Consider the following 51,437-nt stretch of genomic DNA (forward strand, 5'->3'; position numbering starts at 1 on the left):
CGTCCCCGACGAGCACATCGACCAGTACTCCGACGCGCTGTCCGCGATGATCGAGCGCGAGGGGCTGAGCCACCTCGCCACCTTCGACCTGCGGGCCGTCCTCGGCGACCTGCCGTTCGACGAGAAGCGGGCCCGGGTGCACGCCCGGTACGCGCCCGGCCAGGAGGAACTGCGCGAGCAGGTGCTGACCGACGAGGAGACCCTGCGCCTCTACCGCGGCATCACCCGGTTCCTCACCGAGGACACCGCCGGCTTCACCGGCACCAGGTCCGCCCTGCAGCGCGACTGCCGCCGGCGCGCGTACGGCGTCATCCAGCGCAGCCGCGCCTGGGGCGCCCTGATCGCCGAGCAGCACCCCCGGTCCGTCCGGCTCTCCATCCACCCGCAGCGGGTCGGCGCGCCGAAGTTCGGCATCCGGCTGCTGGAGGCCGCCGACGCCTGGATGACGCCGTGGCACTCCGCGGTGTTGCACCGGCCGGACGGACGCTGGGAGTTGCTACGCAGCGAGGAGGCCGGGAGGATCGGCCGCCTGGTGGAGCGCGACGGCCGCCCGAGCCACTACGAGACCTCCTGACGCGTCGCCCGCTCCGCCGTCGATGCGGGCGTGCGGTGGTCGAACGCGATCAACGGGTCACCCGTGAGCGGGTGTTCGACCACCGCCGCCCGCACGCCGAACACCTCGGCGAGCAGCTCGGCGGTCAGCACGTCACGCGGCGCCCCGGACGCCACCAGGGCGCCGCGGTGCAGGACGTGCAGCCGGTCGCAGACCGAGGCCGCCGCGTTGAGGTCGTGCAGCGCGATCAGCGTGGTGCGGCGCTGCTCGCGCAGCAGGCCGAGCAGCTCGACCTGGTGCCGGACGTCCAGGTGGTTGGTCGGCTCGTCCAGCACCAGGACGTCCGGCTGCTGGGCCAACGCCCGCGCCAGCAGTACGCGTTGGCGCTCACCACCGGAGAGCTGGGCGAACCGGCGGTCCGCCGCGTCCGCCATCTCGACCCGCTCCAGGGCGTCCGCGACCAGGCGGTGGTCCTCGGCGTCGTCCCCCGCGAAGGCCCGCTTGTACGGGGTCCGACCCATCGCCACCACCTCGCGGACGGTCAACTCGAAGTCCCCGCCGCGCTCCTGGGGCAGCGCGGCGATGTGCCGGGCGGACTGGGCGGCGGTCATCCCGGCCAGCTCCCGGCCGGCCAGCAGCACCCGCCCGGCACTCGGCCGCAGATGCCGGTAGACGGTGCGCAGCAGACTGGACTTGCCGCTGCCGTTCGGGCCGACCAGCCCGGCGATCTCGCCCTCCTTGGCGACCAGATGGACGCCGGCCACCACCGTCCGTCCGGACAGGGTGACGCTCAGATCCTCGACCGCGATCCTCAATTCCGCTCCAGACGTCGGTCCAGCAGGTAGAGCAGGGTGGGAGCGCCGATCACGGCGGTGACCACCCCGATCGGCAGTTCCTGGGTGTCCAGGGCGGTCCGGGCGACGGTGTCGACCACCACCAGCAGCACCGCCCCGGTGAGGGCGGACAGCGGCAGCAGCCGGCGGTGGTCGCCGCCGACCAGCAGCCGGCAGACGTGCGGCACCATCAGCCCGACGAAGCCGATCGCCCCCGAGACGGCGACCAGCACACCGGTCAGCACGCTGGTGACGACGAAGACCTCGCGACGCAGCCGGGTGACGTCCACGCCGAGCCCGGCCGCCGTCTCGTCGCCCATCAGCAACGCGTTCAGCCCCCGGGCGCGGGCCTGGAGCAGCGCCAGCCCGAGGGCCACGGCGGCGGCGGGGACGGCGAGTTGACCCCAGACGGCACCGCTGAGGCTGCCCATCAGCCAGAACAGCACGCCCCTGGTCTGCTGTTCGTCGCTGGTCTGCAGGACGAGGTAGCTGGTGAAGCCGGTGAGGAACTGCCCGATGCCGATGCCGGCCAGGACGAGGCGCAGCGGCGAGAATCCGCCGCCGCGCCGGGCCAGCAGCCAGACCAGGGAGAACGCGGCCAGGGCGCCGAGGAAGGCGGCCAACGAGATGGTCAGCCCGATCGCGCTGCCGAAGGCCAGCTCCAGGCCGAGCCCGCCACCGAGGACGATCACCGCGACCGCGCCGAGCGAGGCGCCGGAGGAGATCCCGAGCAGATAGGGATCGGCGAGCGGATTGCGGACCAGCGCCTGGACGGCGGTGCCGACCAGGCCGAGCCCGGCCCCGACCATCGCCGCCAGCAGGGCGCGCGGGACCCGCAGTTGCCAGACGATGAGGTCCCGGGTGCCGGGCTCGGGCGCCCGGCCGGTGAGCCGGTGGGCGACCACCGACCAGACCTCGCCCGGCGGGATGTCCACCGACCCGAACGAGACGGCGGCGGTCAGCGCGGCGACCAGCGCGAGGACCAGCACGACGGCCAGTGGCCCGGCGCGCAAGGTCCCCGTCCGGCTCCGCCTGCCGGTGGTGACGGCGGGGGTGGCCGATGCCACGGCCTACCGGCCGTTCTTGACGAGCGTCGGGTGGACCGTGGCGGCGATCTGCCGGACGGTGTCGGCGTTGCGCACCCCGGCGATGGTGGTGACCTCGGAGCCGATCCGCAGGAAGCGTCCGTCCTGGACGGCCTTCAGGCCCTGGGTCGCGGGGAAGCCGCGCAGGAAGGCCTCGGCGTCGGCGAAGGCCTTGCGGTTCTCCTCCTCGCTGCCCCGGTTGCGCACGGCGAGTTGGATCCAGTCCGGGTTCTTGGCGACCACGTCCTCCCAGGAGGCCGGCTTGAAGTCGGCGTCGCAGTCGGCGAACACGTTGCGCGCGCCCGCCAGGGTGATCACCGCGTTGGCGACCTGCCGGCCGCAGACCGACATCGGCTGCTTGGTCCCGGCGTCGAAGTCGAAGAAGAAGTAGCTCGGCCGCTGCTCGGCGGGAACGGCGGCGGTCGCCGTGCGGACCTCGCCGATCTGCTGCTCCATCCCGGCGACCAGTTCCTCGGCCCTGGCCGCCGTGCCGGTCACCGCGCCGAGCCGGCGGATGTCGTTCTCCACCTCGGCGAGGTCGGTGCGCGGCGCCTTGGCGGCCTTCGGCGTGCCGGCGCAGGCGGTGGAGAGCAGCATGACGTGCTGGATGCCCGCGGCCGCGAACTCCTCCTCGCTCGGCCCGGCACCCGCCCCGCCCATCATCGGCATCGAGCCGAAGGTGTCCACGTAGAGGTCCGCGCCCGAGCCGAGCAGCTTCTCCTTGGCGATCACCTTGTCGCCCAGCACCGGCACCTTCGCGCCCTGCTCGGCCAGCGCCGCCGGCAGGCTGCCCTTGCCCGGCGGGAAGCCGGTACCGACGACCCGGTCGCCCGCGCCGAGCTGGAGCAGCATCTCCAGGCTCGCGGCGTTGCTGGTGACGATCCGCTTCGGGGCCTGCTGGACGGTGATCTCCCTGCCCTGGCAGTCCGCCACCTTCACGGGGAACCCGGCCGCGGTGGCCTGCCCGCCGTCGCCGGCACGGTCACCGTCGGCACTGCTCCCCCCACCACCGCTCCCACAGGCCGTGGCGAACAGGGCGATGGCGGCCGCGATGCCGCAGAACACGCGAGGGCGCATGGAACTCTCCTGGTCAATGGTCGTGCTCGGGCCCGTCCTGGGAGCCCGGACCAGGTAGTCGGCCGCCGTGCCCACCCGGTTCCCACGACTTTCCGCCGCCGGGCCGGGTGCGTCCGCTTAGGGTTGCCGGATGGCCTCCCACACCGCCCAGCCGCCCGACCCTGCGTCAGGACTGCCCTCCGGACTGCCGTCCGGGACGGGATCGTGGTCCGGCTCGTCTGCGCGCGAACCCGACGCAGGGCCCGGCGCAGGGCCCGGCGCAGGGTCGTCCGCACGGGTGGACGACCTCGGGCTGCGGGTGCCGCTCGGGCCCGGCCCGGTCCGGCGGGTCGTGTCGCTGGTGCCCTCGCTGACCGAGGCCGTCGCCGCCACCGCCCCCGGCCTGCTGGTGGGCGTCACCGACTGGTGCAGCCACCCCGCCGACCTGGCCGCGACCAGGATCGGCGGCACCAAGAACCCCGACGTCCGCCGGATCACGGCCCTCGCGCCGGACGTCGTCATCGCCAACGACGAGGAGAACCGCCGCCCCGACCTCGACGCGCTGCGCGCCGCCGGCCTGCCCGTCTGGGTCACCGACATCCGCACCCTGGACCAGGCGTTCGGCTCCCTCCACCGACTGCTCACCACCGCCTGCGGGCTCCCCCGCCCGGCCTGGCTGGACGCCGCCGAGGCCGCCTGGGCGGACCTCCCTCCCCGGCCGGCCCCCCGGCGTGCCGTCGTCCCGATCTGGCGCCGGCCCTGGATGGTGCTCGGCCGCGACACCTTCGCCGGTGACCTGCTCCGCCGCCTCGGCGTCCAGGTGGTCCACGCCGACCACCCGGACCGCTACCCCGCCATCCCGCTGCCGGAACTCCTGGCCTGCGAGCCCGAGTTGGTCGTCCTCCCGGACGAGCCCTACCGCTTCGCCGGGGACGACGGCCCCGAGGCCTTCCCGGGCGTCCCGGCGGCCCTGGTGAGCGGGCGCCATCTGACCTGGTACGGACCGTCGTTGGTGCGGGCGCCCGGGGTACTGGCGGCGCAGCTGGCCCGGGCCCGGCCGGGAGCGACGCCGGACTGAGCGCGCCGAGCACCGCCGCTCCGTACCGGCCGCACCCCGGGACCGCGCGTCAGTACGGTGATCGCACCGTCGTAGGATGACCGCCTCGCGCCGGGTCGGCCGGCGAAAAGGGGGGCGACATCCCATGAAGGTGCGTGCTTCACGGCAGGCGCTGGTCCTGGTGTCCGCGGCGGCCGTGTCCACGGCGCTGCTGACGGGCTGCGGCAGCAAGAAGGCGGACGACGGCGCCGGCGGCACCCCGGGCCCCGCGGTGGCCGCCACCGCGGAGACCTCCCCCTCGGGGACACCGACGGTCGACACCTCCGCCTCGCCGAGTCCGAGCACCTCGACCGGCACCAGTGCCTCGCCGAGCGCCGGCGCCTCACCGAGTGCGACGGCGAGCAAGTCGGCCAGGCCGAGCCCGACCGCGTCGCAGAGCACCGTCAAGCCGACCGCCGCCAAGCCCGCGGACCCGGCCCCCAAGGCCGCCACGACGCCCCCGGCGGCCCCGGCTCCGGCCCCGGCAGCCGTCGCCGCAGCCCCCGCGCCGACCGCGAAGCCCGGACCGATCGCGCCCCCGCCACCGCCGGCGCCCGCCACCCCGCACGTCCCTCCGCTGCAGAGCGGCTGCACCCCGACCAAGCCCCAGCCCGACGAGTCGAAGGAGGCCGTCGCGGCGGCACTCACCTCGGCCGCCGGCCAGACCCGGACGCTGTTCCTCAGCAACGGCGGCACGGACAAGCTCCCGGCACTGCCGGTCAACCTGGTCAAGGCGATCGCCTGGCAGGAGAGCGGCTGGCAGTCCGGCATCCTCGCCTGCGACGGCGGCATCGGCACCATGCAGATCATGCCCGCCACGGTCAGCTGGATGAACAGCAAGTTCGGCACGACCTCCGACCCCAAGACGCTGACCGGCAACGTCCAGCTCGGCACCCAGCTGCTCGACTGGCTGGTCGCCTACTACGGCGACTCCTCGTTCGGCGGGAAGTACGAGCTCTCCCCCGACCCGGCCACCGGCCGGACGCCGTTGCTCGACCTGGTGATCGCCGCCTACAACGCCGGCGCGGGCAACGTGCACTACAACACCGTCACCGACCCCGTCACGGGCGCGACCGGCGGGAGCCTGGCCATCCCGAACCCCGGCTACGTCGCCAACGTCAAGGCACTCATGTCCAGCGCCCCCTGGAACAAGGCCGGCTGAACACGGCGAAGGGCCAGGTGGAGGCGGCGAACCGCCTCCACCTGGCCCTTCGGCGTCTCTCGTCGCCGTGCGTCAGCCTCGCGCGGCCGTCACGGCGGTGCCCAACGCCTCCTTGATGCGCGGGCCGAGGCGGGCGAAGCCCAGCTCCTTCATCGCCGCCCGCAGCAACTCCTCGTCACTGCGCTCGACTCCGTCACCGTCCAGCCACCGTACGACGGCCAGCAGTTCGTCCGCCGAGTAGGCGGTCACCGGACGGCCCGGCGTGAAGTCGGGCTTCTCGGGCCGACCGGCGGGGACGGCCTCGGCGGCCTCGGTAACCTCGGCGACGGGCTCGGGCTCGACGACCGGCTCGGCGGCTTCGACGACCTCGACCTCGACCTCGACGACCGGCTCGGGCTCGACCTCGACGACCGGCTCGACCACGGCAGCCGCTTCGACCTCGGCAACCTCGGGCTCGACGACCTCGACGACTGCAGCCGGCTCCTCGACCACGGGCTCTTCGACCACCGACGCGGACTCCGGCTCAACGGCCGCCTCCGGCTCGACGACCTCGGGCGCGGCCTCCTCGACCACAGCCACATCGACCTCGGCCGCCGGCTCGGCGACCTCGGGCACGACCGGCTCGGACTCGACCTCAGGAGCAACCTCGGGCGCGGCCTCCTCGGCCACAGCCTCGGTCGACTCGATCACGACCTCGGCGACCGGCTCCTCGACCACCGGCGCGGACTCCGGCTCAACGGCCGCCTCCGGCTCCTCGACCTCGACAACCGGCTCGACCTCAGCAACCGGCTCCTCGACCACCGACTCTTCAGCCACCGGCGCGGACTCCGGCTCGACGACCTCGACCACAGCCGCCTCGACCTCGGCCTCCGCCTCAGCCTCGACAACCGGCTCGGCCTCGGCCTGTGCCGGAACGGCCGGAGCGATGTCCACCAGGTCGTCCGCAGCGGGGGACGGTGCCGGGAGGGAGACGACGGCCGGTCGGGCCTCGGCGGGCTCCTCGGCCGTGATCTCGTCAGCCTCGACCTCGACCTCGGCCTTCGGCTCCGTCACCACATCGGCGGCCGCAACGTCAACACTCTCGGCCTCGGCCTCGGCCTTGCTCTCGGCCACCGGCTCGACGTCGGTCTCGGTCTCGACCTCAACCTCGGCCTCGGCCTCGGCCTCGGCCGCCGCCTCTTCGGCGGCCGTCTCCTCGACGAAAGCCTCCACAGCGGGCGTCTCCTCGACGGCCGTCTCCTCCCTCGCCGTCAGCCCGTCGCGCTGGCCCCCGGCCAGGGCCTGGCGGGCGCCGTAGGCAGCCTCGGCGGCGCGGCGGTCGGCGCGGGCGGTGGCGAGCTCGGCGAGCAGGTCGGCGAGGCCGGCCTCCTCCAGGGAGGTCCGCAGCGAACGGATGGTCGGGAGGCGGTAGAGCGTGCCCTCGTCCGCCGCCAGGCGCTCCACCAGGTCGATGAGCTCGGGGAACGGCAGCGCGTCCAGGTCGTGCTCGGGCAGCAGCCGGGCGAGGTCGCGCAGGCCGGTGCCGATCGCCTCGAAGGCCGCCGCGGTCCGCTCCGCCAACGGGCCGTCGGCGGGCGGGACGGGCAGGGCGCCGGAGGGGGCGAGGACGGCCCAGGCCCGGCGTTCGATCTTGGCGGAGGCGAGCGCCTCGTGCAGTTCCTCGGGCCGGGCCTTGCGGCCTCCGACGACCAGGGCGGCGGCCTGCTTGCGCAGCCCGCGGGCGCGCAGGAACGACAACTTGACGCCGTTCTCCCGGCGCCAGGCGCGGTCCGCCGTGGCGGCGACGAGCGCGTCCAGGTCGGCGTCGTACGCGGCGGCGATCAGGGTCGCGGAGGTCTGGTGGACGCGCTGGAGCGTCTCGGCGAACAGCGCCGCGACGGCGACGCTGCCGGGCACCTCGATCTTGGCATCGGCGGCCAGGGTGGTGACGGCCTCCCAGGTCTGCTGGAGGTCGCTGCCACGGAGTTCGGCGAGGGCGGTGGAGGCGGCGCGGGCGTCCTCGGGGGTGGCGACCGTGTCGACGGCGGCGTACCACGCGTGGGTCCCGGCGGTGAGGGTGAAGGCACCGAGTTCGGCGTAACGGCCGAGCTCGTCCCGGAGGCCGGTCTCCGCCGTGGCCGCCTGGCCGCGGTTCTGCTCCGGGTCCGTGGCGTCCTTGGCGTCTGCGGCGGCCTTGGCGTCTGCGGCGTCGGCGTTGCGCGAGTGAAGCACTGTCATGTTTGGTCCGGTTCTGGGCGACTTCGGCGGGGCGGGCGGCGAGGGCGACGGCGGACCGGGTGCGCACGGAGGCCCCGGCGGGAGGGGCTGGGGCGCGCGGTCGGGCTGCCGGTTGTGGAGGCCAAGAATACGGGTGCCCGTTCGAGCCTTGCACGCACCCACCGCCCGACGGGCCGGTGTGGCGTGCCACACCGCCCGCCCGGCCGCTACTCGGGAGGGCCGGGCGGGTGGTGCGGTGCGGGGCCGGGCGGGTGACCCGGTCGGCGTCGCAGCCCGTCCAGCGGGACCGAACGGCTGCGGCGACCGAGCGGCGGCCGGTAACCGGAACGAGTGAGGGTGTCAAGGCTGACCGGCGCGAGGTACTCGTGCAGCGCGGTCCGGTGCCACCACGCGCCGGTGGCCCGCAGTTCGTGCCGGTCGGTGAAACGGTAGCGGTGGAGCGTCGCCCGGACGTGGGTCGGCGGGGCGTCCGGGAAGGGGTTGTGGCGCAGCAGCCGCAGTGTGGCCGGGTCGTTCGCCAACAGCCGGGCGACGAACGGCAGGAACCAGGGCCGGGCGTACGCGGGTGAGATGGCGGCGAACCACATCAGCCAGTCCAGCCGGAGGTGGTAGGGAGCGTACTGGCGCGGAAGGCGGCGCACGTCCCCGGGCTTGCCCTTGAACCCGTACTCGTGCCAGACGGTCTGCCGGGTGACGGTGGGCTCGTCGGTGCCCTCGATCACCACCTCGTGGCGGATCCGGTTGACGCTGCCGAAGGCGCCGTAGGTGTTGACCAGGTGAAGCCGGTTGAAGGATCGGTTCATCACCTGTTCACGGGAGACCATGTTCCGGACCGGCCAGTAGCTGAGCCCGACGACGGCGACGGTCAGCGCCATCGCCAGGCCTTCGAACCAGCCGGGGGCGCCGTCGTAGGCCCGGGGGTGGACGGGCAGGCCGAGCCGGGCCGGGTCGACGGCGGCGAGGGCGAGCGCGATGGTGAGCCAGTTCAGCCAGGCGAAGTTGCCGGAGGCGACCAGCCACAGCTGGGTCACCACGACGACGGCGGCCGCGTAGGTGGCGACGGGCTGCGGGAGGAAGAGGCCGACCGGCACCACGAGCTGGGTGACGTGGTTGGCGGCGACCTCGACCCGGTGCAGCGGCGCGGGCAGGTGGTGGAAGAACCAGCTGAGCGGTCCGGGCATCGGCTGGGTCTCGTGGTGGTAGCGCAGACAGGTCAGGTCGCGCCAGCAGCGGTCGCCGCGCAGCTTGATCAGCCCTGCGCCGAACTCGACCCGGAAGGCCAGCCAGCGCATCAGCCAGAGCACCGGGAGGGGTGGGGCGACGTCCTCGTTGCCCAGGAAGGCGGCGAGGAAGCCGGCCTCCAGCAGCAGGGACTCCCAGCCGAAGGAGTACCAGGTCTGGCCGACGTTGACGATCGACAGGTAGAGCACCCAGAGCACCGCCCACAGCAGCATCGACGCCCAGAGCGGGACGGCGTCGCCCAGCCCGGCGGCCAGGGCGGCGGAGAGCACGGCGCCGGTCGCGGCGACGGCGGCGAAGAAGCGGTCGCTGTAGTGGAGGTGGAACAGGCTCGGGGCCCGGCGGAACGGCACCCGCGCGGTGAAGCGGGGCACCGGAAGCATGCCCTCGGCGCCGATCAGGGCCCGGAACTGGGCGGCGGCGGCCACGAATCCGGTCAGGTAGACGGCGGCCAGCAGCCGTTGCACGAGGACTCGGCTCAGCCCGTACTCGGGTGCGGCGAACCAGTCGGCGAACCACTCCATGCGGCCCATGCCTACCATCGACGGTCGGCCCTCGGCGCCCGTCCGGGGTACCGGGGCGGCCGGTTCACCCGCGCGGCGGCCGGGCGGGAGTCAGCGGGCTGCGGCGACGGCGGGGCGGCGGTTCGGGCGGGGCGACCTGGCGACGGGGCGGCGGCTGCGGCGACCCCTCGGGAGGGCACCGTGGCGGGGAGCCTCTCCTCGGGGGTGAGAGGCGCCCCACCACGGCGGCGGGGTCGGCGGCGGGGTCGGCGGGCGTGGCGTCGGTCGTGGCCGGGCCGGCGATCGGAGCGGAGCAGGGGCGGAACGGTCGCGGCGGGCCGGGCCGGGCCGGGCCGGGCCGGCGGCAGTGGACGTGGCTGCGGACGTGGCTGCGGCAGCAGCAGTGGTCGTGTCAATGGCCGTGTTCGTGAAGTGGGGGACGGGTGGGCCGGGCCGGGCTCAGCCCGGGAGGATCAGTCCGGTCTCCCCGGCGGCGAGACCCTGGCGGCCGGCGCCGACACCGCTCTGCTGGAGCCGGTCGACCAGCAGCGCGGCCAGCGTGCCCAGCTCCTCCTCGGTGCGGGACTGCGCGGTGACGTCCATGCCGACGACGAGGACGCCGCTCACCTGGCCGGTGCGCACGACCCGCTGCGGGGTGCAGGTGAAGCTGAAGATCTGGTGGATCCGCTGGGCGTCCGGCCGGGTGGTCCGGAAACGGACGTCGTTCAGGACGGTGGCCCGACCGGTGTGGTAGGCCTCGGCGACCACCTGCGGCAGCCCGGCCGCGGCGAGCTGCGGGTAGGCCTGGTCGATCGAGCCGTGGGCCGCCGCGCCGAAGACCTCGGCGTGCTGCGGGTTGACGTAGCGGAGCTCGTGGTCGGGACCATGGGTGAGCATGATCGGGAACGGCGAGCCGTCGAAGGCCGCGAACATCTCCTGCTGCTGGGCGATCAGGTGGTCGCGCAGCCGGATCTCGGAGAGCAGCGCCTCGGCGAGGTGCTGGATGTCGCGCAGCCGCTCGCGGCCCCACTGGCGGGGTTCACGGTCGAGGACGCAGACGGTGCCGATGACGGTGTTGGTGTCGTCGACCAGCGGGGCGCCGAGGTAGGCGCGCACCCCCAGCTCGTCGACGACCGGGTTCCCGGAGAACCGGGGGTAGGCGAGGATGTCGTCGAGCGCCAGCGGGGAGCGCTGGGCCACCACGTGCGGGCAGAAGCCGTGGCTCAGCGGCATCTCCCGGGTGGGGAGGTCGAAGGCGATGCCCCGGTCGGCCCAGGAGGACCCGCTGTCGCCCGGGACGTCGACGGAGTTTGGCGGAATGAAGAGCCCCCGGAACATCTGCCGCTCGTCGTTGATGAAGTTGACCATCGCGATGGGGGCGCGGGTGATGCTGGCGGCCAGGTGAGCGAAGCGGTCGAAGGCCTCGTCCACGGTGGGTTCGTTGAGACCCAGGCTGCGCAGCCTGCGGGTCCGCTCGGACTCACCGGCGGCACCCGGGAACTGGCCTTGAGTGCTCATCACATCAGTCATGGCGCACATGTAATCAGACGTCCGGCGCGATCGGCGCTCCCGGCCCACTCGGGCCACATTGCTGATGGACAGTCAAATCAGCACGTGGACGACCGTCCGGCGGGACGGAAAGTGGGGAACGATCATTCCCCCGTTGCGGCGCTTTTCAATCCTCCGGCGTCCTCGGGGGATCCGTTCGCGCCAATCCAAGATCGACTCTGGAGAGGTCCGGATCGCCATACGACAATGAGCCCTGCCGAAAATACGGACGGTGTCCGTCAGGATCCCGTCTCGCACTTCCGCACGCACCGGCTGCATCGGAGCGACCGGCCGCCACCTCATCAACCCCCACCCTTGGACGGCCGGAGCGGATCGGCTGCACGGACGGAGGCACGACCACCCCGGAACCGAGAGGACCCAGCATGGCGATGGACTACTTCACCGACGAACGACACGAGAGCCTGCGCGCGGAGGTACGTGAGTTCGCGGAGAAGGAAGTGCGTCCGCAGGTGGCCAGAATGGAGGCCGACCGCACGGTCGAGGTCGAGCTCTCCCGCGAGATCGCCCACCGCGGCTGGATCGGCGCCACCATCCCGCGGGCGTTCGGCGGGCTCGGCCTCGGCCACCTCGCGAAGACGGTCATCGTCGAGGAACTGGCCCGGGTCAGCGGCGCGATGGGCGCGATGACGCAGGCCTCCCAGCTCGGCGTCGCCAAGGTCATCCATTTCGGCTCCGACACCCAACGCCGGTACTGGCTGCCCCGGTTCGCCTCCGGCGAGGTGCTGCCGACGATCGCCGTCACCGAGCCGGACTCGGGCGGGCACGTGCTCGGCATGACCGGCACCGCGCGGCGCGAGGGCGACGAGTACGTGCTCAACGGCCGCAAGTGGTTCGTCGGCAACTCCCACATCGGCGACGTGCACGGCGTGGTGCTCCGCACCGGCGAGGGCACCAGGGGCCTGTCCGCGTTCCTGGTCGAGAGCACCCGCCCGGGCTTTCGCACCGGCAGCCTCGGCTCGCAGAGCGGCCTGCACGGCTTCAGCTTCGGCGAGATCGTCTTCGAGGACTGCCGCATCCCCGCCGCCAACCGGCTGGGTGAGGAGAGCCAGGGCCTGGACGTCGCCTACTCCTCCTCGACCCTGTACGGCCGGCTGAACCTGGCCGCCGTCGCACTCGGCATCCACACGGCGATCGTGGAGGACACCGTGCGGTTCGCCGAGGGGCGGACGCTGTACGGCAAGCCGCTCTCCCAACTTCCCAACATCGCTCTCAAGTTGGGCGAAATGCAGTCCCGACTGATGACCGCCAAGCTGGCCGCCTACCACGCCTCGCACCAACTGGACCACGGCCGGCCCTGCGACGCCGAGCTGATGAACGCCAAGCTGATCAACACCGAGTACGCGCTGGACTCCGCACGGAACGCGATGGAGATCCACGCCGCCCGGGGCCTGCAGGCCGAATTCCACATCGAGCGCTACCTGCGGGACGCCACCCACATCTACCCGCCGGCCGGCACCTCCGACGTCCAGCGGCTGCGACTCGGCCAGGTGGCCTCGGGCACGTACGGCAAGCAGTGGTCGGCGGAGCTGTCCGACCTCACCAGCTGGGCCTGGACCGAACTGGCCCAGCGGGAGGCCCGGCTGGAGGCCGACGCCGCACGCGCGGCCGGCGCCGCCCTGCTGCACATGCCACTGGCGGGCTGAACCACCGTTCGGAGGCGCCCGAGCCGCCCGGAACCGGCCCACGCCCGGTCCCCGGCCCGCCTCGGACTTCCCGTACTTGACCTGTTCCTGACGGCTTCCCGGAGACCTCCCCTCAGGCCCCCGGGACCCCGCCGACGATCGGGACCACCCTCCTGACCAGCGACGACCCGCCACCCGGCGGTCGTCGGACCGGCTCGAAACCGTGTCACCATCCGCTTACATATCGTCAGTTGATATTGCGACAGGGCCTCCTGGGGCTGATAGCGTGCCTGACGTCGGCGGCCGTGCTGCAACCCCGCTCGGACGGTGACACCACGTCACCTCGTCCGGCCCCCGCCGGGCACCGCCGGCCGTGGCGCTCCGAGACCCCGGTCGGACCGCACACGAGCGAACCCGCCGTCGGCCCTGCACCAAGGAATCAGATGCCAGGCATACCGGCCCCGCGCACGGGCCACCGCGCCGGCCGGTCCGGCTCGCTCCGCCGCTCTCTCCTCGCCCTCGTGCTGGTCCCCTGCCTCGGCCTCGCCGCCACCTGGGGCTACGCCGTCTACCTGCTGCGCGGCTCCGGCCACCGGATCGCCCTGGCCGGCGTCAGTGCGGCCGTCGCCGTCGTCCTGCTCTGGAGCCTGGCCCGCGGCGTACGGCTGGCCCGGGCGGTGTCCGCCCGGCTCCTCGGCCTGCGGGCCGACACCCTCTCGCTGGCCCAGCACGAGATCCCCCAGGTGGTCGGCCGGCTCCGGGCCGGCGAGTCCGTCCCACCGCCGCCCGCCTGGACCCCCTCCCGGCGCCTCGGCGACGAACTCCAGCAGACCGCCGAGGGCCTCGCCGCCGTCCGCACCGCCTCCCTCACCGCCATCGTGCACCAGGCCCAGGGCCGCGAGGGAACGAAGAAGGTCTTCCTCAACATCGCCCGCCGCACCCAGATCCTGCTCCACCGTCAGATCAGCATGCTGGACGCGCTGGAGCGCGAGCACGAGGACCCCGAGCTGCTGCGCGAGCTCTTCGCCGTCGACCACCTCGCCACCCGGATGCGGCGCAACGCCGAGAACCTGGTCATCCTCGGCGGCGCGCTGCCCGCCCGGCGCTGGCGCAACGCCGTCCCGATGGTCAACGTGCTGCGCAGCGCCGTCTCGGAGACGGAGAACTACTCCCGGGTGGTCGTCCAGGGAATCCCGCGCGCCTCGCTCGGCGGACGGGCCGTCGCCGACGTCATCCATCTGATCGCCGAGCTGATCGAGAACGGCACCACCTTCTCGCCGCCCTACAGCAAGGTGCAGGTCTCCGCGCAGGAAGTCCCCAGGGGGCTGGCCGTGGAGGTCGAGGACCGCGGCCTCGGGATGAGCACGGACGAGTACGAGCGGCTCAACGCGTACCTGGCCGACCCGCCCGAGCTGGACGTCTCCGCGCTCGGCGACGACCTGCGGCTCGGCCTCTTCGTGGTGGCCAGGCTGGCCACCCGGCACCACATCCAGGTCACCCTGCGGTCCTCCCCCTACGGCGGGACGCGGGCCGTCGTGCTGGTGCCGTCGGCGCTGCTGGAGCAGGCGGAGCAGGCCCCGTCCGTGGCCGGCCTGCCGTCCGGCGCCCGGGTGACCCGGACGCCGGTGGCGGAGGCCGACCGGGCCCGGGACGGCGGGGGCAGCGGGGTCGGGGTCGGGGTCGGCGGGGAGTCTCCGGGGGCGCTCGGCGGGGTGCTCGGCGGGGTGCCGGGCACCGGGACGACCGCTGGCGCCCCGGATCCGGCGGCGGCTCCAGCGGCTGCCGTGCCACCGGCTGCGCCGGCGGCCGGTGCGGGAGGCACCGTAGGAGGCGCCGTAGGAGGCGCCGTAGGAGGCGCCGCGGGGGAGAACGGCGGCCGGGTGGTCCTCGGGGAGCTGCCGGCCCAGTACCGAAAAGGCGGCGACCCGGGTGACGGCGGCCCCGCCGTCTGCGGCCCGCCGGTGGGCTCGCCGATCCCCGGGCTGCCCGATGCGGTGGTCGTCCCCCGGTCCGCGCCGCCCCGGCGGTACGGGAGCCCGGCGGACGAGCCCCCGACCGGGTTCGCGGACGGGTTCGCGGACGGGTTCGCGGGGGGCGCTGTCCCGGGCGGCGGGGTGCCGAGGGGCGGTGGCGCCGTCGCCGGAGGTGCTGTCGTCGGGGACGCCTCCGAGAGCCGGCGGTACGTGGGCCCCCCGTGCGCGGGTCCACAGGGTGAGCCGTGGGACGGCGTGGTGGAGAGTCACCCGGCCTACCCCGGAACGCCCACCCACGAGCGCGTCCCGCCGGTCCGCTCGGACCACGGCCCGGACGGCCACCTTCAGACCCCGCCCGTCCTCCCCCGGCGGGTGCGCAACGCCAGTCTCGCGGAGCAGTTGCGCGCGGCACACGTGACCGCCGCCATGACGCCGCCGGACGCCTGCCCGGCCACCGCTCCGGCCGGCAGCTCCTCGACCGCCGAGGACCGGACACCGGAGGGTTCCCGCACCACCATGGCCGCCATCCAGCGCGCCACCCGGGCCGCCCGCGCCGCCGACCAGGAACCGGACGCCCCGAGCGACCCTCCCCTACCGCCCACCCCGGCCACGCCTCCCGCACCTCCCGCAGCCAAGGAACACCAGTGATGACGCAGCAACCCGACGCTCAGCGCGATCTCAACTGGCTGCTGGACCAGCTGGTGGCGCGGGTCCCGGAGACCCGGCACGCCGTCGTCCTCTCCGAGGACGGCCTGCTGCTCGGCCTCTCCCGCGGCCTGCCCCGCGCCGATGCCGAGCACCTCTCCGCCGTCGCCTCCGGCTTGCAGAGCCTCGCCCGCGGTGCCGGCCACCGCTTCGACGGCGGCCGGGTCCGACAGACCGTGATCGAGATGGACCGTCTGTTCCTCTTCGTCGCCAACGCCGGCCAGGGCGCCCGGCTCGCCGTGCTGACCGGCGAACTGGTCGACGCGGGGCTGATGGCCTTCGAGATCAACATGCTGGTCAAGCAGGTCGGCCAGTACCTCTCCGCAGCGCCGCGCAGCGACACCGGCCCGGTCGACATGGGCGGCGGTGCGTGACCGCCGGCGCCGAGGAGGTCTGGTTCTTCGACCAGGACGCCGGCCATCTCGTCCGGCCCTATGCCATCACCAACGGCCGCACCGGCCCGGTCCGTGACGGTTTCGCACTGATCACCCTGGTGGTCACCGCCGACCCGCGTACGGACACCACCCGGCTGTCGCCCGAACCGGCCGCGATCATCGACCTCTGCCGCGAACGCCCGCTGGCCGTCGCCGAGATCGCAGCCGGACTGGACCTGCCGGTGAGCGTGGTCAAGGTGCTGCTGGACGATCTGTCGGAGGCCCGCCTGATCCTCACCCGGGCGCCCGTTCGACTCGCGGAAGCACCGGACGTCTCACTGATCCAGGCCGTGATCGAGGGCGTCCGCCGGCTCTGACCGGTCGGTCCGCCCTCGACTCCCCCCGGCCGCGCTCCGGCCGGCCCCGCGCAAGCGCTTCCAGTTCCCCTTCAGGAGACCAGAATTGACGATCCGGAGCCTGGTGCCGGGCGCGGTCAAGATCCTCGTCGCCGGCGGCTTCGGCGTCGGCAAGACGACCATGGTCGGCTCGGTGAGCGAGATCGCACCACTGCGGACCGAGGAACGGATGACCCGTGCCAGTATCGGGGTCGACAGCCTCGACGGCGTCCGGGACAAGTCCGCCACCACCGTCGCGATGGACTTCGGCCGGATCACCGTCCGCGAGGACCTGGTGCTCTATCTCTTCGGCACACCCGGCCAGTTCCGGTTCTGGTTCATGTGGGACGACCTGGCACTGGGCGCACTCGGCGCGATCGTCCTGGCCGACACCCGACGGCTCGAATCCAGCTTCGCCGCCGTCGACTTCTTCGAACAGCGCGGGATCCCGTTCGCCGTCGGCGTCAACTGCTTCCACGGGCGGCGCGACTGCACCCCCGAGGACGTCCGCCGGGCCCTGGACCTGGATCCCGCCGTCCCCGTCGTCCTCTGCGACGTCCGCGAGCGGAACTCCAGCAAGGACCTGCTGCTCACGCTGCTCGACCGGGTCCACCGGGAGGCCCTCGCCGGTCGACGGTGAGGGCCGGGGCGGTGGCCGGCTGTCCGGGTGGTGCCGGGAAGACGGCCGGGGTCAGACGGCGGCCGGAACCGTGGACGCGGCCGGGGCGGCCGGAGTGAGCTTGAGCTCCTCCAGGGCCCGGACCAGCGGGGCCAGTTCCGGCGTCTCGGTGGCCTTCGCGAGCGTGGCCTCCAGAGTGACGTCGTGCACGGGCCGGGCGGCCTGGAGCAGCTGGCGGCCCTGCGGGGTCAGCTCGGTGTAGATGCCGCGCCGGTCGTCCACACAGAGGAAGCGGCTGAGCAGGCCCCGGTCCTCCAGCCGCGTCACCAGTCGGGTGGTCGCGCTGCTGCTGAGGGCCGCCGCCCGGGCCAGCTGCTGCATCCGCATGTGCCAGCCGTCCTGCCGCGAGAGTGCGTCCAGCACCGTGTACTCGACCACCGAGAGCTGGTGCTGGCTCTGGAGCGCCTTCTCCAGCGCGGCGTCGATCAGGCCGTGCAGAGCGGCGAGCGTACGCCAGCCGCAGGCGCGGATCTCGGCGGCATCGTCGTGGATACCCATGGCTCGCCCTTCTCTTCCCTGTCCCGGCCCGGACCCCGGCCCGAGCTCGTACGCGAACTCGGACCCGGCGCCGGAGCGGACCCCGTGGCCGGTCGGCAGACCGGCCGGTCGTTTGTCCGGCCCTGGTCGACGGTATTACGACCGGTCGAACGTTTTCCCGTCCCCCCAGTATGCCATTCGACGCGTTTTACCTGCCTGTGCAAATACTTTCTTATGACCCAGGCTTGACCTGATCCCGCCGTTGCCAGCCCCCCGCGCAGAGCGCCGAGGCCAGCTCCTCGCCGTAGCAGGCCGCTGCCAGCCACGCGGTGGTGAACGCGGCGTGGTCGTCCGCCACGATCCGGCCGAAAACGTCCCGGGGGTGGTCCGCCGCCGCCGCGCGGAGCGCGTCCAGCAGGGCGGCCCCCGTCGCCAGGCCGGCCGCGCGCAGCTCCGCCCTGCCGGTGTCCGCCCGGCCCGCGCCGAGTGCGAGCCCCTGCCGCCCGCCGGTCACCGCCTGCTCGACCCGGCGGGCCAGCAGGTGGACCGGAGCAGCGGGCCCGGCCGGGGCGGCCGGGCCGGCGAGGGTGTCCGGGACGGCTGGAGCGATGGTGGTGGCGAGGGTGAGATCGGCGGTCTGCAGCCGTTCCAGGCCCAGGTTGACCCGCGCCGCCCGGTCGGCGGGCAGAGCGAGGGCCGGCTCCCCCGTCTCGGGCCCGGCGGGCGGCACGCCCACCGCGAGCAGCCGCAGCTCCGGGCGCTCGGCACGCTCCAACCGGCCGATCACCCGCAGCCGCAGGCCCGGCGCGGTGGCGAGCAACGCCAGGTTGCCCCGGTACGCCAGTCCGGGGTGGTCGTGGGCCGCGTGCAGCGCGACCACCAGCCCCGCGCAGTCGGCGAGCAGCTGCGGCGCGCCGCCCGGCCCGTACGGGGCGGCGCCGAGCAGTGTGACGTCCAGGAACAGCAGATCGCTCCCGGCCGGCCTGGTCTCGTACGGCAGCGCCGCCGCTGCCAGGGCCCGCTCCACCTGGGCGGCCGGGGGCTCCGCCCAGAGCCCGGCGACCGGCTCGGCCGTCCACGCCGCACCCGAGGCCCGGACCGCCCGGACCGAGCTGCCCGCGCCGAGCCGGCCGGTGGCGGACCGCGTCGCCCCCTGGACGGCCAGCCCGGCCCGGGTGAACTCGCGATGGCTGAGCAACGCGTCACCCAACCGGACCGCCCGGTTCCCGGCCCCGACCGCCTGCGGTGCGGCGGTGGTCGGGTCGGCGTGCGGCATGACCTCCGCGACGGTGCTCAGCCGACCGGTGGCATCCACCGCCCAGGTCAGCACTCCGGCGTGGGTGGCGGTCAGGACCGGTTCGGCGAACAACCCGTACAGCCGCAGCCCGCCCGCCTCGCGGTAGGCCTGGCGGGCGGTGCCGCGCAGCACGGCGAGGTCACCGCGCCCGGCGGTCGGGGCTGCCGGGGTCGGGGCCACCGTGGTCGGGGCTGCCCCGGTCAGGGCCGTGGTCAGGTCGAGCAGCTCGCGCAGGCCGGCGACCAGGGCGGCGAGCCGGTGGTCCGGTTCACCCGAACGAGCCGCCCGGACCTGGGTCACCACGGCGACCGCCGCGGCGGCCGGCCGGTGGAGCCCGGCGAGCCGGGCGCGGTGGGCGGCGCGCAGCAGCTCCGCCTGGAGCACGGCACCGGCTCCGCCCACCCCCGCCGCCAGGACGGCCGCCGCGGCGCGGTGCAGGTGGCGGACGGCGGCCTGCTCCGCCGGGGTGAGCGGGCCGCCGGCGCGGGAGTCGGGGACGGTGTCCGCGGCGGTGCCCGAGCCGGCGTCGGGGGCGGTGTCGGGGGAGGCGGGCGCTTCCGGTTCCCCTTCCGGGCCTGCGTCGGGGCCCGGTTCGGTGCCGGTGTCCGGGCCCGGTTCGAGGTCCGCGTCGGCGAGGCGGCAGACCGTGACGGCCGCCGCCCGGTGCACGCAGGCAGGCGCCAGCAGACAGCCGCAGCGGACGTCGGCCGGGCCCCGGACCACTCCGCCCGGCGCGTGCAGCACGAGCGCCGTCTCCTCGTCCACCTCGATCCGCCACTCGTCGCCGGACCGCTGCACCGGCCGCTCCGCCAGCTTGGCGGCCGCTCCGTCCAGCCGCTTCTGCAGACGGGCCGACAGGCCCGCCACCACCTCGGCGACCACCTCCGGGCGGACGGCCGGCCAGGCCGCGCCGGACGGCGGACTCTGCTGCTCTGTCATCGGACCTTCTCCCCCACCCAGCGGGCCAGTTCGAGCGGGCTCAGCGCCGCCACGGGCATCCCGGCCGCGACCAGTTGGCCCGCGACCGCCTTCGAGTAACGTGCCGTCCCGCTGTCGTCCAGCGCGGCACAGCCGAGCAGGTGGCAGCCGGAGTCAACCAGTGCGCGGGTCTGCGTCAGCAGCCCGCCGATCGGGCCGCCCTCCTCGAAGTCGCTGATCACCGCGACCAGCGTCCGGGAGGGCACCGTCACCAGCTCCCGGGCGTACTTCAACCCGGTGGCGATGTGGGTGCCGCCGCCGATCCGTACCTCCAGGAGCAGACCCAGTGGATCCTCCACCCGCTCGGTCAGATCGACGACCTCGGTGGAGAAGGCGACGAAGTGGGTGCTCAACGCCGGCACCCCGGCCAGGATCGAGGCGGTCAGCGCCGCCCAGACCGTGGACGACTCCATCGACCCGGACACGTCGACGACCAGGATCAGCCGCCAGTCGGCCGCCTGGCGGGCCCTGGTGCGGAAGACCGGACGCTCGGGGACGATCACCGTGCCGGCGCCCGGCTCCCCCGGACGGGCCGGGCGGGCGGTGGCGAGATTGGCGCGGATCGTCCGGTCGAGGTCCAGCCCGCCGCCGGGCCGCCGGCTCGGACGCGGCACGCTGATCCCGGTGAGCGCCGGGCGGAGCCTGGTCGCCAGCTCCCGGGTGAGCTCGTCCACCAGGCGCCGCACCAGCGGGCGCAGCCCGGCGATCCGCGCCTCGGGCAGGCCACCGGCGTGCTCCAGCACGGTGCGGAGCAGGTCGACGGACGGGCGGACGGCGCCCGGGTCGATCGCGTCCAGCGCGTCCGTCCGGCCCTGGCCCACGGCGGCGGCGAGCACCTCCTCGCGGATGCCCGGTCCGAACAGCGCGGTCAGCTCCTCGGACCACTCGCGCACTCCCGGGTAGGGCGCCTCGCGGCCGCCCCGGTTGCCGCCGGCGCCGCCCCGGCCGTCCAGGCCGGGGCCGGATCCCTCGCCGTGCCCGGTGCCGTACAGCTCGTCGAGCGCGGTGGCGAGCCGGGCGCCCCGCCCACCGAGGCCGCCGTTGCCCGGCCGACCGAGCAGCAGCCGCCAGCGCTCGGCGGGCGCGAGCGCATGCGAAGCGGGCTCGGAGGTGGCCCGCCCCGGGGTGCCCCGTCCCGGGCCGGCTGCTTCGGGGCTGGGCCGGACGGGGTGCTCCGGTGCGGCCGCCGGCCCGGCGAGCGGCCCGTCCGTCGGCCCGGTGAGCGGCTCCGGGAGCAGAGCGCGCCGGTCCAGCGCGGCGCGGGCGGCGAGGTCCGCGCGGGCCCAGGCGGCGAGCAGCTCGGGCGCGACCGTGTCCGGCAGGGCGTGCAGGCGGCTGCCGAGACGCTCCTCGACCAGCGTCAGCAGCCGGTCGCGCGCGGCCGGGGAGAGGGCGTCGAAGCCGCCGCGCAGCGCGGGCAGCCGGTCCAGGAAGGCGGTGTCCGGCAGGGCGGTGACCCGCTCCAGCACCGGTTCGAGCACCTCGGGGGCGGTGGCGAAGAGCCCCTCGGCCGCCGTCAGCAGACCGACCAGCGAGCGGCCGAGGGCCTGCCGGGTACCGGTGTCGGTGGCCCCGTCGACCCAGGAGGCCGCGCGGCCGCCGAACGCCGTCGGACTGTCCTGCCCGAGCAGCACCCGCACCGCACCGGCCGCTCCCCGGACCAACGGGCTCCCGCCGTCGGCGAGTTCGGTCAGCGTGTGGCCGAGGCGCACTCCACCGGACAGGTCGGCCCGGCGGGCCAGCTCCACCAGGGCCCGGGCGTCGGCGGGATCGTCCGACCCGCCCAGCCCCTCCAGTTGGCGCACCGCCGCCTCGGTCAGCAACTCGCCCGCCGCCACCAGCGCGTCGAGCCACCCTTCGGGCCGCCCGGCCGGCCCGGCCGACGGACGGCCCTCGGGCAGGGCCGCAGCAGCCTCGCCGGCGGACCGGACGGGATCCGACGGGCCGTCCGTCCGTTCCTCGCTCCCACCCTCGGACCGGGCCGGCCCGACCTCGGGCGCCAGGCCGGGGACATGACCGGCGACGAGACGGTCCAGCAGGGCCAGGGCGTCCAGGAGTTCGGGGAGCGTGCCCGACTGCGGGAGGACGGCCGTGAGCTGGGCGAGGCGGGTGTCGGCGAGCGCGGGCAGCCCGCAGGCGGCGGCGTCGGCGAGGCCCTGGAGCACCTCGCGCGCGGTGGGGCCGTCGACCTGCTGCTCGCGGCGCAGCCGTTCCCGCAGCGCGCCCTCGGCCGCCTGGACCGGGGTGACGCCGCGGGTGCCGGCGATCGTCAGCATGGCGGCGACGGTCGGGGTCCAGTGCACCCGCCAGCGGGCGCCGAGCGTCTCGGTGCCGCCCGCCCCCACCCCGGACACCGGTTCGCCGTACGGAACGCCGCAGGCGGCGAGGCGGTGCAGGAGCAGATCGCGGCGGCGGTCGAGGGGTGAACGCAGCGGATCGAGCCGTAGTTCGCGCGGGGCGGCCTCGGCGGTGTCGCCCGGGCCGGGGAGGCCGAGTTCGGTGAGGGCCGCCTCGATGGCCGGCGCGAGACCGCTGCGCGGGGCGCCGGGTGCGGCCCGGCCGGTCCGGGTGCCGACCAGGACCCGCTCCAGCGCACGGGCGACGGCCCGGCCCCGGCCGTACGGCTCCCCCTGGGCGAGGACGGTCTGCACCGCCTCGACCAGCTCGCCCCGGCCAGGGGCGGCCAGCCCGCGCAGCCGTGCGAGGTCCCCGGCGAGCCGGACGATCTCGCGGGCGTCGGCCGGGCCGGAGGGGTGGTCCTGGGCGCGCAGCGCCTGGCAGATGCGCACCGCGGTGCCGGTCAGCGCGTCGGCGAGCCGCTCCCGGTCCCCGCCCGCGTCGAGCACCGTGTGCTGCCACTCGGGGTCGCGGATGCCCGCCGGGTAGCCGGAGCGGGCGTCGAGCAGCGGGTAGGTGTAGGGGATCAACGAGACGACGTGGCCGCCGTCCCCGTTCTCGCCCTCGCCCTCGGGATCAGCGCCGAGGGTGGCCGCGTCCGCGTCGTCGAGCAGCGCGGGCGCGTGGAACGCCCCGACGACGGCGGCGACCCGGCGTCCGTCGGCTGCGGCGGCCCTGATGCGCGAGCGCATCCAGGCCTCGCGCCGCAGGTCGTACGGGTCGACGCCGTCGGCCTCCGCCGCGTCGCGGCGCATCGCCCAGCCGACCAGCAGCGCGGCGCGGCGGACGGCCTCCGGGGTGGACCCGGGGGCGGCCGTCTCGACCAGGCGGTCCCAGAGGTCCTCGTCGTCCCGCCCGGTGAGCCGGTGGCGCAGCGCGTCGGCGACGCCGGGGCGGCCGCCCGCCGCCGGGCGCCCGGCCGGGCGGCGGGCCTCGGCCCGCCGGGCGAGCGGCAGGTCGCACGCGAGGGCCGGCACGCCGTTGCGGCGGGCCCAGCGCAGCGCGGCCAGCTCCGGGGAGAAGTCCGCGAACGGGTAGAAGGCGAGCCCGGCGGCCCCCGCCCCGGCCCCCTCCCCGGCACCGTCCTCGGACCGGCCGGGGGCGGCGGCGAGGGCGACGGGCGCCGTGGTGGACTCGTCGGCCAACCAGCCCAGCCAGGGCTGGAACTCGGCGGGCAGCTCGACCAGCACCACCTCGGGCCGGGCCGCGTCGAGCAGCGCGGGCACCACCGCGCTGAGCGACGGCGCATGGTGCCGGACCCCGATCAGGTAGGGCCCGGGCCTGCCGACCCCCGAGGCGGCCAGCCGCGCCGCCTCCGCCTCGACGACCCCGCGCGGGTCGCCGTGGTCGCCGGGGTCACCGTGGTCGCCGGGGTCACCGTGGTCGCCGGACGTGGCGGGGCCGCCCGACCACCCGGGCTCGCCACGGTGCGCTCCCCCGGTACCGGGCCCGCCGGACACCGCCCCGCCCGGTGCGACACCGCCGGGCATCACCGCGCTGCTCCTCGTCATCGCCTCACGCCTCCAGGGCCGAACGCAGGTCCCAGAGCATGCGCCAGGTGGCGGCGCCCTGTTCGGCACGGCGGCGGACCGGGCCGTCCCAGTAGCCGAGCAGCCGGGCGGCGTCGGCCGGGTCGTCCTTGCGGACGACGCCGATCAGCTGACCGGGCAGCCGCCCGAGGAGATCCCCGCCGTCGGGGAGGTAGGCGGCGCTGACGCCCAGCGCGGTGGCCACCGAGACCGCCTCGGCGGTGCTCATCACGGTGGACGGCCGCTCGACGTCCCAGCCCTCGGTGGAACGGCCGGTGCGCAAGTCCCGGAAGGCGGTGACCAGTGCCTCCAGCACCGCGTCGTCCACCGCGTACGCGGCGCCGGCCCGGGCGACGGCGGCGGTGGACTGACGGCGGACCAGCTCGACCTCGGCGGCCAGGCTGCCGATCGGGCCGACGGTCTCGAAGTTGAACCGCCGCTTGAGGGCGGCGGACATCTCGCTGACGCCCTTGTCCCGCAGGTTGGCGGTGGCGATCAGGGTGAAGCCTGCGGCGGCGTGCAGCTGGCCGTCCGGGCTGCCCGCCAACTCGGGTACGGCGATGCGCCGTTCGGAGAGCAGCGAGACCAGCGCGTCCTGCACCTCGGGCAGGCAGCGGGTGACCTCCTCGACCCGGGCGACCGCACCGGCGGTCATCGCGGTGAGCACCGGCGAGGGCACCAGGGCCTCCCGGCTGGGCCCCTTGGCCAGCAACAGGGCGTAGTTCCACCCGTACTTGAGCTGGTCCTCGGTGGTGCCGGCGGTGCCCTGGACGGTGAGCGCGCTGGTGCCGCAGACAGCGGCGGCGAGCAGTTCGGAGAGCATCGACTTGGCGGTGCCGGGCTCGCCGACGAGCAGCAGGCCGCGCTCCCCGGCGAGGGTGACGACACAGCGCTCGACCAGCGCCCGCTCGCCGACGAACTTCTGCTCGACGGCCAGGCTCTTCCGCCCGGCCTTGAGCTTCTCGCCGCCGCTGCCCATCACGAAGGTGACCACGGCGCGCGGGGTGAGCCGCCAGCCGGGCGGGCGCGGGCCGGAGTCGTAGGCGGCCAGGAACTCCAGTTCGGCGGCGTACTTCTCCTCGGGCGGGACGATCTGCCGGGCCGTGGAGTCGGCGGGCTGGTCCTTCACGGCGGTGCTCATCGGCGGGCCTTCCTGCGCTTGCTGGTGCGGAGCTCTTCGTAACCGGGGACGTCCCCGTCGCCGACCCGCTGCCAGGCCCGGGCGAACAGCTCCGGGACGGACAGGTGCGGCAGGACGGCGTGGTGGGTGGGCAGTTCGTACAGACCGGCCTTCCAGGTCTCCGCCGGCAGGCCGGGGGCCTTGGCCTCCTGCCAGCCGCCGGGCAGGAAGAGGCTGCGGCCGGCCCGGGCCCGCTTGGCCTCCAGCACCAGGTCGGTGGCGGCGAGTTCGGCCCGGGCCCGCTTCAGCCGGGCGGGCTTCCAGCCCGTCCAGCGGGCGACGTTGCGGTCCGTCGGGTCGGGCAGGGCGAGCAGTTGGAGGTAGAGCGCGGCGGCGTCCGCGCCGAGGCCGCGGGCGGCGGCCACCTCGGCGACCAGCCGGTCCGCGCTGAGCTGCGGGTTCTGCGCCCAGCGGGCCGCCCCGGCAGCGGCACCGGCACCCGCGGCACCGTCCGCCGCCGGGTCGGACGCGAGCTCCACCGGCGTCACCAGGCGCTCCAGTTCGCCGCCCAGGATCGCCGCCAGCGCGGGCCGCTGGCTCCCGAACCAGTAGTCGGCGCAGAGCCCGTCCAGCAGTTCCAGCAGCGGGTCGTCGCCGCCGGTGAGCCCGGCCGGACGCAGCCAGGCGTGCTCGTCGTCGCCGTAGCCGGGGGCGAGGACGAGGGCGTCCCCGCAGCGGACCAGGCCGTCGGCGTCTGCGCCGCCCTCGGCCGGCAGGCCGTAGCGGGTGCGCAGCAGCGGGGACAGCTTCTCGTTCTTGGCGGTGCGGTGCAGGTCGTAGCCCAGCAGCAGCCCCGGGTCGGCGAGCCGGCCGCGCAGCGCGGCGACGGCCTGCGGCAGCAGCGGGCGCAGCGGGCTGTCGGCGGGCAGGTGGTAGGCGAGCCAGCGCAGGGCGTCGACGGCTCCGCCCAGGCCGGCGTTGCCGGGCAAGGCGTCCGGGTCGTCGGCGAGCAGGCGCACCGGCCCGCCGTCCTCGTCGGCGCGCACCCGGTAGCCGGTGGTGCGGCTGAGCCAGGGCGTCCGGGCGGGGTTGAGGACCTCCTCGATGTGCTCGATGCCGACGCCGCTGACGGCGGCCTGGGCGTCCTCGGGCAGGGTGACGAGCTTTCCGAACCGCTCCGTCCACCGCCCGGCCCCGGCGGCGGTGTCCGGCCCCTCCGTCCAGAGGGCCTTCGGGTCGGCGGGCAGTAGCGCCGTCCAGACGGCGGTGAGGCCGGTCCGGTCGCGGCCGCGCAGCCAGTCGCGGGCGGCCCGGGCCTCGGTCGACTTGAGGCCGTACTCCTTGAGCCGGTCGGCGGGGAGCACGTTGCCGTACCACTGGAAGAGGGTGTCTGTGGGGCTGAGCAGCAGGGCGGCGCGGGTGGCGCCGATGCCGGTCAGCCCGCCGAACGCGGCGGCCTGCTCGGGCTCCCGGGTGAAGCCGCCGTGCAGGGCGAGCAGGGTGGTGAACCGCGCCGTCCAGTCGGCGGTGACGGCCTCCTCGGTGGTGCGTTCCTCGGTGGTGCCGAAGTGGGCGACCGGGCCGAAGGCACCGCTCGGGTCGTGGTCGACGGCGAGCCAGTGCACCCGGTCGTCGCGGTGGTGGCGGCAGCCGAGGACGACCACGGTGCGGGCCCCGTGTCGCAGGACCTGACCGGCCCGCGGCTGGTGCTTGCGTTCGGTGCCGTCGGGGTCGACGAAGGTGCCGAGCGGCTCGGTGAGGGTGAGCTCGCGCAGGGTGGCGCCGCGGTCGGCGAGCGGCCCGCGGGTGAGCTCGGTGAGCAGCAGGGCGAGCGCCGACCGCTCGGCCGCGCCGGTGAGCGGGGCGGCCGCGGCGTAGGCGAGGGTGCCCAGGTGCCCGAGGACGTGCAGCCAGCCGTGGTGGTTGTCGTCCCCCTCCAGCTCGACCTGGAGCGGGGTGGACCAGCCCTCGGCGCCCTGCGGCGCCGCCGGCGGGTCGGCGAGGACGGCGAGGACGGTGCGCAGGTTGCCGAGCACCCGCCACTGCTCGTCGCGCTCCCAGGAGCGGCCGAAGCCCCCGACGCCGGGCAGCAGGATCTCCACCGCCTCGCGGAGGTCCTGGTCGCGCCCGTGCTCGGGCCGGTGGGCGGCGCCCGTCCGGGCGGTGCCGGCCTTGGGGCGGGCCTCGGCCTCGGGCTGCGGGACGAAGCGGGCGGCCCGGGCGAGCAGGTCGGCGGCGGCCCGGGCGAGCCCGGCGACGCCGGCCCGCAGCAGCGGGTGGTCGATGCCGGGCAGCACCGCGCCGACCGCCTCGACGGGCACCGTGCGCCGGGCCGCCTTGCCACCCGCGAGCAGGCGTCGCACCCCCTGGACGGTGAGCCAGCGCTGCTCGCCCTCGGCGGCCGGTTCGACGTCCACCGGCCAGGCGGCGTCGATCAGCCGGGCGGCCTGCCGCTCGGTCAGGCCGCGCAGGACGTGCGAGCCCGCCTCGTCGCGCGGCCGCAGGGCGTGCCAGTGGACGAGCGGGGGGACGAGCGCGGTACCGGCGGCCTCCAGCCCGCCGGGCCGGCAGCTGCCGAGGTCGGTGGTGGTGTCGCCGCCGGTGCCGTCGGCGTCGGGCAGGGCGAGGCCGAGGCCGCCGCCGCGCGCCTCGACGACCAGCGGGTGGGCGTCGCCGGGCAGGCCGAGCCGGCCGACCGGGAACTGCTCGGCGTACCGACCCCGGCCGGTGAGGACGAGGGTGGAGCCGTCGGCGGTGCCGGTGGTGACCCGCAGCCCGTCGACCCGGACCCAGCTGCCGAGCGCGGCGCCGTCGGTGCCGAGCGGGGTGGCCTCCAGGCCGGGCTGCATCGGCAGCAGCCGGGTGCGGTCGACGTCGAGGCGGCCGGCCGCCGCGGTGGCGGCGATCCGGGGCGGTTCGGCGGCGCGGCCCAGGGTGCCGGTGGCCGGGTCCAGCTCGGTGAGGGCGGCGCCGGACTGGCCGTGACGGACCGTCCAGTGGCCGGTGCCGTCGCCGATCACCTGGTGCTCGGTGGGCATCCGGGTGTCGCCGGCGTGCAGCGGGCGCTCGCCGGTGGTCCGGCCGCCGCCGGGCAGCGGGAGGGACGGGGTGTCCGGATTCTGCCGGCCGCCGTAGTAGCGGACGATGGTCTCGCCGCCGAGCTCGAAGGTCTCGGCGGGGCGGCCGGACCAGTAGGCGTACTGCTTGCCCTCCCGGTACCAGGCGACCAGCAGCTCGCCGTCGACGAAGCGCAGCCGGGGCCGCTGCCAGTGCTCCAGCTTGTCGGGGATGCGCAGGGCGTGCTCCAGCAGGACGCCCTGCGGGCCGACCACCACGGCCCGGCCCCGGTGGACCAGGATCAGCTGGGGCCAGGCGTCCTCGATGGCGAGGCCCTCGGGCAGCTCCTTACCGGCCGGACCACCGGGCGCGTCGCCCGGCTCGATGCCCAGCCTGCCGAGCGCGTCCTCCAGCGCGGGCCAGCCGAGCTCGTCGAGGATGCCGGTGCGCAGGGTGCGGGCGAGCAGGCCGGTGACGTCGAGACCGGCGATCCGCTCGGCGGCGGCCGGGTTCTCGGCGAGGATCGCGGTGCGGCTGCCGCGCAGCTTCCCCAGCAGGTCGGCGGCGCTCGCCAGGCCGCGTGCGGCGAGGAGTTCGTCGGCCCGCGCGTCGGACCACTCGACGAACAGTTCGCGCAGCACCGGGAGGGCGGGCAGCTGCTTGAGCGCGGCGGCCGTCCAGCTGTTGGGCACGGCGGCGCGCAGTGCGGGGCGCAGCCGCGGGTCGGCGGCGACGGCGGCGAGGGTGCGGCCGTCGGGGCCGGACGCCCGGACCCAGTCGTCGAGGTCGAGGCCGTACCCGTCGGCCGGGTCGGCGACCGGGACGCCCTCGGCGAGCAGGAGGTCCAGCAGCTCGATCTGGGTGGGGCTGCGCCGCACTCCGGTGAAGAGGTCCACCGGGACGCCGTCGGCGCGCAGCCGCTCGGCCATCCGGGCGGCCAGGGCGACGGTCTCGGTGCTGAGGCCGCGGTTGCGCCAGCCCCGGCCGATGTGGCCCACCCAGCGCTGCAGCCAGGCGGCGGCCGGCTCGGCCGCGACGGCCTGGGTGTCGGGGGCCTGACCTGCCGCGCCCCCGGCGGGCGGGCCGGTCAGCAGCTGCTCGGCGCCGCTCTCGGCGAGGACGGCGAGCCAGGAGGCGTCCTGGGCGCTCTGGTCGGAGACGCCGGCCGGGTCGGGCAGGATCTCCAGCAGGCGGGCGCGGACGCTCTCGTCCCGCCGGCCGAGCTCGACGACGGCGCCGTGCCAGGACTTCCAGAACGCGCCGGGTGCCCGGTTGACGGCGGGTGAGGCGAGCAGCTCGGCGAGCAGGGCCTGCTCGTGCTCGGTGCGGTCCAGCCCGGCGGCCCGGATCAGGGCGCGGGCGTCCTCGGCGACCCCGGCGTAGGGGGCCATGCCGGCGGCCGAGCGCTCGGTGCAGAGCTGGCGGAAGCGCTGCCAGGCGGTCAGCGGGTCGAGCCGGCCGCTCAGCTCCTTGACGTACTGGCGCAGCGCCTTGACGGTGAGCGCGCCGGCCAGCGCGAACTCCAGGAAGACGGCGCGCAGCCGCTCCTCGTCCACGGTGAGGCTGTGGGTGCGCTCGGCCTCGCGGGCCTTGCCGAAGAAGGTGCCGGCGTAGCTCTGGTTGCCCTGTTCGACGAAGATCCGGCCGACCTCCTCGCAGTAGGTCGGCAGGAAGTGCGGCACGGCGCGGCCGAGGCGCACGGCGAGCGCCTCGAAGCCGTCCTTGGCGTGGCCGGGCTTGGACTTGGCCTGCCGGGCGAGCCGCTCCATCTCCTTGACCAGGGCGAGCGCGTGGTGGCCGTTCGCCGGGTCGTGGACCAGCGCCCAGGCGGGGAAGCCCAGCGCCTCCTGGCGCACCTGGCCGACCTCGGCCGGCTCCCCGGCGGGCTTCAGGCCGAGGAAGTCGACCGCGAGGTCCTCGGCGGGCCCGAGCGCGCCCGGGACGAGCCGGACGACGCGGCGCCCGTCGAGCGCGGGGTGGGCGTAGCTGCGGGCGGTCAGGACGTCCGCGGCGCTGTCGGGCTGCCCGGCGCCGGGCAGCGTGCCCGCCGGGAGGACCGCTCCGGCGTCCAGCAGGCGCTCGTGCAGTTCGGTGGTGCTCATGCGGGCTCCTCCCCTTCGATCGTGCGGCCGGCGTGCAGCGCGGCGGCCATCCGCATGCCCTCGGACCAGGCGACCGGCCCGACCTCGGCCAGCGGCAGGACCTTGCCGTCCGGGCCCGCCCAACTGAGCGCGCCCGTCTCGCACGCGTCGTACTCGTAGTAGTCCCCGACCCAGACGCGGGCCTCCAGGGCGAGGCCGCCCTCGACGACGGGCAACACGGCGTGGCCGCCGCGCACCCGGTAGCCGAGCCGGGCGCACCTGCCGAGCAGCTCGCGCAACTCCTTGTAGCGACCGCCGGAGTAGGCGGTGACCTCGGTGCCGGGCGCGGCCTCCGCCGGGCGGTGCCAGACCTCCCGGTACAGCTGCTGCACCTGCTGGGAGACCCCGAGCTCGACGGCGAACTCGCGCAGCTCGTCCAAGTCCTCCAGGAGGACGGGGTGGGGTATCCGGATCTCGCCGTCGGTGAGGCGCACGGTGTCCCCGTCGAGGTCGACCAGGCCGAGCCCGCGCTCGGCGTCGGCGCCGCGCAGGAACCCGGCGACCTCGCCGCCGGCCCCGGTGACCACCAGGTCGCGCAGGACCTCCTGCCAGGCCTCGTCGGGCCAGACCGCGACGAGGACCGCGGCGGGCACGGGCAGCGAGCGGACCATCCACCGCTCGACGTCCTCCAGGCAGCCCCGCCGGTGCGCGGCGAGCCACTCGGTGAGCTGCTTGAGCCCGGTGACCACCGGATCGTCGTTCAGCTTCGACGGAAGGGACTTCAAGGGGCGGCCGGCCGCGTTGCGGCACACCACCCTGCCCTCGTCGTCGAGCGCGACTTGATAGCCGCCCGTCCCCGCTTCCACCCACGTCACGGCCGCTCTCCTCCCAGCTGCTGGTCTGCGATGGGAGGAACGTAACGGGACACACTGACAACGCGTCCGCCGGGGGGCTACTCCCGCGGCCGAGCACCTTCAAACCCATCGAACGAGTGAACGAGCAGCGGGGATGCGCGACGGCCACCGCCGTCTGGAGGACCGGCGGTGGCCCAACTCCCGCACGGGTGGGCCGGGACCACGGCACCGGCACGGCGACCCGGCCCCGACCCCCGACCCCCGACCCCCGGCTACGAAATGGTGAGGCGCAGGATCCGGTCGTCGCCGGAACGGGAGTCACCGCGCCCGTCGGTGTTGTTGGTGACCAGCAGCAGCGTGCCGTCCCGGTCGGCGACGACGGTGCGCAGACGGCCCTGCGCGTCGGTGAGGAACGCCTGCGGCGCGCCGGCCGCCCGGTCGCCGTCGAGCGGGACGCGCCAGAGCCGGGTGCCGCGCAGCGCGGCGATCCAGACCGCGCCGTCGGCGTAGGCGATGCCGCTCGGGGACGCGTCGGAGGTGTGCCACTGGGCCACCGGGTCGATGAAGTCGGGCTGGTTCCCGATGCCCTCGACCACCGGCCACCCGTAGTTGCCGCCGGCCCGGATCAGGTTCAGCTCGTCCCAGGTGTCCTGGCCGAACTCCGAGGCCCAGAGCCGCCCTTGGGGATCCCAGGTGAGCCCCTGCACATTGCGGTGGCCGTAGGAGTACACGGGCGAGCCGGGGAAGGGGTTGCCCGGGGCGGGGGCGCCGTCCGGGGTGAGCCGCAGGATCTTGCCGCCGAGCGAGCCCTTGTCCTGGGCGAGCGCGCTGTTGCTGCTGTCGCCGGTACCCGCGTAGAGCAGGCCGTCGGGGCCGAAGGCGATCCGGCCGCCGTTGTGCCGGGGGCCGTGCGGAATGCCCGCCAGGACGACTTCCGGCGCGCCGAGTTGCTCGGTCGCGGGCCGCGCCGGGTCGTACGTCAGGCGGACGATGCGATTGTCCGTGGCGGTGCTGAGGTAGGCGTACACCAGGTGGTCGTCGCCGTAGCCGGGCGACAGCGCGAGGCCCAGCAGCCCGCCCTCGCCACCGGAGACCACGCCGGGGACGGTGCCGGCCTCGGTGCGGGCGCCGTCCTTCGCCGCGACCCGGAGGATCCGGCCGCTGTCCCGCTCGGAGACCAGCAGGTCGCCGTCGGGCAGCACCACCAGGCCCCAGGGCGCCGCCAGCTCCTCGGTGACCGTCGCCCGGACGGCCACGGAGGGAGCGGAGCCGGGCGACGACGACGCCCCGGACGCGGTGGCGGACGCGGCGCCCGAGGAGGGCCCGGACCCCGGCGCGGTCGATGTCGGGGCGGCCGACGTGGCGCCGGGCGCCGGGGCCGACGAACAGCCCGTGACGGCACCGGATCCCAGGAGCAGGGCCAGCAACCCGACTCCGACACGACTGCGCACGAGCGTCTCCCCTCAGGAGGGCGGTTCAGGAGGACCGAGAACGGCTGCCGCGCGGGAAGGGCAGGACGCACGACGGCCCTCAGCTCATCACAACGGCCCGGCGCGCACCGCTCGACACTCGGCCACACCCCCGCCGCCCTCACCCGCCCGAACAGCTCCCGAGGCGCCCCGACCCCACCGCCGGGCGGCCCCGACGCGCTCCGCGCGGGCCCCGGCCGCACTCCCCGGGAACCACCGGGCCCCGGCAGGGCCTAGGCTGACCGGATGCGCCAGAGCGACCCGCGGCCGTACTGGAACACCAACGTCGCCCGCCACCCGGGCATCCTCCGCGTCGTCCCCGAAGGGTGCGGCGAGGCGCTGGACGTGGGCTGCGGGGACGGCCTGCTGGCGCGGAGGCTGACCGGGCGGGCGCGGCGCGTCACCGGGATCGACCACTCGCCGGAGATGATCGCGGACGCCCGGCGGCTGGCCGCCGGCCACGGGGGTCTCACCCTCGTCGAGGGCGACTTCCTCACCGCCGACCTCCCCGCCGGGGGCTACGACTTCGTCTGCTCGTTGTCCACGATCCACCACATGGACTTCGAGGCGGCCCTCGGCCGCATGCGTGACCTGCTGCGGCCCGGCGGCCGGCTGGTGGTGGTCGGCCTGGCCCGCGAGGCGGGCCCGGCGGAGTGGGCCGTGACGGTGGCGGCCGCCCCGGCCGTGCGGATCGCCAAGGTGCTGCACCGCGCGCACGACCCGGCGGGGATGCCGATCGCCGAGCCGCGGATGAGCTACGGGCAGGTCCGGGCCGCGGCGCGGGAGTTGCTGCCCGGCGCGCGCTACCGCCGGCACGTGCTCCGCCGGTACTCGCTGACCTGGCGGAAACCCGACCTCCGCACCCGGTCGGCCGGCGCACCGGGGTAGCGGGAGCGGCCGCCGTCCGGCGGGTGGCGGGCCGCCCCGCTCCGGGGGCTTGCGTGCGGGGCGGCATTAGTGCAATGTCACATTGTGACTCACCGTCCGTTCCTGCCCTCCGTCGACTACCCGCCCCTGGCCCGACTGCTGTCCGCCACCGAACTGCGGCCGGTCACCCCAGCGGCACTGCGCGCCCAGGACGCCGAACTGCCCTCGCACGGCAGTCTCTACGCCGCACCCGGCAAGCCGGTCACCGGTTTCGGCCGGATCCGGCTGGTGGCCGCCGATCCCGACGGAGAGCTCCTCGCCTACGCCACCGCCTGGCGGGCACCGTGGACTCCGCCCGGGGACATCGCCTCACTGGTCGTCGGCTCGGCGGGACTGCCGCCCGAGCGCCTCCTGCCGCTGACGGACGCGCTGGAAGGCTGGGCCCGGGGCGCGGGCGCCCGCCGACTGCTCGGCGAACTGCCCGACGACGGAACGGCCCTGCTCCGCCTGCTCACCGCGCGCGGCCACCAGGTCGACGCCCACGTCCGCACCGCGACCGCCCGGCTGGACGCCCTCCGCCCGGCCACGCCGCCGCCCGGCATCAGGTTCGGCACGCTCGCCACCACCGCCGCCCCGCAGCCGGCCCTCCAGCTCTACCGGCTCTACCGCGAGACGCTGCCGGACAACCCGGGCTTCGCCGACGCACTGCCCGACTTCGACCGCTGGTACGCCGAGGCGGTGACCGGCGAAGGCTGCCGCCCCGACTGGGTGTTCACCGCCGAGTGCGCGGGGCGCATCGTCGGCGTGAGCGCCGCCCGCACCACCGACGATCCGCACACCTGCCACGTCGACTACACCGGCGTCCTGCGGCCCTGGCGGCGGCGCGGGCTGGCCCGGGCCCTCAAGACCTTCGCCGCCCACCGCCTCGCCGCCCACCGCGTGCGGACCGCCCGCACCGAGGTCGAGGCCGCCAACAGCCCGATGATCGCGGTCAATTCGACCCTCGGATACCAGTGGGGCCCGGGCCACTACCGGCTGATCAAGGAACTCTGAGCCGGAGCCCGCCCCGTCGCCCGTCCGGCTCCGGCGCGCGTCACCCCGGCCGATCCGCCACCCGGGTGTCGGGCGCCGCGACCCCGTCGCGCGGCGCGTGGCAGGCATCGTTCGTGATCGACCGTCGGCTAGCGTGCTTCGTCGGAAGGCCTGAGGGCATCACGGTGACGAAAGGGCTCACCATGGCGGAGAACTTTGCGAAGCAGCCGGCGTCGGAGTCCGTGCGCCTGATCGACTTCGACGAGGCGAAGGCTGTCCCGGGGATCGTCCCGGGGACCTTCATCCTCGTCGTCAGCGGGACCAAGCCCTACCTGAACATGACGGTCCGCCTGTCGCCCCTGGTCTTCATCGCCCAGCCGGAGTACTGGGGCATCGAGGTGGTCGGCTCACTGTCCGGCATCGGGCTCCCGGCCACCACCCCGTACACGGAGTCCCTGCCGCTGGACGGCATCACGGGCACCAAGGGGATCGAGGTGATCGGGGCCTACCGGACCGAGCGGATCGACCTGCCGGGCCGGGCCTGAGGCCAGGAGCGGGCCCGGCCCGTCGCGCGGATCGGCGACCGGCCGGGCCGCTCAGCGCGGCACCCCCGCGGCGTCCAGGAAGGTGCGGAACTTGGCGCTGGTCTCAGCCAGTTCGGCCTCCGGCCGGGAGTCGGCGACGACGCCCGCCCCGGCGAACACCCGCAGCCGGCGCCCGTCCGCCTCGGCGCAGCGCAGGGTGACCACCCACTCGCCGTCACCGTCCGCGTCGCCCCAGCCGACCATGCCCGCGTAGAGGCCGCGGTCGAACGGCTCGATCTCGCCGATCGCCTGCCGGGCCAGCGGCGTCGGCGAACCGCAGACCGCCGGGGTCGGGTGCAGCGCGGTGGCCAGCTCCAGCGCGGAGACGGCCGGGTCGGCCAGCTCGGCGGTGACGGTGGTGGCCAGGTGCCACATGGCGGCGGTGCGGACCAGGGTCGGGGCCTGCGGCACCCGGAGGGTCCGGCAGTACGGCGCCAGCGCCTCGCGGATGGCGTCCACCACGAAGGCGTGCTCGTGCCTGTCCTTGGGGGACTCCAGCAGCGCGGCAGCCCGGCGGACGTCCTCGCCGAGGTCGGCGGTGCGCGGCACCGACCCGGCCAGCGGGTTGGCCACCACCGTGGTGCCCCGGCGCGAGAGCAGCAGCTCGGGGCTGGCGCCGATCAGCGTCCGACCGATGCCCGCGGGCACCGCGAAGGTGTAGCCGCTCGGATCGCGGCGGGCCAGCCGCTGGAGGATCGCGGGCAGGTCGAGCGGCCGGCCGGCGCTCAGCTCCAGGGTCCGGGCGAGCACCACCTTGCTCAACTCGCCCGCCCGCAGCCGCCGGACGGCCTCCGCGACGCCCGCGCCGTACGCGGCCGGCTCGGGCACCGGGCGGACCTGCCACTCCACCGGTTCGGCGGGCGGGGCGGGCAGTGCGATCAGCGGGTCGTCGCACAGCGCGCCGCAGGTGCGGAGCCTGGCGGGCACGGCGAGTTCGGCCCTGCTGTCGTGGTCGAACGCCACCGCACCCACCACCAGCGGGTGCGGGACTCCGTCGCGGCGCGCCCGCGCCAAGGTCTCGGCGACCCGGACCGGTAGCGGGCGCCCGTCCTGCGCCACCCTGGCGTGCACGCCCTCGGCGAGCAGCGTGCGGGTCGGCGAGGCGAAGAACGCCTCGTCGGGCGCGGCCCGGTACTGGCCCAGCAGCCCGCTGGCCGCGCCGATGACGGTGTCGTCCGTCCCGGCGGGGGCGTGGTGCACCGTGGTCACCTGGAATCTCCCAGTCTGCGAGTGGCCGCCGGGTGCCCCGGGGCGGGGCGGTCGGCGAATGGGGTGGAGCGGGGCCGCTGCTGCACAGGACACCCCCTCGGAGCAGCGACGTTAGGCAAGGCTAACCTAATACGGCCATTCGGGCGCGCCGACGGACTGCGAGTCCGTCAACTCCCCACGGTGAGAGCCGACTCCGCACCGGGCGCGACCGGACTCCGCACTGAATCTGGACGCAACGTTGCGTCCAATGCTACCTTCCAATCGCAACGCAACGTTGCGTCTACTTTTCCTCTCCCGGGCCCGCACCGAGTCCTGCGCCGGACCTCCGGACCCGCCGGAGCCCCCTCCCCCTCACCCCGAGGAGCACCGCCGTGCCTTCCGCGCCCCCCGCCCTGCCCTCACCGACCCCCGCGACACCACTCGCCAGAGCCGCCGTCGCCCTCGCCTTCTGGGTCACCATGGCCGGCACCACCGTCCCGACCCCGCTCTACCCGATCTACCAACAGGCCTTCGGCTTCTCGCCGTTGATGGTCACGGTGACCTTCGCCGTCTACGCCGTCGGCGTCGTCGCCGGCCTGCTCACCCTCGGCCGCCTCTCCGACCGGATCGGCCGCCGCCCCGTGATGGCCGGCGCGCTCCTGCTCGCCGCGGCCGCCGCCGGACTCTTCGAAGCCGCCTCCGCCCTGCCCTGGCTGCTCGTCGCGCGGGTGGTCTCCGGCCTCGCCGCCGCCCTGATCACCGGCGCCGCCACCGCGGCCCTGCTCGACCTCGCCCCGCCGGAGCGCCGGCTGCGCGCCCAGACCCTCGCCCTCGCCGCCAACATGGGCGGGCTGGCCGGCGGCACCCTGCTCTCCGGCGCCCTCGCCGAATGGGCCGGCTCCCCGCTGCGCCTGCCCTGGACGGTGATGCTCGCCCTCACCGCCGCCGCCCTGCTCGGCCTGCTCGCCGTCCCCGAGAGCGTTCCCCGGAACACCCCCGCGACCACCCGCGCGACCACCTCCGCAGCCACCGCCACGACCGCCCCCGGGCCCCGTCCGGGCTTCCAGCCGCTGCACGTGCCGGCCGGCATCCGGCCCGCCTTCCTGCGCGCCGCCCTGTCCGCCGGATCCGGCTTCGCCGTCCTCGGTGTCCTCACCTCGGTCAGCGGGCTCTTCCTCGCCACCGTCCTCGGCCTCCACCACCACGCGCTCACCGGCCTGGTCGTCTGCCTCGCCTTCGCCGCCACCGCCGTCGGCCAGTTGCTCGCCCGCGTCCTGCCCGGGCCTCGCGCCCTGCCCGCGGCCTGCACCGGGCTGGTGCTGGCGGCCGCCCTGATCGCCACGGCGCTGCTCACCGAGTCGTTGGCGCCCCTGCTCCTCGGCGCCTGTGTCAACGGCCTCGCCACCGGCACCGCGGTCGGGACCGGGCTCGGCGCCATCAACGGAGGCGTCGAGCCACAGGGGCGCGGCGCGGCGGTCTCGACGTTCTTCGCCGTCCTGTACGCGATGCTCTCGGTCCCGGTGGTCGGCGTCGGCGTCCTCATCCGGACCACCGACCTGCGCACGGCGGGCGTCGTCTTCAGCGCGCTGGTCGCCCTCCTGGCCTTCGGTGTCGCGGCCGGTCTGACCGGTCGTCGCCGGCGGCCGACGGCCGCCCTGGCGGAGGAGGCATGAGAGGATGAGCCCGACCCAGCACCCCGGCCGGCTCCTCCGTCGGCCCGCCCGTGAGGACCGCAGCACCATCGCCGCCCAGCCCCGACCCGCCACCGGCAGCAGCAGCGCGAACAGCGGCCGCCGCAGCGAGGCCGCGCGCCTGGCCGTGCTGAACGCCGCCGACGACCTCCTGGTGGAGCACGGCTTCGAGGGCCTCACCATCGAGGGGATCGCCGCCGCGGCGGGCGTCGCCAAGCAGACGATCTACCGCTGGTGGAAGTCCAAGGTCGACATCCTCTTCGACAACCTGGCCCTGGACTCCGGCCCCGGCCTCGCCTGGCCCGACTCCCCGGCCGCTCCGGCCGATCTGCGCGCCTACCTCCACCGCTTCGCCACGTTCCTCGGCGAGGAACCGGCCGGCCGCGTCCTGCAGGCCCTCCTCGGCCACGCCCAACTCGACGCCCGTACGGCGGAGTTGCTGCACACCGACTTCCTCGACCCGCTCCGCGCCCGCGATGTCGCGCACGTCCGGGCCTGCCTCGGCACCTCCGAGGACGAGGCCGCGGTGCTGCTGGACGCCCTGCTCGCCCCGCTCTACCACCGCGCCCTGGTGCTGCGCCGCCCGCTCGACCGGGCCTTCGTCGACACCCTGCTCGACCAGCACCTCGGCCACCCCGCGCGCTGATCCCGGCACCCGCGCCGCACCGCACCACCTTCACCGCACCGGCCCAAGCCGCCGCAGCACAGGCCTTCACCCTCCCGTGCCCCCTTCATCCGGCCCGTGTCCACCTCCGGGCCCGCCCAGGAGTCCTCATGTTCCGACGCCCCCGTCCGACCCACGACGTCGAGGTCATCGCGACCACCCCGCTGACCTCCACCCTCACCCGGATCACCCTCGCCGGCCCGACGCTGGCCGAGCTGGGGATCGAACACCCCACCCAGTGGGTCAAGTTGGCCATCCCCGAGGGCCCGTCCCGGGCCTACACCATCCGCCACCACCGGCCCGCCGACCGCGAGGTGGACATCGACGTCGTCCTGCACGGCAACGGCCCCGCCGCCCGCTGGGCGTCCGTCGCCCGCCCGGGCGACCGGGCCCGCATCGCCGGCCCGCGCGGCCGCCGGCCGGACTTCGACGGCGCCACCCGGCTGCTCCTCGCCGCCGACGAGAGCGCCCTGCCCGCCGCCCTCACCATCCTCGACCAACTTCCCGCCACCGTACGCGTCTTCGCCTGGTTCGAGGTCGCCGAGAGCACCGACGCCCTCCCCCTCGCCACCCGCGCCGAGCTCACCACCACCTGGCTCCCCCGCGGCGGCACCCACCCCAAGGGCCGGCTCCTCGCCGACGCCCTCCTCGCCACCGACATCCCGGCCGACCCGGCCGGCTCGGCCGCCTGGATCGCCGGCGAGGCGACCGCCGTGGCCACCGTCCGCCGCCACCTCCTCACCGGCCGGGCCCTCCCCCGCGACCGCGTCCACGCGAAGGGCTACTGGAAGCAGGGCGAAGCCGACCACAAGGGGTGAACCGGCCGCCGTGCCCCTGCGGCAGGGGTGACCGGCGCCGTACCCTCAGCCGGCCGACCCCCGCCGCCGCCGCGCCGAGCGGTACGGCCCCAGGAAGAACGAGAGCGCCGCCAGCGACGCCCCTTCGGGCACCTCACCGGCAGCCAGCAGCTCCACCACGTCCTCCTCCGCCACCCACTCGACCCGGCTCGCCTCGCTGCGGTCGGCCGGCTCGCCGATCCGGGTGCAGCCGGTCATGTGGAAGGCGTGGAACCGCATCGTCGAGATGCCGGACATCGCGTTGAACCCGATCAGCGGCTCCACCCGGCCCGGCCGCCACCCGGTCTCCTCCTCCACCTCCCGGGCGGCGGCCGCCGCAGGCTCCTCGCCCGGCTCCGCCCACCCGGCCGGCACCTCCCACCCCCACTGCCCGGTGATGAACCGGTGCCGGTACAGCAGCAGGAACCGCCCCGCGTCGTCGGTGACCACCGCCGTCGTGCAGGCCTTGGGCATCCGCACCACATGGTGGTCGACCCGCCCGACCCCGGGGATCTCCACGTCGTCGAGCCAGAGCTCCACCCAGGGCGACTCGTAGACCCGTCGCCGGCCGTACGTCTTCCACTCCGTCATCGGCCGGCTCTCCTCCGCACCCGCGACCACCACGACTTCCGCCCCGACCCTCTCACGCCGTCGCCGCCGGGGCTCCGGGCCGCCCCCGGCACCGGCCCGAGCGGAAATCCCGGTGCCGGGAGAGGGACGGACCCCTACCGTGGGCGGCATGTGCACCCGGAGCCGGACCTCGCGACGGCACTTCGTCTGCCTGCCCTGCCGATCGTCGGTGAAGCGGCACGGCGCGCCGGGGCGCGACGTGTGCGCGCGGTGCGGTGGCACGTTGGTCGACGCGGGCCAGGATCTGGCGGTGCCGCGGCGGCGGGACACGGCGGGGTGGCGGGCGCTGACGGCCCTGCTCGCCGCCGGGGTGACGTTCCACTCGCGGTGCTGCTACGGACCGGGGTGGCGGCCCCGCAGCCCTCGGGAGGTCCGGGAGCGGCTCGCCCTGGCAGCCGGCGGCGGCCGCCCGGTGGCCGAGGCACTCACCACCCGGGATCCGGACGACCTCAGCGCGAGGCGCCGGGCACGGGGGCCAGGCCGGTACAGCCCCGCAGGCCGTCGCGGCGCTTGAGCGCGGCCTCGGCGGCGGGTCCGGTCTGCGGGACGGGCACGCCCTGGCCGTCGACGGTGGCGGGCGTGAACGTCTCCCCGGTGACCTTGCCCTCCGCGGTCAGGGTCAGCGTCGTCACGCCGGTCTCGTCGGAGAAGGCGTAGTTGGACGTGCCGTACCAGAGGAAGTTGCCGAAGCCGTAGCCGATGTAGGTGGAGCCGAGCATGCCCGAGCCGAGCATGGTGTGGGCGTGGGTCCCGACCACCGCGGTGGCCCCGGCGGTGGCGAGCTTCTTGGCGATCGCGGTCTGGGCGCCGGTCGGGCAGGCCTTGCCCTCGTCGCCCCAGTGCAGATAGACGAGGACGACGGGCGCCTGCTTCTTCGCCTCCTGCACCGCCTTGACCAGGGCGGCGCCGTCCAGCGCCGAGGCGATGCCCGGCTTGTTGGCGCCGGCCCGCCACTTCTGGTTGGTGAGGTCCTCGACCTGGCTGGCCGCGACCACCGCGACCTTCACCCCGCGCACGGTGGTGACGTACGGGGCGTACGCCTCCTTGGCGTTGCGGCCGAAGCCGACGACCGGGATCGGCGAGGAGTCCTTGGCGGCGAGCGAGTCGGCGAGCCCGTCCGCGCCGAAGTCCACGGCATGGTTGTTGGCCATCGAAACGACGTCGACGCCGGAGTCCTTGAGCGCGGTGAGCGCCTTGGGGGAGGTGCGGAAGGTGTACGTCTTCGCCTCGGGGGCGCCGCGGTCGGTGATCGCGGTCTCCAGGTTGAGGACGGCGAGGTCCGCCGCGGAGAGGGTCGCGGAGATCGGGCCGAGCGCCTGCTCGGGCGGCTTCACCGCGAGCCGGGCCTCCGTACGGCCCTCGAAGTGGACGTCGCCGGCGAACGCCACCGTGATGGTGCCGTCGGGGCGGGGCGCCGGGGTGCTCGCGGACGGTGAGGCGGAAGCCGTGCCGCCCGTCGTACCGGCGGACGGGGGCTTCGCCGCGTCGCCCGCGGGCGCCCCCCGGCCCGGCGCCGGGTCGTCGGGCCCGCAGGCGGCCACGGACATCAGCCCGAGCAGCAGTGCGACGGCGGCCGCGACTCGGCGCATGTGAAGTCCCCCCGGGGTCGTTTCGAGAGCGGTCAGCCTACGCCACTCCCCCGCATCGCCTTCGCCCCGCGTCCACACGCCGCCGGGCCGGTGCGGCCCGTCGGCCGCCGTCACCGCCCGCCGAAGCCCACCGTCACGCCAGGTCGAGCAGCTGCTCGTAGAAGCCGCCGAAGCCGCGCTCCCGGTCGACGAGGTGCAGCTCCAGGATCCAGTGGCAGATCCGGCCCGACCGGTCGGTGCGGCGCAGCGGGGTGTCGTTGTCGGGGGTGATGTAGGACTCGGCCCTGGCACCGTCGTTGGTCTCGTGCGGGAACTCGCCGACGAGGTGGCCGGCGTGCCAGATCCCGATCTCCCAGCCCGCCTCGGCGGCCAGCCGCTCGACCTCGGCGTGCAGCTGCCGCCCGGTGATCTCCGGGTCGGCGGCGAAGAAGTCGCGGCCGGCGTCGAAGAGGCGCGGGAGGTCGGCCAGCAGCCGGCGCTTGTGCGGGTCGTCGCCGAAGACGTACGTGCGGCCGAAGTCCGCCTCGTACTCCTCGAAGATCGGGCCGAAGTCGGCGAAGGCCACGTCGTCGGCGCCGATGACCCGGTCCGCAGGGTTCTCCCGGTACGGGGCCAGGGTGTTCGGGCCGGACCGGATGATCCGCTTGTGCCAGTGCCGGGTGGTGCCGAACATCTCGTCGGCGAGGTCGCGGATGCGGTCGCTCGCCTCGCGCTCGCCCACCCCGGGCACCACCAGGGCGCGCGCCTCGACCTCGGCGAACAGGGCGATCGCCTTCTCCTGTGCCGACACCAGGCCCTCGACGCGCCGGGCCTCCTGTGCCGTGGACGGTTCGACTGCCATACCGGATCCCCTCTCCCCAGGTGGCGCCGCCGGAGACCGCGCCACAGCTCACGGCCACTGCCCGAACCGCCGGGCCGGGCAGCCCCGACAGATCGTAACCGCGGGCCCGGGGGCGTCGCCCCGATGGCCGGCCCGGCTCCGCCACCGGGACGGTGCGTCCCACTCGCCCGCCCCGCCGGGCCGTCGCGTCCCTGGCGCGGCGGCCGTCCGGACGCGCAGCGTGGAGGGGGTGAACGCTCCCGAGGCCGAGGCGGCGAGGTGGACGGGTGATGGACGGCGCGGAGAACGGCGGCGGCCGACGGCGCATCGTGGTCGGGATCGACGGCTCGGCCCCCTCGAAGGCGGCGTTGCGCTGGGCGGTCGGCCAGGCGGTGCTCACCGGGGTCGCGGTGCACGCGGTGGCGGCCTGGGAGTACCCGTCGGTCTACGGGTGGGTCGTGCCGATGCTGGACGACGGGTTCGAGCGGGCGGCCCACCGCACCCTGACCGCCGAGGTGGACGAGGTGGTCGGCCGGGACCGTCCGGTGGAGATCGAGGAGAGCCTGGTCCTCGGGCACGCGGCCGAGGTGCTGCTGGAGCTGGCCGAGGACGCGGACCTCCTGGTCCTCGGCAGTCGGGGCCGCGGGACGTTCGCCCGGACGCTGCTGGGCTCGGTGAGCGCCCGTTGCGCGGTGCACGGCAGCTGCCCGGTGGTGATCGTCCGCGCGGACGGCACCGCCCTGTCACCGCACGCCGCCGCGCGGACGGCGGCGATCGCCGACGAGGGGGCGACCGGCGCGGCGCCGGCCGTCCGTACCAAGGACTGGCAGTTGAGCCTGCACGTCGTCGAGGACCGCGACACCACCCGGGTGCACGCCGTGCTCGATGCCGACGGCGCGGTGCTGCACAGCGACACCCGCGCCCGCCGCAACCCGCGCGACGAGCCGGCCCCGGTGGTGGGCGACGCGTTCGCCGTGGGGAGGGCCCTGATCGACCTGGGCCACCAACTGCTCCGCGCGGGCACCCAGAGCGCCACCGGGGCGACGGAGGAGTGACATGCTGATCCCGGCAGCCGCCGGCCGGCGACGCCCGCCGGGCGACCGGCGGACGCTTCCGGACGGCAACGCAGGGCACCGACACCTCAACAGGTACCGACACCTCACAGACAACGGATGACAGCCGACAGATGACAGACCCGGTCAGCCCGACTCCGGGCTCAGCGATCCCGGCCCCGGGGGCCGGCACCACCGCACCCGACTTCACTCCCGACCAGCGCGGCCGGGGCCGCGCACTGCGCCGTGCCCAGCTGCCGTGGGCCCTGGGCGGGCGGCTGGCCGGTCTGGCACTGGCGCTGCTGCTCGGGCTGACTCCGGCCGGGGCCGCTCTGGTGACGGCCGCCGGCGACCTGTTCGGCGGCTCGCGGACGGCCGAGGTGCTGGCGGGGGCGGCCGTCCTGGTCCTCCTCGGCCGGGCGGCGCAGCTGCCGTTCGCCGCCGGTGGCCGGACGGTGCGGGCCCGGTACGGGCTGGTGACCCAGGGCTGGGGCGGCTGGGCGGTGGACGTCGTGCGCGGGCTGGCCCTGGGCCTGGCCCTGACGCTGCCGCTGGCGTTCGGGCTGTTCGCGCTCACCGACCGGTCGCCGGACCGCTGGTGGCTCCCGGCGGCCGGCGCCGCGGCGCTGCTCACGGCGGCGCTCTCCTTCCTCTATCCGCTGCTGGTGGAGCCGGTCTTCAACCGCTTCGGCCCGATGCCGCCAGGGCCGCTGCGCACGGCCCTGCTCGCGCTCGCCGACCAGGACGGCGTCCGGGTGCGGGACGTCCTGGTGGCGGACGCCTCCCGGCGGACGACGGCCCTCAACGCGTACGTGTCCGGCCTGGGCGCGACCCGGCGGATCGTCGCCTACGACACGCTGCTGTCCACCGCCGAACCGCGGGAGGTGGAGCTGGTGGTGGCGCACGAGCTGGGGCACGTGAAGCACCGGGACGTACTGACCGGCACGCTGCTGGGCGCGGCGGGGGCGGCCGTGGTGGTCTGCCTGCTCGGTCTGCTGACCGGCTGGGGCCCGCTGTTGTCGGCGGCGGGGGCGACCGACGCGGCGGATCCGCGCGCGCTGCCGCTGCTGGCGGCCTGCGCGGCCCTGCTGAGCGCCCTGTCGGGGCCCGTCCAGTGCGCGGTGAGCCGCCGGATCGAGGCACGGGCGGACCGGCACGCCCTCGAACTGACCTCGGATCCCGAGCAGTTCATCGCCATGCAGCGCAGACTGGCACTGGCCAACGTGTCCGATGTCGACCCGCCCCGGGTGCTTGAGCTACTGTTCGCCACTCATCCGAGTGCGACCCGCCGGATCGCGGCCGCCCGCGCCTGGCAGGCCGCGGCCGCCGCCGGTGCCCGGGACGGCGGGGCACCGGACACCGGGGCCCGGAGCGACGGAGCTCCGAACGGCGGAGTCCCGGCCGACGGACCCCGGGCCGGCTGAGCCCGCCCCGGTCACGCGGCCCGCCGCGACCGACGCGGGGCCGGCGCAGCGGAGCGCGACAGCGGGCGGCAGAGCGCGACAGCACCGAAAACCGTTGTATAGTGCAACAAATTACCGAGGAGGTAGGACCGCCGTGCCCGGCCGCGAGACATCGATCGACATCATCCAGCGCGAGCTGACCGCCTTCGCCCGGCGCGCCCGGCACAAGGCCTCCCAGCTGCACCCGGACCTCTCCCTGGTCACCTACAGCATCCTCGACCTGATCAACGAGCGCGGTGGCTGCCGGGCCGCCGACGTCGCCTCGTACTTCATGCTCGACAAGTCCACCGTCAGCCGCCAGGTCACCGCGCTGGAGAAGCTCGACCTGCTGCGCCGCGAGACCGATCCGGACGACCAGCGCGGCCAGATCCTGCGCGCCACCGAGGCCGGCCTGACCCTGCTGCGCGTGGCCGGCGAACAGCGCCGGATCGCCTTCACCGCCCGCTTCACCGACTGGTCCGACGACGACGTCGCCCGCTTCGCCGGCTACCTCGCCCGCTACGGCTCCGAGGACTGAGCCGCCCGGAGCCCGGTCGCGCCGGTCACGGCCCGACCGTCGGGCGCGCCGGGGTGCGGGGCCCCGGCTCCGCCCTGCCCGCCCCACCCGCACCGGCCTGCGCGCCGGGGTGCGGGGCACCACCCGGACGGTGTACAGAGGAGAGGTGCCACTTCGGCCGCGTCCCCGTGACCGCCGCCCGTCGTGGCGGCCCGGCCGCCACGCGCTGACGGCGCTCCCGCTCGCGCTGATCGTCGTGATCACCGTGGTGGACATCCTGTCGCCGCCGGCGATCCACCTCGGACCGCTGCTGATCGTCGCCCCCGCGATCACTGCCTCCTTCGCGGGCGCGCGGACCACCGCCCTCGTCGCCCTGCTCGCGCTCGCCGCCCTCACCGTCATCGGCATCCTGCGCGACGGCCTCACCACCCCCAACCACGAGACGCAGCTCGGCGCGCAGATCGTCGTGTCGGCGCTGATCGTCGGCCTGCGGGTGCTGCGCGACCGCCACGAACGGGAGCTGGCCCAGGTCCGCTCGGTCTCCGAGGCGGCCCAGCGCGTCCTGCTGCGCCCGCTGCCGGACCGGATCGGGCAGCTGCGCCTCGCCTCCGTCTACCTCGCCGCCGAGGCCGAGGCGCAGGTCGGCGGCGACCTGTACGCGGCGGCCCGCACCGCCGGCGGCACCCGGCTGCTGGTCGGCGACGTCCGCGGCAAGGGCCTCGCCTCACTCGGCGACGCCGCCCTGCTGCTGGGCGCCTTCCGCGCGGCCGCGCACCTGCACGCCGACCTCCCCGAACTCGCCGGCTATCTGGACGGCAGCGTCCGCTGGGGCCTCGCCCAGCTCGGTGAGCAGCACCGCGACGAGCAGCGGGACGGCGGGTCCGGACGTGACGGCCGGCCGGGCGCGGGCAGCGGCGCCACCGGGGAGGAGGCGGACGACAGCGGCGAGTCGTTCATCACCGCCGTCATCCTGGACATCCCGGACGACGGCTCGGTGATCCGCCTGATCGACTGCGGCCACCCGCCCCCGCTGCTGCTGCGCGGCGGCGGCGTCACCGCGCTGAACGCCCGCCTTCCCGCACCGCCGCTCGGGCTCGGCGAACTGGTCCCGGGCTCCTACGAAGTGGACGAGTTCCCCTTCCTGCCCGGCGACCTCCTGCTGATCTACACCGACGGCGTGATCGAGGCCCGCGACGCCCGGCGGCGGTTCTACCCGCTCGCCGAGCGCCTCGCGGCCTGGCCCGCCGGCCCGCCGACCGCCCTGGTGGAGCACGTGCGCCACGACCTGCTGGCCCATGCGGGCGGACGGCTGGACGACGACGCGGCGATCGTGGCGGTGGAGCGCCTCCGCTGAGGCCACCGCGCGGCCGGCGGCCGCCTCATCCCCGGCGGCCGGGTGCCCGTCACGGCCGGTAGGGCAGTTGCGGCACCTCGAAGCAGGTGGTCTCCATCGAGGCCACCTGGGTGACCCAGCCGCCCCGGCCCCCGTAGGCGGTGTCCTGCCAGCGGGCGGCGTTCAGGCAGGCCCGGGTCGGCCCGGTCGGCGGAGGCTGCGGGACGAAGGAGGCGGGCAGGATCAGCCCGTGCGCGTCGTACGGCTCGGCGCGGTTCATGAACCGTTCGACGCAGGCCCGGGTGAGTTCGGCGCCGCAGGAGTCCATCGCGTCGGTGAGCCACTGGGCGCCCGCCCAGCCCTCCAGCTCCCAGGCCGAGAGCAGCGGCTCGCGGTCGGGGTAGTAGCGGGCCATCGCGGTGCGGAAGTCCCGGACCGCCGGGTCCTGCACGTCCTCGTAGTTGAGGCTGGCGGAGGTCGCCCAGAGCGCGCTGCGGCAGTCGGGCGAGGACCGGTAGTCGGTACCGACGGTCTGCGACCAGTTCTGGACGTTGGTCGCCTTCGCCGTGACCCGCACCCCCGCCTCGTCCAGCGCCCGGCAGAGCGCCGCGTTGCCCCGGGTGTCCATGGCGTCGAGGAGCAGCTGCGAGCCGTCGGCGCGGACGGCGGCGGCCACCGCCTGGAAGTTCGGGAGCGCGAAGTCGACCGTCTGCATCAGCACGCGGTAGCCCTCCGCCTCCAGCCCGGCCTTCAGCTGGGCCGCGTAGCGGGCCGAGTCGGCCTGGTTGTAGGCGACCACGGCGGCGCTGGTGGTGCCCAGCCGCTCGGTGAAGAACCGGAACGCCTCGGGGGTCTGGTAGAGCGTCCCGTTCCAGCCGACGGCCTGTCCGTCGCGCGGCGCGCTGCTGCCGTAGATGCCGTAGAGGTGCGGCCACCGGTCGTACGCGGTGCCGATCGGCTGGCCGCCGATGTCCGGCACGCCCTTCCCGCTCACGTAGGGCGCGCCGGCGTAGTCGAGCACGCTGCCGGAGACGAAGGCGAAGACGTGCTGCTGGTCGATCAGCCGGTGCACGCAGTCCTGGTTGCCGATGCCGCTGCCGCCGTCGTCGCAGGTGACCAGCTTGACGGTGCGCCCGTGCAGCCCGCCCCGGTCGTTGAGGGCCTGGACGAAGGCCTGCGCCCCGTAGCGCGGACCGCTGAACACCTCGCTGCCGACCGGGCTGGTGAGCGAGGTGACGATGCCGATCCGGATCTCCGTCGCCGTGACACCGGTGTCGGAGGCGGGATTGGCCCCGGCGCCGGTGCTCGCGCCGGCCGGCGTGGGGCGGTGGGTGAAGGCGCTCACCGGCAGCCGGGTGCCGCAGGCCGTGGCGGCGGCGAGCAGCAGGGCGGTGAGGGCCGCGCCCGCGCAGCGGGCCGTGGCCCGGTGTCGGACGCGGCGGGCGGGCCGCCGACGCGGGGGTGCCTCGGCGGCCCGGCGGGACGGCGGAGCCGTCAGCTGCATCCGGGGACCGGGGTGCCGCTCGCGGCGCCGGCCTGGGTGAGCAGGCCGCAGAGCGAGGAGCGGGAGACCTTCCAGGTGCCGTTGTCGAGGACGGCCTGACCGGTGGCACTCGGCTCGATCACGGTGCCCTGGAGGGAGAGTTCGTAGGTGACGGTGGCGTCGGTCGGCGAGGTGAACGACACGTTCGTGACCTTGGCCTTGACCTGGCCGACCCGCGGGTCCTGCGAGAAGCCCTCCAACGCCGGGAGCAGCACGTCACCGTTCTGGAGCAACGAGGCCTTCTCGGGGATGGGGGTGGTGGGGTCGAAGAACTTCTCCCAGTTGGCGGTGACCTCGTTGGTCGCGGTCGCCGGATCGGCGGGCGCGGTGGCGCCGGCACTCGCGCTCCCGCTCGCGCTGATGCTCACGGTCGCCGAGGCCGTCCCCGGGAGGGAGACCGACACCGAGGCCGACCCCGAGGCCGTGGAGCCGGAGGTGCTGCTGCTGCACCCGGCCACCGCGCCCACCAGCAGCAGCGCGAGCAGCACGCCCGCCGACCGCAGGACCGGGCCACCGCCCCGACGGGAGCCGCTCTGCCTTACGCGCATGGTGTTCCTCTCGACGAACTCGGCTCCCACCGCCCGGGTGCGGCACCGACCACTGGGGTGCACCGCGCTGGCCGGTGGGCCGATCTCCGGATGCTGTTCCAGGCCGTTCCTGGAAATGTCGCACGTGACACCATCAAGGCGGATTCATGGACGAATCGCAATCCGGGGGCGAAAGGCCGCATACCGCCCCGAAGGGGGCGGACGAGCGGCCCGGCTCGGGGCCGCTGCGCTCGGCCGCCCGCGCGGTGCGCACGGCCCGGGGCGCCCGCGAGTGGCCCGGCTGGACGCTCGCCGCCGCCGGGGCGGCCCTGTGCGTCCTGGGCTGGTACGGGGTCTCCGGTGAGGCCTTCGTCGAACAACAGATCCCCTACCTGGCCTCCGCCACCGTCCCGGGCGCGGCCCTGATCGTGGCGGGCATCGTGCTGGTCGCCCTGCGCTCACCCGGCCGGCCCCCGGCCGCGCCGCCCCCGCCCGCCCCGGGCGACCTGACGGACCGACGGGTCGAGCGGCTCTACACCCTCCTGGTCGAACCCGATGAACCTGATGAGCCCGATGAACCTGATGAGCCCGGCGAACCTGATGAGCCCAGCGAACCGGACAGGCCGGACGGCTCCGACGGGCCCGCCACGCCGACGGGGACCGGACCGGTCGCCCTCGCCGACGGCACGCTCTACCACCGGCCCGGCTGCCCGCTGGTGAGCGGCAAGCACGGCGCGGAGCCGGTGGACGCCGCCGCCGTACGGGCACGGGGGCTCACCCCCTGCCCGATCTGCGAACCGGACGGGCCCGGACCCGCTGGTCACGCCGGACCCACCCGCCCGGCCGGCTGAGGCGGTGCCGCCCGTGCCCGACACCCCTCCCCTCGACTCCCTCGGCCTCACCGTCGACCTCGCCCTGGCCGGCCTCACCGTCGGCAGCGCGGCCGCCCTCAGCGGGATCGGCCTGGTCGTCTGCCACCGCGCCACCGGCGTGCTCAACCTCGCCCAGGGCGCCCAGGCGATGCTCGTCGCCTATCTGCTGCGCGACCTGGTGGTGGTGCGGCACTGGCCGGTCTGGCCGGCCCTCGCCTGCTGTCTGCTGCTGGTCGCGCCCGCGCTCGGGGTGCTGCTGGACGCCCTGGTGTACCGGCCCCTGCAGCGGCGCGGCGCCGGCACGGCCGAGACGATGGTCGCCGGTGTCGGCGTGTTCGTGCTGCTCATCGGGGTGGTGGTGCTGGTCTGGGGCACCGCTCCACTGAGCGGCGCGCCGTCCCCGTTCGGCGCCGCCCCGATCGCGCTGCCCGACGGGCACACCCTGCGCCCCGACACCGTGGCCCAGCTCGTCGCCATCCTGGTGCTCGCCCTGACGGTGGCCGCCACGACCCGCTTCACCCGGTTCGGGCTCCGGCTTCGGGCCGTCGTCGACGACCGCCGGCTGGCCCGGCTGGCCGGGGTGGACGCCGACCGGGTCTCGGCGGCGGGCTGGGCGTTCGGCTCGTTCACCGCCGGCCTGGTCGGCGTCGCCCTCGCGCCGTACCTGCTGCTCGACCCGTACGGGCTGCCGCTGTTGGTGATGGAGACGATGGCGGTCGCGGTGGCGGCGCGGTTGCGCAGCATCCCGGTGGCGGTGGCGACCGGCCTCGGTCTCGGGATCGCGCAGGCCGAACTGGCCAGGCTGCGCCCGTCCGGCCAGTTGCTGCCGCTGGTCCAGGCGGTGCAGGCCAACCTGTTCGTGGTGGCGCTGCTGGCCGCCGCCCTACTGGCCGGGCCGCGGATCACCGGCCGGTCCGGTGACCGCGCCCCGCTCGCCGCGCGCGGACCGGCGGGCGGCGGCCGGGCGGCCCGGGCGGTCTGCCTGGTGCTGCTCCTGCTGCCGCTGGGCTTTCGCGACAACGACCTGCGCAGCGCGCTGCTGGTGCCCGCGCTGGCCCTGGTCCTGCTCTCGATCGTGGTGGTGACCGGGTACGGCGGGCAGATCTCGCTCGGCCAGGCCGGGTACGCGGGGCTGGGCGCGCTCGGCACGGCGCTGCTGATGTCCGGGCGGATCCCCTTCGTGCCTGCCCTGCCCGCCGTGCCCGCGCTGCTGTTGGCGGTGCTGGCGACCGCCCCGCTGGGGCTGCTCACCGGCTGGCCGGCGATCCGGCGGCGCGGGCTGGCGCTGGCGCTGGTCACCTTCGCGGTCGGGACGGCGATGAGCCGCTTCGTCTTCCAGCAGCCGTACGCGACCACTGGGCTCACCCTGGACCGGCCCGCCTTCCTGTCCGGCGACCGCGCCTTCTACCTCGCCGAGCTGCTGCTGCTCGGGCTGGGCCTGCTGGTGGTGCGCGTGCTGCACCGGGGGCGACTGGGCCGGGCCCTGACGGCTATGCGCGACCACGAGCCGGGCGCGGTCGCGGCGGGCGTGAACGTGCCCGGGCTGAAGCTGTTCGCCTTCGTGGCCGGGGCGGCGCTGGCCGCGCTCGGCGGCGCGCTGATGGGCCTGGCCGGGCGGGCCTTCGACCCGGCCTCGTTCGATCCGGTGCGCGGGCTGCTCTGGTTCGCGGCGGTGGTGGTGGCCGGCGCGGACAGCGCGCTCGGTGCGGTGCTGGCCGCCGCGCTGCTGATCGGCCTGGACGCGGGCACGGTGGCCGGGGTGTCGGCGGTCGCGGTCGGCCTGCTGGCGGCGGCGATCGGCCGCCTGCCGGGCGGCCTGGCCGGGGTGGTGGCCCGGGCGGCCCGCCGCCGCCCGGCGGAACCGGCCGCCGCGCCGGCGCCCGGGCGCCTCACCCCGGCCGGGCGCCGGGTCCGCGCCCTGCTCGCCGCC

General features: G+C 75.6%; 39 protein-coding genes (1 of these 39 only partly in view). 20 read left to right on the top strand and 19 right to left on the bottom strand.

Going from position 1 to position 51,437, the window contains the following annotated elements; genetic code table 11:
• Positions 1 to 574: the 3' portion of an L-tyrosine/L-tryptophan isonitrile synthase family protein gene (locus ACFVYI_RS19395; RefSeq protein WP_387886987.1), read on the top strand. 503 nt of this gene lie to the left of the window's left edge; 574 of the gene's 1,077 nt are visible here — the last part of the coding sequence; the start codon falls outside the window, past its left edge; its stop codon occupies positions 572 to 574.
• Here ACFVYI_RS19395 and ACFVYI_RS19400 read toward each other — a convergent pair.
• The 3 genes from ACFVYI_RS19400 to ACFVYI_RS19410 are packed head-to-tail and all read right to left on the bottom strand — an operon-like array spanning position 559 to position 3,548.
• The gene (locus ACFVYI_RS19400) at positions 559 to 1,368 is read right to left on the bottom strand and encodes an ABC transporter ATP-binding protein (RefSeq protein WP_387886989.1); all 810 of its coding nucleotides are present in this window, start codon (positions 1,366 to 1,368) and stop codon (positions 559 to 561) included. The two genes, ACFVYI_RS19395 and ACFVYI_RS19400, sit on opposite strands and share 16 nt — an antisense overlap.
• Positions 1,365 to 2,399: a FecCD family ABC transporter permease gene (locus tag ACFVYI_RS19405; RefSeq protein ID WP_387886991.1), complete on the bottom strand. Its 1,035-nt coding sequence runs from the start codon at positions 2,397 to 2,399 to the stop codon at positions 1,365 to 1,367. Before ACFVYI_RS19405 ends, ACFVYI_RS19400 begins: the two co-directional genes overlap by 4 nt.
• A gap of 57 nt (positions 2,400 to 2,456) precedes the next feature.
• Entirely contained in the window at positions 2,457 to 3,548 is a 1,092-nt protein-coding gene (locus tag ACFVYI_RS19410; RefSeq protein ID WP_387886993.1) for an ABC transporter substrate-binding protein, read from the bottom strand.
• A gap of 277 nt (positions 3,549 to 3,825) precedes the next feature.
• Between ACFVYI_RS19410 and ACFVYI_RS19415 the strand changes: the two genes are divergently transcribed.
• Together ACFVYI_RS19415 and ACFVYI_RS19420 are read left to right on the top strand one after the other, a co-directional pair.
• Positions 3,826 to 4,605 (top strand): helical backbone metal receptor, encoded by a 780-nt coding sequence (locus ACFVYI_RS19415; protein ID WP_387886995.1) that lies wholly within the window; start codon positions 3,826 to 3,828, stop codon positions 4,603 to 4,605.
• Between the two features lie 124 nt (positions 4,606 to 4,729).
• Positions 4,730 to 5,785: a transglycosylase SLT domain-containing protein gene (locus ACFVYI_RS19420; RefSeq protein WP_387886996.1), complete on the top strand. Its 1,056-nt coding sequence runs from the start codon at positions 4,730 to 4,732 to the stop codon at positions 5,783 to 5,785.
• Positions 5,786 to 5,857: 72 nt separating this feature from the next.
• Here ACFVYI_RS19420 and ACFVYI_RS19425 read toward each other — a convergent pair whose 3' ends face one another.
• The 3 genes from ACFVYI_RS19425 to ACFVYI_RS19435 all read right to left on the bottom strand — a co-directional run bounded on the left by ACFVYI_RS19425 (position 5,858) and on the right by ACFVYI_RS19435 (position 11,262).
• A complete protein-coding gene (locus ACFVYI_RS19425; RefSeq protein WP_387886999.1) occupies positions 5,858 to 8,002 on the bottom strand; it encodes a hypothetical protein in 2,145 nt (714 codons plus the stop codon).
• Positions 8,003 to 8,208: 206 nt separating this feature from the next.
• Entirely contained in the window at positions 8,209 to 9,774 is a 1,566-nt protein-coding gene (locus ACFVYI_RS19430; RefSeq protein ID WP_387887002.1) for a lipase maturation factor family protein, read from the bottom strand.
• A gap of 429 nt (positions 9,775 to 10,203) precedes the next feature.
• A complete protein-coding gene (locus tag ACFVYI_RS19435; RefSeq protein WP_387887004.1) occupies positions 10,204 to 11,262 on the bottom strand; it encodes a GAF domain-containing protein in 1,059 nt (352 codons plus the stop codon).
• A gap of 419 nt (positions 11,263 to 11,681) precedes the next feature.
• On the opposite strand from ACFVYI_RS19435, the gene ACFVYI_RS19440 reads away from it, so the two are divergent.
• From ACFVYI_RS19440 to ACFVYI_RS19460, 5 genes are all read left to right on the top strand, one after another.
• Positions 11,682 to 12,956: an acyl-CoA dehydrogenase family protein gene (locus ACFVYI_RS19440; protein ID WP_387887082.1), complete on the top strand. Its 1,275-nt coding sequence runs from the start codon at positions 11,682 to 11,684 to the stop codon at positions 12,954 to 12,956.
• Positions 12,957 to 13,378: 422 nt separating this feature from the next.
• A complete protein-coding gene (locus tag ACFVYI_RS19445; RefSeq protein ID WP_387887006.1) occupies positions 13,379 to 15,556 on the top strand; it encodes a sensor histidine kinase in 2,178 nt (725 codons plus the stop codon).
• On the top strand, positions 15,556 to 15,987 hold the full coding sequence (locus ACFVYI_RS19450) for a roadblock/LC7 domain-containing protein (RefSeq protein WP_387887008.1): 432 nt from the start codon (positions 15,556 to 15,558) through the stop codon (positions 15,985 to 15,987). Before ACFVYI_RS19445 ends, ACFVYI_RS19450 begins: the two co-directional genes overlap by 1 nt.
• The gene (locus ACFVYI_RS19455) at positions 15,984 to 16,364 is read left to right on the top strand and encodes a DUF742 domain-containing protein (protein WP_387887010.1); all 381 of its coding nucleotides are present in this window, start codon (positions 15,984 to 15,986) and stop codon (positions 16,362 to 16,364) included. Before ACFVYI_RS19450 ends, ACFVYI_RS19455 begins: the two co-directional genes overlap by 4 nt.
• An 85-nt stretch (positions 16,365 to 16,449) precedes the next feature.
• Positions 16,450 to 17,022, top strand: a complete 573-nt coding sequence (locus ACFVYI_RS19460) for an ATP/GTP-binding protein (RefSeq protein WP_387887012.1) — start codon at positions 16,450 to 16,452, stop codon at positions 17,020 to 17,022.
• A gap of 51 nt (positions 17,023 to 17,073) precedes the next feature.
• On the opposite strand, the gene ACFVYI_RS19465 is transcribed toward ACFVYI_RS19460, so the two are convergent.
• From ACFVYI_RS19465 to ACFVYI_RS19495, 7 genes are all read right to left on the bottom strand, one after another.
• Positions 17,074 to 17,559 (bottom strand): MarR family winged helix-turn-helix transcriptional regulator, encoded by a 486-nt coding sequence (locus tag ACFVYI_RS19465; protein ID WP_387887015.1) that lies wholly within the window; start codon positions 17,557 to 17,559, stop codon positions 17,074 to 17,076.
• Positions 17,560 to 17,770: 211 nt separating this feature from the next.
• Positions 17,771 to 19,774, bottom strand: a complete 2,004-nt coding sequence (locus tag ACFVYI_RS19470; protein ID WP_387887018.1) for a hypothetical protein — start codon at positions 19,772 to 19,774, stop codon at positions 17,771 to 17,773.
• The gene (locus ACFVYI_RS19475) at positions 19,771 to 23,721 is read right to left on the bottom strand and encodes a DUF5682 family protein (RefSeq protein WP_387887020.1); all 3,951 of its coding nucleotides are present in this window, start codon (positions 23,719 to 23,721) and stop codon (positions 19,771 to 19,773) included. Before ACFVYI_RS19475 ends, ACFVYI_RS19470 begins: the two co-directional genes overlap by 4 nt.
• Positions 23,722 to 23,725: 4 nt before the next feature.
• Positions 23,726 to 24,880 (bottom strand): AAA family ATPase, encoded by a 1,155-nt coding sequence (locus tag ACFVYI_RS19480; protein WP_387887023.1) that lies wholly within the window; start codon positions 24,878 to 24,880, stop codon positions 23,726 to 23,728.
• A complete protein-coding gene (locus ACFVYI_RS19485) occupies positions 24,877 to 30,018 on the bottom strand; it encodes a hypothetical protein (RefSeq protein WP_387887025.1) in 5,142 nt (1,713 codons plus the stop codon). The genes ACFVYI_RS19480 and ACFVYI_RS19485 overlap by 4 nt, the downstream gene beginning before the upstream one ends.
• Positions 30,015 to 30,872: a DUF4132 domain-containing protein gene (locus ACFVYI_RS19490; protein ID WP_387887027.1), complete on the bottom strand. Its 858-nt coding sequence runs from the start codon at positions 30,870 to 30,872 to the stop codon at positions 30,015 to 30,017. Before ACFVYI_RS19490 ends, ACFVYI_RS19485 begins: the two co-directional genes overlap by 4 nt.
• Before the next feature lie 251 nt (positions 30,873 to 31,123).
• On the bottom strand, positions 31,124 to 32,302 hold the full coding sequence (locus tag ACFVYI_RS19495) for a PQQ-dependent sugar dehydrogenase (RefSeq protein ID WP_387887030.1): 1,179 nt from the start codon (positions 32,300 to 32,302) through the stop codon (positions 31,124 to 31,126).
• 264 nt (positions 32,303 to 32,566) lie between these two features.
• Here ACFVYI_RS19495 and ACFVYI_RS19500 point away from each other — a divergent pair, with 264 nt between their 5' ends.
• The 3 genes from ACFVYI_RS19500 to ACFVYI_RS19510 all read left to right on the top strand — a co-directional run bounded on the left by ACFVYI_RS19500 (position 32,567) and on the right by ACFVYI_RS19510 (position 34,764).
• On the top strand, positions 32,567 to 33,208 hold the full coding sequence (locus tag ACFVYI_RS19500) for a class I SAM-dependent methyltransferase (protein ID WP_387887031.1): 642 nt from the start codon (positions 32,567 to 32,569) through the stop codon (positions 33,206 to 33,208).
• Positions 33,209 to 33,292: 84 nt separating this feature from the next.
• A complete protein-coding gene (locus ACFVYI_RS19505; RefSeq protein WP_387887032.1) occupies positions 33,293 to 34,240 on the top strand; it encodes a GNAT family N-acetyltransferase in 948 nt (315 codons plus the stop codon).
• Between the two features lie 182 nt (positions 34,241 to 34,422).
• The gene (locus ACFVYI_RS19510) at positions 34,423 to 34,764 is read left to right on the top strand and encodes a hypothetical protein (RefSeq protein ID WP_387887034.1); all 342 of its coding nucleotides are present in this window, start codon (positions 34,423 to 34,425) and stop codon (positions 34,762 to 34,764) included.
• A gap of 51 nt (positions 34,765 to 34,815) precedes the next feature.
• Here ACFVYI_RS19510 and dhbC read toward each other — a convergent pair whose 3' ends face one another.
• Positions 34,816 to 36,012, bottom strand: a complete 1,197-nt coding sequence (dhbC, locus tag ACFVYI_RS19515; protein ID WP_387887036.1) for an isochorismate synthase DhbC — start codon at positions 36,010 to 36,012, stop codon at positions 34,816 to 34,818.
• A 371-nt stretch (positions 36,013 to 36,383) separates the two neighbouring features.
• On the opposite strand from dhbC, the gene ACFVYI_RS19520 reads away from it, so the two are divergent.
• The 3 genes from ACFVYI_RS19520 (at position 36,384) to ACFVYI_RS19530 (ending at position 39,164) form a co-directional block, all read left to right on the top strand.
• Entirely contained in the window at positions 36,384 to 37,664 is a 1,281-nt protein-coding gene (locus ACFVYI_RS19520; protein WP_387887038.1) for an MFS transporter, read from the top strand.
• Between the two features lie 4 nt (positions 37,665 to 37,668).
• Positions 37,669 to 38,328: a TetR/AcrR family transcriptional regulator gene (locus tag ACFVYI_RS19525; protein WP_387887040.1), complete on the top strand. Its 660-nt coding sequence runs from the start codon at positions 37,669 to 37,671 to the stop codon at positions 38,326 to 38,328.
• A 128-nt stretch (positions 38,329 to 38,456) separates the two neighbouring features.
• Entirely contained in the window at positions 38,457 to 39,164 is a 708-nt protein-coding gene (locus ACFVYI_RS19530; RefSeq protein ID WP_387887043.1) for a siderophore-interacting protein, read from the top strand.
• Positions 39,165 to 39,209: 45 nt separating this feature from the next.
• Here ACFVYI_RS19530 and ACFVYI_RS19535 read toward each other — a convergent pair whose 3' ends face one another.
• The 3 genes from ACFVYI_RS19535 to ACFVYI_RS19545 form a co-directional block, all read right to left on the bottom strand.
• On the bottom strand, positions 39,210 to 39,773 hold the full coding sequence (locus tag ACFVYI_RS19535) for an NUDIX domain-containing protein (RefSeq protein ID WP_387887044.1): 564 nt from the start codon (positions 39,771 to 39,773) through the stop codon (positions 39,210 to 39,212).
• A gap of 488 nt (positions 39,774 to 40,261) precedes the next feature.
• Entirely contained in the window at positions 40,262 to 41,401 is a 1,140-nt protein-coding gene (locus ACFVYI_RS19540) for a CapA family protein (protein WP_387887047.1), read from the bottom strand.
• Positions 41,402 to 41,534: 133 nt separating this feature from the next.
• Positions 41,535 to 42,242: a M24 family metallopeptidase gene (locus tag ACFVYI_RS19545; RefSeq protein ID WP_387887049.1), complete on the bottom strand. Its 708-nt coding sequence runs from the start codon at positions 42,240 to 42,242 to the stop codon at positions 41,535 to 41,537.
• A 269-nt stretch (positions 42,243 to 42,511) separates the two neighbouring features.
• Between ACFVYI_RS19545 and ACFVYI_RS19550 the strand changes: the two genes are divergently transcribed.
• The 4 genes from ACFVYI_RS19550 (at position 42,512) to ACFVYI_RS19565 (ending at position 46,586) form a co-directional block, all read left to right on the top strand.
• Positions 42,512 to 43,276 (top strand): universal stress protein, encoded by a 765-nt coding sequence (locus ACFVYI_RS19550; protein WP_387887052.1) that lies wholly within the window; start codon positions 42,512 to 42,514, stop codon positions 43,274 to 43,276.
• Between the two features lie 131 nt (positions 43,277 to 43,407).
• Entirely contained in the window at positions 43,408 to 44,697 is a 1,290-nt protein-coding gene (locus tag ACFVYI_RS19555; protein WP_387887055.1) for a M48 family metalloprotease, read from the top strand.
• A gap of 133 nt (positions 44,698 to 44,830) precedes the next feature.
• Complete coding sequence (locus ACFVYI_RS19560; RefSeq protein ID WP_387887058.1) at positions 44,831 to 45,253, top strand: MarR family winged helix-turn-helix transcriptional regulator; 423 nt, start codon at positions 44,831 to 44,833, stop codon at positions 45,251 to 45,253.
• Positions 45,254 to 45,398: 145 nt separating this feature from the next.
• Positions 45,399 to 46,586 carry a PP2C family protein-serine/threonine phosphatase gene (locus ACFVYI_RS19565; RefSeq protein ID WP_387887060.1) on the top strand — a complete coding sequence of 396 codons (1,188 nt, stop codon included), beginning with the start codon at positions 45,399 to 45,401 and terminating at the stop codon, positions 46,584 to 46,586.
• A 49-nt stretch (positions 46,587 to 46,635) separates the two neighbouring features.
• Here the strand turns inward: ACFVYI_RS19565 and ACFVYI_RS19570 are convergent, their stop codons facing one another.
• On the bottom strand, positions 46,636 to 48,069 hold the full coding sequence (locus tag ACFVYI_RS19570) for an ABC transporter substrate-binding protein (RefSeq protein WP_387887063.1): 1,434 nt from the start codon (positions 48,067 to 48,069) through the stop codon (positions 46,636 to 46,638).
• Positions 48,060 to 48,656: a hypothetical protein gene (locus ACFVYI_RS19575; protein ID WP_387887066.1), complete on the bottom strand. Its 597-nt coding sequence runs from the start codon at positions 48,654 to 48,656 to the stop codon at positions 48,060 to 48,062. Before ACFVYI_RS19575 ends, ACFVYI_RS19570 begins: the two co-directional genes overlap by 10 nt.
• Positions 48,657 to 48,802: 146 nt before the next feature.
• Between ACFVYI_RS19575 and ACFVYI_RS19580 the strand changes: the two genes are divergently transcribed.
• Positions 48,803 to 49,486 (top strand): hypothetical protein, encoded by a 684-nt coding sequence (locus tag ACFVYI_RS19580; RefSeq protein ID WP_387887069.1) that lies wholly within the window; start codon positions 48,803 to 48,805, stop codon positions 49,484 to 49,486.
• A 13-nt stretch (positions 49,487 to 49,499) separates the two neighbouring features.
• Positions 49,500 to 51,437, top strand: a 1,938-nt coding sequence (locus ACFVYI_RS19585; RefSeq protein ID WP_387887070.1) for an ABC transporter permease, incomplete at its 3' end; no start/stop codon positions are given.

This window comes from Kitasatospora sp. NPDC058218 (genome assembly GCF_042882445.1).
In the GTDB taxonomy this organism is placed as follows: domain Bacteria; phylum Actinomycetota; class Actinomycetes; order Streptomycetales; family Streptomycetaceae; genus Kitasatospora.

Excerpts from the sequence above, each read along its gene's own strand:
- ACFVYI_RS19580 (WP_387887069.1), top strand. The coding sequence starts at position 48,803 with ATGGACGAATCGCAATCCGGGGGCGAAAGGCCGCATACCGCCCCGAAG.
- ACFVYI_RS19545 (WP_387887049.1), bottom strand. The coding sequence starts at position 42,242 with ATGGCAGTCGAACCGTCCACGGCACAGGAGGCCCGGCGCGTCGAGGGC.
- ACFVYI_RS19470 (WP_387887018.1), bottom strand. The coding sequence starts at position 19,774 with ATGACAGAGCAGCAGAGTCCGCCGTCCGGCGCGGCCTGGCCGGCCGTC.
- ACFVYI_RS19510 (WP_387887034.1), top strand. The coding sequence starts at position 34,423 with ATGGCGGAGAACTTTGCGAAGCAGCCGGCGTCGGAGTCCGTGCGCCTG.
- ACFVYI_RS19425 (WP_387886999.1), bottom strand. The coding sequence starts at position 8,002 with ATGACAGTGCTTCACTCGCGCAACGCCGACGCCGCAGACGCCAAGGCC.
- ACFVYI_RS19530 (WP_387887043.1), top strand. The coding sequence starts at position 38,457 with ATGTTCCGACGCCCCCGTCCGACCCACGACGTCGAGGTCATCGCGACC.
- ACFVYI_RS19570 (WP_387887063.1), bottom strand. The coding sequence starts at position 48,069 with ATGCAGCTGACGGCTCCGCCGTCCCGCCGGGCCGCCGAGGCACCCCCG.
- ACFVYI_RS19525 (WP_387887040.1), top strand. The coding sequence starts at position 37,669 with ATGAGCCCGACCCAGCACCCCGGCCGGCTCCTCCGTCGGCCCGCCCGT.
- ACFVYI_RS19475 (WP_387887020.1), bottom strand. The coding sequence starts at position 23,721 with ATGACGAGGAGCAGCGCGGTGATGCCCGGCGGTGTCGCACCGGGCGGG.
- ACFVYI_RS19450 (WP_387887008.1), top strand. The coding sequence starts at position 15,556 with ATGACGCAGCAACCCGACGCTCAGCGCGATCTCAACTGGCTGCTGGAC.
- ACFVYI_RS19550 (WP_387887052.1), top strand. The coding sequence starts at position 42,512 with ATGGACGGCGCGGAGAACGGCGGCGGCCGACGGCGCATCGTGGTCGGG.
- ACFVYI_RS19430 (WP_387887002.1), bottom strand. The coding sequence starts at position 9,774 with ATGGGCCGCATGGAGTGGTTCGCCGACTGGTTCGCCGCACCCGAGTAC.
- ACFVYI_RS19435 (WP_387887004.1), bottom strand. The coding sequence starts at position 11,262 with ATGAGCACTCAAGGCCAGTTCCCGGGTGCCGCCGGTGAGTCCGAGCGG.
- ACFVYI_RS19480 (WP_387887023.1), bottom strand. The coding sequence starts at position 24,880 with ATGAGCACCGCCGTGAAGGACCAGCCCGCCGACTCCACGGCCCGGCAG.
- ACFVYI_RS19535 (WP_387887044.1), bottom strand. The coding sequence starts at position 39,773 with ATGACGGAGTGGAAGACGTACGGCCGGCGACGGGTCTACGAGTCGCCC.
- ACFVYI_RS19420 (WP_387886996.1), top strand. The coding sequence starts at position 4,730 with ATGAAGGTGCGTGCTTCACGGCAGGCGCTGGTCCTGGTGTCCGCGGCG.
- ACFVYI_RS19410 (WP_387886993.1), bottom strand. The coding sequence starts at position 3,548 with ATGCGCCCTCGCGTGTTCTGCGGCATCGCGGCCGCCATCGCCCTGTTC.
- ACFVYI_RS19445 (WP_387887006.1), top strand. The coding sequence starts at position 13,379 with ATGCCAGGCATACCGGCCCCGCGCACGGGCCACCGCGCCGGCCGGTCC.
- ACFVYI_RS19485 (WP_387887025.1), bottom strand. The coding sequence starts at position 30,018 with ATGAGCACCACCGAACTGCACGAGCGCCTGCTGGACGCCGGAGCGGTC.
- ACFVYI_RS19540 (WP_387887047.1), bottom strand. The coding sequence starts at position 41,401 with ATGCGCCGAGTCGCGGCCGCCGTCGCACTGCTGCTCGGGCTGATGTCC.
- ACFVYI_RS19575 (WP_387887066.1), bottom strand. The coding sequence starts at position 48,656 with ATGCGCGTAAGGCAGAGCGGCTCCCGTCGGGGCGGTGGCCCGGTCCTG.
- ACFVYI_RS19500 (WP_387887031.1), top strand. The coding sequence starts at position 32,567 with ATGCGCCAGAGCGACCCGCGGCCGTACTGGAACACCAACGTCGCCCGC.
- ACFVYI_RS19555 (WP_387887055.1), top strand. The coding sequence starts at position 43,408 with ATGACAGACCCGGTCAGCCCGACTCCGGGCTCAGCGATCCCGGCCCCG.
- ACFVYI_RS19440 (WP_387887082.1), top strand. The coding sequence starts at position 11,682 with ATGGACTACTTCACCGACGAACGACACGAGAGCCTGCGCGCGGAGGTA.
- ACFVYI_RS19465 (WP_387887015.1), bottom strand. The coding sequence starts at position 17,559 with ATGGGTATCCACGACGATGCCGCCGAGATCCGCGCCTGCGGCTGGCGT.